Genomic DNA, 54590 nt, shown 5'->3' on the forward strand with positions numbered 1-54590 from the left:
ATCGCCGCCCTGCTGGCCGAGGCCAGCGGCATGCGCGAGGCCGATGTGGAGTTTCTGCGCCTGGCCGCGCCCCTGCACGATGTGGGCAAGATCGCCATCGCCGACCAGATACTGGGCAAACCGGGCAAGCTCGACGAGCAGGAATGGGCCAGCGTGCAAACCCATGCCCGCGTGGGTTTCGAGCTGCTGCGCAAGTCCGACAAGCGCATCCTGCAACTGGGCGCCATCATCGCCCACGAACACCATGAGCGCTGGGACGGCCAGGGCTATCCGCGCGGCCTGGCGGCTGAGCAGATCCATCTCGCCGGCCGCATCGTCGCCGTGGCCGATGTGCTGGACACCTTGCTGAGCCGGCGCTGCTACAAAGAGGCCTGGCGCTTCGAGGACGCCATCGCCTATCTGAGCGCGCAGGCCGGCACCCAGTTCGACCCCACGCTGATCCAGCATCTGCTGGCGCGGCTGGAGGCGGTCAAGGACATCTACCGGCGTTTTCCTGATGCCTGAATGCAAGGCGGGGCAGTGCAGTAGAGTGCCGCCTGCCCTTCTTGCTCCCGCCCCCATGCGCCCCTTGCTGCACGAACTCCGCCTCTTCTTCACCGCCCTGCAGTTCTTCACCCGCTGCCCCGTGCCCGCCTGGGTGGGTTATCGGCCCGCATGGCTGCAGCAGTGCGCGCGCTACTTCCCGGTCGTGGGCACGGTGGTCGGGGCCTGGGCCGCGCTGGTGATGTGGGGCGCCTCCTGGATCTGGCCGGCCGGCATCTGCGCGGGTTTGAGCATGGCCGCCAGCGTCTGGCTGACCGGCGGCTTCCACGAGGACGGCTGGGCCGATAGCTGCGACGGCCTGGGCGGCGCGGTCAGCCGCGAAAAAGCGCTGACCATCATGAAGGACTCGCGCATCGGCAGCTATGGCGCCCTGGGCCTGATCCTGATGCTGGGCCTGAAGGCCGCCTGCCTGGTGGCCTTGCTGGACTTCCACCCCGATCTGGCCCTGCTGGCCACGCTCTGGACCCATAGCGCCTCGCGCGCCGCGCCCCTGGCCCTGATGCACAAGCTCGGCTACGCCGGGGACGCCGAACATGCCAAGGCCAAGCCCCTGGCCACCCAGGCCGGCGGCGGCAGCCTGGTCTTCGCCCTGCTCTGGGTGCTGGCCCTGAGCGGGCTGATTGCCTGGATCCAGCCCAATCTGGTACCCAGCTTATGCGCCGCCTGGCTGGCCATGACCCTGGTGACCCTGGGCCTGCAGGGCTTGCTGGAGCGCCGCCTGGGCGGCTATACCGGCGACACCCTGGGTGCCAGCCAGCAGCTGGCCGAGCTTGCCGGCCTGCTGGCCTTTGCGGGCCTGATCAATGTCTTCTGAGCCCGGCCTCTGGGTCTGGCGCCACCCGCGGCCCGAGGGCGCCGCGGGCTTGTGCGTCGGCGCCGGCTGCGATCTGCCCGTGCATTGGCGCCGCAGCAAACGCCTGGCCCGGCGCATCCAGGCCCTGGCCCGGCGCGAGCGCCTGCCACAGCGGGTGCTCTGCTCGCCGCTGCGGCGCTGCGCCGATGTGGGCGCCTGGCTGCAACGCTGGGGCTGGCAGTTAGTGCTGGACCCGGCCTTGCGCGAGCTGGACTTCGGCGCCTGGGAGGGCCGGCCCTGGCAAACGATCGCCAAGGCGCAGATCGATGCCTGGGTGCAGGACTTCGCGGCCTATGCCCCGGGCGGCGGCGAATCGCTGCAAGCCCTGCTGGCACGGGCCGGCGACTGGCGGCCGCCCGCGGGCGCGCATCTCGTCGTCAGCCATGGCGGCTGGATGCTGGCGCGCCAATGGCGGGCTCGGCAGGGCGAGCGCAGCCCCTGCGCCGCCGACTGGCCCAAGCCGCCTGCTTACGCCGAGGTTTGGCGGATACAGGCCGGGGCTTGCAGTAATATCGTGCCAGCGCCGAACTGAAAAAGAGCGCAGCAACTTGACAGGGCGAGCTTGAAATTGACACTGGCCAGGAGTCCGTCATGAAGCCTGCTTTCTTCCGCGTCCTGGCGAGTCTGGCCCTGGGCCTGGGGCTTGCCCTCCATGCTGCCTCGGCCCAGGCTCAGCCCAAGCTGATCACGATTGCCGCCGAGGATGACTGGCCACCCTACTCCTCCATCAAAGCGGATGGCTCCGGCCCCGAGGGCCTGACACCCGAGCTGGTGCGGGCCGTGTTCAAAAGCCGCGATATCGAGGTGAAGTTCCTGGTCGTGCCCTTTGCGCGCTGCCTGCACCTGACCCAGCAGGGCAAGGTCGTGGCCTGCTTCAACGCCACCATCACCGACGAGAACCGGGACGAGTACTGGTGGCACCCGACACCGATTTTTCACGAGGGCCTCAGCATCTTCGCGCTGGCCGATTTCAAGGGCAGCGGCCTGGCCACCCGTGACCTGGAGGGCCATACGGTCGGCCTGACCACCGGCTACACCTACCCCAGCGAGGTCATGAACAATCCCAAAATCATCCGCTACGAGGCGAACTCGGATGAGTTGCTGCTGAAGATGATTGCCGCCAAGCGCATCGAGTTCGCCCTGGTCAATACCCTGCCCGGCCTGCTGCGCGTCAAAAACGATGCCAAGCTGAACGGCAAGATCAAGATCGTGGGCCAGGTCAGCAACGATGGCTTCTGGTTAAGCTTTTCCAAAAAACACGCGGAGGGCAAGGCCATGGCCGAAACCTTCGAGGCCGGCCTGAAGGCCTTCAAGGCCGACGGACGCTACGAGAAGCTGATCAAGGATTTCCGTAAACGGCAGGGGCTGGGGCCTGCCGCGCCTTGAATCCCGCGGGCCGAACGAGTTTGCAGGGCCACTGAATGCGCGCCGACCCGTGAATATCCAAAGCATCCGCTTCCGCCTCAACCTCCTGTTCGCCGTCCTGGTGTCGGTGATCCTGGGCGTCTTTGGCCTGCTGTCCTACCAGGAAAGCAGCAAGCAGCTGGTGGCCCGTTATGAGGAGGGGCGCCAGTCCCTGCAAAAGCGCCTGGCCATCAATCTGGCCTCGCCGATGTGGCGTTTCGATGCCGAGACCCTGAAGAAGAATCTGCAGGCCGAAATCGGCCCCCCGGTGCTGGGCATTGTTCTGCGCGAAAGCCGGGACGACAAGGCGATTGCCAGTGCCTGGTCGCCGCTGGCCGGCAAGCGCCGCGATCTGGAGGATGTGCTGGAGTTCCCGCTCACCATCGAACAGGGCGGCGATACGCTGGACCTGGGCGTGGTCTCGGTGACCACCAGCCGCGAAAGCATCGAGCAGGATTTGCGCGCGCTGGTGCTGTCCCGCGTGATGGAGATCGTGGTCCTGGTCAGCCTGCTGCTGGCGACCTTGTCGCTGGGCCTGCGCCAAATGGTTTTGCGCCCCCTGGCGGCCTTGAAGAGCGCGCTGACGCGTGCGGCGGCCCTGCAGGATGCCAAGGTCACGGTCAGCCTGCCGGTCGCCGGTCGCGACGAGTTCACCGAGGTGGGCAAGAGCTTTGCGCTGATTGCCGCCCGCCTGTCGGCCGATCTGGCAAGGCGGGAGCAAAAAGAGACGGAGCTGCAGCAGGCCTATTCGCTGCAGCTGGAAATGACCGCCCAGGTGGAGCACAGCAAACAGCTGGCCGAGGAGGCGTCCAAGGCGAAATCGGCGTTTCTGGCCAATATGAGCCATGAGATCCGCACGCCGATGAACACCATCATCGGCCTCTCGCAGCTGGCGCTCAAAACCCATCTGCAGCCGCGCCAGCACGAGTACATCGAGAGGGTCTGCATCTCGGGCAAACACCTGCTGGGCATCATCAACGACATCCTCGACCTGTCCAAGATCGAGGCCGACAAACTGCAGGTGGAGCAACTGCCCTTCGAGCTGGACGCCCTGCTGTCCAATGTCTCCAATCTGGTGGCGGAGAAAGCCATCGCCAAGGACCTGGAGTTCATCTTCGACGTCGGCCGCGACGTGCCGCAACGCCTGATCGGCGACCCGCTGCGCCTGGGCCAGGTGATGATCAACTTCGCCAACAACGCCGTGAAGTTCACCGACAGCGGCGAAATCTCCATGGTGCTGAGGGTGGAGCGCCCGGTCTGGAGCGGGCCGCAGGGCCAGCCGCTGATCCAGCTGCGTTTCGCCGTCAACGACTCGGGCATCGGGCTCAGCGAGGCGCAGATGAGCCAGCTGTTCCAGAACTTCCAGCAGGCCGACGTCAGCACCACGCGCAAATACGGTGGCACCGGCCTGGGCCTGTCCATCTCCAAACGCCTGGCCGAGCTGATGGGCGGTGAGGTGGGGGTCAGCAGCCAGCTGGGCGTGGGCAGCAGCTTCTGGTTCAGCGCCTGCCTGGGGGTGGACGAAGACAGCGAGGCCCTGCCCGAAGCGCAGACCCGGGCCCAGGCCTTGCTGGAGCTGCACACACGCGTCCAGGGCCTGCATGCCCTGGTCGTGGACGACCACGCCTACGCCCGCAGCCTGATGTGCGAGCAGTTGCGCGATCTGGGCATGCGGGTGGAGGCCGTCGCCTCGGGGGCGGAAGCGCTGGCGGCCGTCAGCACCGCGGCCGCGCAGGGCGAGGACTTCGAGCTGCTGCTGCTGGATTGGCGCATGCCCGAGATGGACGGCATTGCCACCGCCCACGCCATTCACGCCCTGAAGCTGGCCCGGCCGCCGCGCTTGCTGCTGGCCACCGCCTTCGGGCGCGACGAGGTCATGCAATTGGCGCAGGCGGCGCAGCTGGACGCCCTGCTCTTCAAGCCCATCTATCTTTCCGCCCTGTGCGCGGCCCTGCGCCAGGCCTTGCTGCCCGAGGCCGGCGGCCTGCCACCGGTCGGCAAGGACGCGCAGAAGGAAAGCGCCGCCATGAATCTGGCCAGCATCACGGGCGCGCGCATCCTGCTGGTCGATGACAACGAGTTCAACCAATACCTGGGCACCGAGTTGCTGGAATCGGCGGGCTTTCTGGTCGAGGTGGCCGAGAACGGCTTGCAAGCCCTCGAACGCCTGCAGCAATGCCAGCCCGAGTACTTCGACGCCGTCCTGATGGACATGCAGATGCCGGTGATGGACGGCATCAGCGCCACCCGGGCGATACGGCGCCTGCCTCAGTTCGCCTGCCTGCCCATCATCGCCATGACCGCCAACGCCATGCTGCAGGACCGGGACGATTGCCTGGCGGCGGGCATGTGGTCGGTGGTCACCAAACCGGTGGCACCCGAGGACTTGTGGGCCGCCCTGCTGCAGTGGATCAAGCCTCAGCAGCGCGCCGGCAACAGACCCGCCGATGGCGGCCGGCCGGCCCCGGGCCAGCTGCCCGAGCACCTGCCCGGCGTCGACATGGTCTTGGGCCTCAGCCTGGCCGGCGACAACACCGAGACCTATCTGGAGATGTTCAGGATCTTTATGCGCAACCAGGGCAATCTGGCGGCTCAGCTGGGCAACGCCTTGCGCCAGGGCGATATGCAAAGCGCCGAACGCCTGGCCCACAGCAGCAAAAGCGTCTGCGGCAGCCTGGGCGCCACCAAGCTGCAGGAGCATGCCCACCGGCTGGAGCAGGCGATACGGGCGGGCCAATCCAGCGAGTCGATACAGGCCTTGGTGAGGGCCTTGCTGGAGCCCTTGCACGCCTTGATCGAAGCCTTGCAGCGCAGCCTGCCCGGCCTGCAAGCCCAGCAGATGGTGCCGGTCGAGCCGGCCCGGCTTGAACAAATTTGCCGCCGCCTGCAAGCCTTGCTGAAGCAGGCCGATGCCGAGGCCGCCCTGCTGCTGAAGGAACACGCCGACCTGCTGCACTCCGCCTCGCCCGGCGGTTTTGCCCGGCTCAACAAGGCCATCGAGGACTTTGATTTCGACGCCGCGCTGCAGATCCTGGGCCAGCACTTCCTGCCGGACTGAACCCCGGCCCTGAAGCAAGGTTCAAACAGCGGTCAAACGCAGATACTTCGCCATCAAAGTTTCGCGGCTTTCCACATGGGCCGGATTAACCGGGATGCAGGCCACGGGGCAGAGCTGCACGCACTGGGGCTCATCGAAATGGCCCACGCACTCGGTGCATTTGCTGTGCTCGATCTGGTAGAACTCCTCGCCCATGGAGATGGCCTCGTTGGGGCATTCGGGTTCGCAGACGTCGCAGTTGATGCATTCGTCCGTAATCATCAGTGCCATATCACATCCCCTTGATGCGCTCGGCCAGGCGCTCACGCACCGAGGGTGACACAAACTTGGAAACATCACCGCCCAGGCTGGCAATCTCGCGCACAAAGGTGCCGGAGATGAACTGGAACTGATCGGAGGGGGTCAGAAAGACCGTCTCCACATCGGGCATCAGCTGGCGGTTCATGCCGGCCATCTGGAACTCGTACTCGAAATCGCTGACCGCCCGCAGGCCGCGCACCACCACCTTGCCGCCATGCTCGACAACGAAGTTGCGCAGCAGGCCGCGGAAGGGGATCACCTCGACATTGGGGTATTTGGCCGCCAGCTCGGTGGCGATCTCCAGGCGCTCTTCGATGGTGAACATGGTGCGCTTGTGATGGCCGGCCGCCACGGCAATGATCAAACGCTCGAACAATCGGCTGGCGCGGCGCATCAAATCCTCATGGCCCAGGGTCATAGGATCGAAGGTGCCGGGATAGACGGCGGTGAGAACGGTGACAGAGGTCAAGACGGCGGCTCCTGGGGAAGATGGCCCGGATTATCCGCTGCGGCGCAGCAATTGGAATCTGACCGCCCCGGCCTTGCCCTCGCGCCAGGGTTCCAGGCCACAGTCGGGCGGCAGGGCCAGGCTCTGGTCGGCCTCCAGATAGACGAAGCCGCCCGGCACGAGCAAGGGCGCGGCGGCACTCAGCGCGGGCAGGAATAGATCCAGCTCGAAGGGCGGGTCCAGCAGCACCAGCTCGAAGCGCGGCGCACCCGCATGGCGGCCCATCCAGCCCAGGGCATCGGCGCATTCCACCCGCAGATTGGCGGCCTTCAGGCGCGTGGCGCTGGCCTGCAGGCTGCGCGCCAGCTGGGCATCGCGCTCCAGCAAGAGGACCTCGGCCGCACCGCGCGAGGCGGCCTCGAAGCCCAGGGCGCCGCTGCCGGCAAAAGCATCCAGCACCCGCCAGCCGGCCAGCTCCTGGCCCAGCCAGTTGAACAGGGTCTCGCGCACCCGGTCGGGCGTGGGGCGCAGACCCGGCTTGTCGGCCACCGGCAGCTTGCTGCGCTTCCAGTCGCCGCCGATGATGCGCACCTCGCGCGGAGCCAGGCGCGGCGCGCCGGTCTTTTGCGCGGCTGCGCCCGCTGCCGCGGCCTTGGCCGCGACGCTGGAACGGGGGCGTCCGCCGCTCATGCCAGGCGCACCGGAATGCCCTGCGCCGCCATCAAGGCCTTGGCCTCGCCGACGGTGTGCTGGCCGTAGTGGAAGATGCTGGCGGCCAGCACCGCGTCGGCGCCGCCCTGGGTGATGCCATCGGCCAAGTCTTGCAGCGAGCCGACACCGCCGGAGGCGATCACCGGCACCGAGACCGCGTCGCTAACGGCACGGGTCAGCGCCAGATCAAAGCCGCTGCGGGTGCCGTCGCGGTCCATGCTGGTGAGCAGGATCTCGCCGGCGCCGTACTCGGCCATCTGGCGCGCCCAGGCCACCGCGTCCAGGCCCATATTCTTGCGGCCGCCATGGGTGTAGATGTCCCAGCCGGGGCCGCGTGCGGCTAACTCCTCGCCCTGGCGGCGCTTGGCGTCGATGGCGACGACGATGCACTGGGCGCCATATTTCTCGGAGGCGTCGCGGATCAGCTGCGGATTGGCCACGGCCGCCGAGTTGAAGCTGACCTTGTCGGCGCCGGCATTGAGCAGGCGCCGCACATCGGCGACCGCGCGCACGCCGCCGCCCACGGTCAGGGGGATGAAGACCTGGGCTGCCACGGCCTCGATCATGTGCAGGATCAGATCGCGGCCATCGGAGGTGGCGGTGATGTCCAGAAAGGTCAGCTCGTCCGCGCCCTGCTCGTTGTAGCGGGCGGCGATCTCCACCGGATCGCCAGCGTCGCGCAGCTCGCTGAAGTTGATGCCTTTGACGACCCGACCGCCGGTCACGTCGAGGCAGGGGATGATGCGTTTGGCCAGCATGGCAGGACTCGATTCAAAAAAACGCGGGCCGCAATTTTTGGCATTGCGGCCCGGCATGGCGGTTCAGCCGATAGGTTTTAGCTCGCCACCCACTCGTCGGCCAGCTTCTGGCCCTCGGCCAGGTTCAGATCGCCGGTGTAGATGGCACGGCCGCAGATCACGCCTTCCACGCCCTCGTGCTCGACCTCGCAGAGTGCGCGGATATCGGCCAGATTGGACAGGCCGCCGGAGGCGATGACGGGGATGCTGAGCGCCTGGGCCAGCTTGACCGTGGCCTCGATATTGACGCCGCTGAGCATGCCGTCGCGGCCGATATCGGTGTAGATCACGCCTTCGACGCCGTAGTCCTCGAACTTGCGCGCCAGGTCCACCACCTCGTGGCCGGTCAGCTTGCTCCAGCCATCGGTGGCGACCTTGCCGTCCTTGGCGTCCAGGCCCACGATGATGTGGCCGCCAAAGGCCGAGCAAGCATCCTTCAGAAAGCCCGGGCTCTTCACCGCGGCCGTGCCGATGATGATGTAGCTGAGGCCACCGTCGAGGTAACGCTCTATGGTGTCCAGGTCACGGATGCCGCCGCCCAGCTGCACGGGGATCTCGTCGCCCACCTCGCGGATGATGGCCTTGATGGCGGCCTCGTTGACGGGCTTGCCGGCAAACGCACCGTTCAGGTCCACCAGATGCAGGCGCCGCGCGCCGGCGTCCAGCCAGCGCCTGGCCATGGCGGCCGGGTCTTCGCCAAAGGTGGTGGAGTCATTCATATCGCCCTGCTTGAGGCGAACGCAGCGACCGTCTTTCAGGTCAATGGCAGGAATCAGCAGCATGGCCGAGTGGTCGGTGGTGAGGGGGGGAAGGAGAGAAAGGGATGAGAAAACTCAGGGTTGCCAATGCAGGAAGTTGCGGTACAGGGCAAGGCCCAGGGCAGCGCTTTTCTCGGGGTGGAATTGGGTGGCGAAAATATTATCCCGGGCCACCGCGCAGGTAAAGCGGGCGCCGTAATCGCACTCGCCGACACTGTGGCGCGCATCTAACGGCGCGGCGTAGAAGCTGTGGACGAAGTAAAACCAGGATTCATCGGGCACGCCGGCCCAGATGGGATGGGCGGCGGATTGCACGACCTGGTTCCAACCCATCTGCGGCACCTTGAAGCGGCTGCCATCGGGCTGCAGGCGGCCCTCCAGCTGGAAGCGCTTGACCACGCCCGGGATCAGGCCCAGGCCAGCGGTGTCCTGCTCCTCGCTATGGTCCAGCAGCATCTGCATGCCCACGCAAACCCCCATCAAGGGCTTGCGGGCGGCGGCATCCAGCACGGCCTCCTTGAGACCGGAGTCGGCCAGCTCGCGCATGCACTCAAGCATGGCGCCCTGGCCCGGCAGCACCACCCGTTCGGCGGCATAGACTTCCTCCGGCCTGGCGGTGATCAAAACCTCCAGGCCCGAACCCTGGGCCGCATGCAGCACGGCCTGCGAGACGGAGCGCAGATTGCCCATGCCGTAATCCACTACCGCGACGGTACGGCCCATGATCAGAGCGTCCCCTTGGTGGAAGGAATGACGCCGGCCGAGCGCGGGTCCAGGGTCAGGGCCATGCGCAGGGCGCGGCCAAAGGCCTTGAAGATGGTCTCACACTGATGATGGGCGTTATGGCCCTTCAGATTGTCCACATGCAGGCTGACACCGGCATGGTTGACAAAGCCCTGGAAGAACTCGAAAGCCAGCTGGGTGTCGAAAGCACCGATGCTGCCGGCAGTGAACTTGACGTCCATGACCAGGCCGGGCCGGCCGGAGAAGTCCACCACCACGCGCGACAAGGCCTCGTCCAACGGCACATAGCTGTGGCCGTAGCGGGTCAGGCCTTTTTTATCGCCCACCGCCTGCGCCACCGCCAGGCCCAGGGTGATGCCCACGTCTTCCACCGTGTGGTGGCCGTCGATATGCAGATCCCCCTGGGCCTGGATGTCGAGGTCGATCAGGCCGTGGCGGGCGATCTGGTCCAGCATATGGTCGAAGAAGCCGATGCCGGTGTTCAGCCTGGCCTCGCCCGTGCCGTCCAGATTGAGGGCCACGCTGATCTGCGTTTCTTTGGTATTGCGGCTGACTTGGGCGGTGCGAGGGGTACTCATGCGAGGCTTTCTTTCAAGGCGGCCAGCAAGGCCTGGTTTTCGTCCACCGTGCCCACGGTGATGCGCAGGCAGTTGCGCAGCAGGGGGTGGGCGGCGGAGGAATTCTTCACCAGCACGCCGCGCGCCTTCAGCGCCGCGAAGGTGGCCGGGGCGTCGGGCACGCGGGTCAAAATCATATTGCCCTGGCTGGGGAAAGGCTGCACGCCGGGCATGGCTTGCAAGGCTTTGAACAAGGTTTCGCGCTGCGCCCGCAACTCGGCCGCCTGGGCCGCGTAGACCTCGGCATGCTCCAGGGCGAAGAGGCCGGCCTCGGCATTCAGCACGCTGATATTGAAGGGCGGGCGCAGCTTGTCGACTTCAGCCACCAGGGCTTGCTGGCCGATCAGATAGCCGATGCGCACCCCCGCCAGGCCGAACTTGCTCATGGTGCGCATCAGCAGCAGCTGCGGGTAGCGCGCCAGCAAGGCCATGGAATCGCGCTCGGCAAAGGGCTGGTAGGCCTCGTCCATCACCACCAGGCCGGGGGCGGCCTGGATGATTTGCTCGACCAGGGCCTCGTCCCACAGATTGCCCGTCGGGTTATTCGGGTAGGCCAGGTAGATCAGGGCCGGCTGATGCAAATGGATGGCGGCCAGCAGGGCCGGGCCGTCCAGCTCGAAGTCCTCGCGCAGGGGCACGCCGACATACTTCAGCCCCTGGTAGCGGGCCGACATCTCGTACATCACAAAGCTGGGCTCGGGTGAGAGCACGCAGGCGCCGGGCTTGCTGACCGCCATGCTGAGCAGGGTAATCAGCTCGTCCGAGCCATTGCCCAGGGTGATGGCGCAGCCCGCGGGCATGCCGGCATATGCGGCCAGGGCGGCGGCCAGGCGCTGCGTGCCCTCGGCCGGATAACGGTTGATGGCCACGGCACCCAGGCGCTGACCCAGCTGGGCTTGCAGCTCGGGCGACAGACGAAAGGGGTTCTCCATCACATCCAGCTTGACCATGCCGGCGCTGGAGGCCACCGGATAGGCGTGGGCGGCGCGCACATCGTCGCGAATTTGCGCCAGGGCTTGGATCAGAGCTTGATTCGGGCTCATGGAAGGAGGCTCTCCACAGGGCGCAAAAGCGGGTTGATGATTTGCACGCTGTCCAGCTGCAGCTCATGGGGCAGCTCCAGGCTCAGCAGGCGCGCGCAGCCCTGGGCCTTGGCGGCGGCGACGATGAGGGCATCGGCATAGGCCAGGCCGAAGCGGCTCTCGATGGACCAGGCGCTTTCCACCGTGGCGTGGTCGATGGCCCAGGGCTGCCAGCGCTGGTAACGCCGCACCTCGGCACGGGCGTCGCCATTGGGCATGGGCGGCGAGATGCCGGTGGTCACCTGGGCATAGAAATCATTCAGCACCTGGGTGGAGACCCGGCCCAGGCGGCGCAGCCAGAGCTGGCGCAGCCAGGCCATCACCTGCTCGCGAGCGGCCGCATCGACACCGTCCTCGCTGCAGATCAGCACCGAGGTGTCCACAAACACCGGCGACAGGCTGGTGGCGCTCACGGCTTGGTGCTCCGCTGTGGATAAGCCTGGCCATCCGAGACCCAGGAGCGCTCGCGATGCAGCCAGTCCTGCATGGCACGCTCGTAGGCGTCGTCGTGCCGCATCTTCTCGGCCAGCATCTCGCCCACCAGGCGCGAGACGCTGGTATTGCGCCGCGCAGCCTCCAGCCGGGCCCATTCGGCCACGCTGTCTTCCATGGAGATAGTCACATTCTTCACGGCGCACAGGTTAACACGAAGTTCGTGCAACACGAAGTTCGTGTCGCTCTGAATTCGCCAGGCCCAGACGAACACCCAAGTCTTGCAAGGGTTTCCCCAGTCGTCGGCAAAATTCTACTAAAGTAGAATTTCCACATGGATATGGCAGAGCAAATCGCGCAGCGCCTCAAGGCCGAGCGCAAGCAAAGAGGCTGGTCCCTGGACGAGTTGGCGGAGCGCTCGCGGGTGAGCCGCGCCATGATCTCCAAGATCGAGCGCCAGGTCAGCACCCCCACCGCCGTGTTGCTGGCACGCCTGGCCAATGCCATGGGGATCAGCTTGTCGGCGCTGATGTTCGAAGCAGGGCCGACGCAGCAAACCGTCTCGCGGCTCGCCGAGCAGCGCGAATGGACGGACCCGGCGACGGGCTACACGCGCCGCCTGGTGTCCCCCGCCCTGCGCCAGGGCGACGCTGAAATTGTTGCCGTCAATCTGCCGCCCGGTGCCCGAATCAGCTTCCCCGCCTCCGGCGCTCTCTGCATCGATGGGCAGTTGCTGCTTCAGCAGGGGCAGTTGCAGCTGTCGGCCGGGGGCGAGCAGCTGCCGCTGAAGCCGGGCGACTGCGCACGCCTGGCCCTTCATCTGGCGCACGAGATCTATAACCCTGGCGCTGAAGTAGCACGCTACCTCGTCGTCATCCGGGTGAATTCAGCCTGAGGCGAGGCGAGCAAGGCGGGCCAGGCCGCGAAGCTCGTTTTTCAGCTCGGAAAGAGAGGGCTTGATGGACTTGAAATCTCCTCGGACATGGCAAGGCCGCTTGAGCCTCGTCGCCTTGCTTGCGCTGCCGTTCGCGCTGCAAGGGCTGGGAACGCACTGGGTTCGCACGGCCGATATGGTGCTGCTCTACACCGTCCTGGCCTTGGGCATGAACATCATCGTGGGTTGCGCCGGCCTCTTGGACCTGGGTTATGTGGCCTTCTATGCCGTCGGTGCCTACTCGACCGCCCTGCTGAGCTCCCCCCATCTTGCGGAGAATTTCGCCTGGGTCCTCGCCACCTTCCCGGCGGGCTTGCACGCCTCGTGGTGGATCACCTTACCCCTGGCCGCCGCCCTGGCCGCTTTCTTCGGCATGCTGCTGGGTTCACCCACGCTCAAGCTGCGGGGCGACTATCTGGCCATGGTGACGCTGGGCTTCGGCGAGATCGTGCGGCTGCTGATCAACAATCTTGGGCATCCGATCAACCTCAGCAATGGCGCGCAAGGCATCGGGCCCATCGACCCCTTCAGCATTTTCGGCCTGAGCCTGGGCCAGCGATTGGCCTTTGGCGCCGTCGAGCTGGAGCCCGTCTCCCTGTACTACTACCTGCTGCTAGCGCTGCTGCTGCTGACCCTGCTGATATGCCATCGCCTGCAGGGCTCGCGCCTTGGCCGAGCCTGGATGGCCATACGCGATGACGAGATGGCCGCCTCGGCCATGGGCATCGATATCGGCAGGATGAAGCTGCTCGCCTTCGGCATTGGCGCCAGCTTTGCAGGCATGGCGGGGTCGATGTTTGCGGCCATACAAGGCCATATCTCACCCGAGGCCTTCAGCCTGCAGGAGTCCGTGATCATCGTGGCCATGGTGGTGTTTGGCGGTATCGGCCATATCCGCGGCGTGATCCTGGGGGCCGCGCTGCTGAGCGCCTTGCCGGAGCTGCTTCGCTATGTGGTCGGCCCCTTGCAGACGCTGACGGACGGGCGGCTTGACGCAGGCATCATGCGCCCCCTATTGATCTCGCTGGCCATGATCCTCACCATGTTGTGGCGCCCGCACGGCCTCTGGCCTGCCGCGGACCGGGGCCGGCACTGAGCGCCACCCCCCACAACTAGGGGCTGGGCTTTGGGCTCTTTATGGCTAGATTTATGGATCTTTTTTGGATCCTTTCCAGCCACAGCGGAGCAAGCCCCATGACCCAGCAGCAGCAGCAGCAGCAGCAACAGCAGCAACAGCAACAGCAACAGCATCTAGCCCCCAGCCGAGGCCTGGCCTTGGCGGCCCTACTCCTGGCCTGCATGAGCCCGGCAAAAGCCCAGTCCTACCAGCTCAACGCCTATGTGCGCAGCCACGCCGCCGACTTTCTGCACAACGACGACAAGACCGACTACCAGAGCTTTGACTGGCTGGACAAACCCCAGGCCCTGGCCCTGAACCGCCTGGACTCCAGTGCCACGGTCGTCAGCGGCGGCAAAGCCAGCGTCAAGGTGCTGGCCAGCATCGGCATGCTCAAGGCCTATGCCTCGGCCTACTACCCTTACGGCTATGACGCGCAAGGCCATCAGATCGAGTACGGCTATGGCAATGGCACGGCCCAGGCCAATTTCTTTGACACCATCCAGGTCAGCAGCAGCACCTTGGCCCTGGGCACGCCGGTCAGCTACCAATTGACGCTGTCCATCAATGGCACGCTGTCTTCGCCCTCCTTCGAGATGGGCGGCTACCTCAGCGCCGATGGCCTGGCCGAGATGCGCTTGCGCGACAAGGACAGCGGCCAGACCGCCAGCCTGAGCTGGGATGCGAAGAAAAACGCCGCCGGCGCCTACACCCTGACCCTGAACACCCAGGTCGGCCATACGCTGACGATCAACGGCATGCTTTATGCCGGTGCCGATGTGAGCTCCTACGCCCGAACCGGGCGCAACGCCGAGGCGGACTTCTACCATTCCGCCTACTACCAGCTCACCCCCTCGGTCGCCGGACTGAACACCACCGGCCTGAGCGGCCATGATTTTCTGGCCACGACGGTACCGGAGCCCGCCAGCTATCTGCTGCTGGGACTGGGCCTGGCTGGCTTGGGGCTAACGCGCCGCAGATTCAGGGCTTGAGGCGCAGCTCCGCCGCCCGGGCATGCGCCTGCAAGCCCTCGCCATAGGCCAACTCCGCCGCAATGGGCCCCAGCTTCTGGGCGCCCGCCTCGCTGACCTCGATCAGGCTGCTGCGCTTCTGGAAGTCGTAGACGCCCAAGGGCGAAGAAAAGCGCGCCGTGCCCGAGGTCGGCAGCACATGGTTGGGGCCGGCGCAGTAGTCGCCCAGGCTCTCGCTGGTGAAGGCACCCAGAAAGATGGCGCCGGCATGGCGCAAGAGCGGCGCCCAGCGCTGCGGATCAAAGCTGGAGACCTCCAGATGCTCGGGCGCGATGCGGTTGCTGATCTCACAGGCTTCGTCCATCGAACGGGTCTGGATCAGCGCGCCACGCCCCTCCAGCGAGGCGCGTATCACCGCCGCACGCGGCATGCTGGGCAGCAGGCGTTCGATCGCCTCGGCCACCTGAGCGATATAGCCCGCGTCGGGGCAGAGCAGAATGCTTTGCGCCAGCTCGTCGTGCTCCGCCTGGCTGAACAAATCCATGGCCACCCAGTCCGGCGGCGTCGTGCCGTCGGCCAGCACCAGGATCTCGCTGGGGCCGGCAATCATGTCGATGCCGACCTGGCCGAACACATGCTTTTTGGCGCTGGCCACATAGGCATTGCCGGGGCCGGTGATCTTGTCCACGCGCGGGATGGTGGCGGTGCCGTAAGCAAGCGCAGCCACGGCTTGCGCGCCACCCACGGTGAAGGCGCGGCCGACGCCGGCCACATAGGCCGCAGCCAGCACCAGCGGATTCTTCTCGCCGCGCGGCGTGGGCACGACCATGATGATCTCGGGCACGCCGGCCACCTGGGCAGGGATGGCATTCATCAACACGCTGCTGGGGTAGGCGGCCTTGCCGCCGGGCACGTAAATGCCCACCCGGTCCAGCGGCGTGACCTTCTGGCCCAAGAGTGTGCCGTCCGCGTCGCGGTAGCTCCAGCTCAGGCCGGAATGCTGCTTCTGGCGTTCGTGATAGAGCCGCACCCGCTCGGCGGCGGCCTGCAGCGCGCTGCGCTGGGCCGGGCTGATGGCCTCAAAAGCGGCCTTGAGCTCCTCGCGGCTCAGCTCCAGGGCCGCCACGCTGTCCACAGCCAGATGATCGAAGCGGGCCGTGTAGGCCAGCAGCGCCGCGTCGCCGCGTGCCTTCACATCGGCCAGGATCTCGGCCACCCGCGTCTCTATGCCTGCGTCCGTCTCGGCCGACCAATGCAGCACGCGCTGGAACTCGGATTCGAAGTCGGCGGAGGCGGTGCTGAGTTGGCGCAGATTCAACATGGTGAAGAATAAAGAGAGCTGGAAGTGTTACTTGGGAACGGCCGAGGCAAAGGCCTCGATCATGCGGCGCAAGGGCTCGCGCTTGAGCTTGAGCGCGGCCTGGTTGACGAGCAGGCGGGAGGAGATTTCCATGATCTTCTCCACCTCGACCAGATGGTTGGCCTTCAAGGTATTGCCGGTGGAAACCAGGTCCACGATGGCATCGGCCAGGCCGGTCAGCGGGGCCAGCTCCATCGAGCCGTAGAGCTTGATCAGGTCCACATGCACGCCCTTGTCGGCAAAGTGCTGGCGGGCGATCTCGGTGTACTTGGTGGCCACGCGGATGCGCGAGCCCTGCTTGACGGCATCGGCATAGTCGAAGTCGTCACGCACCGCCACGCTCATGCGGCAGCGCGCGATATTCAGGTCCAGGGGCTGGTACATGCCGTCCACGCCATGCTCGATCAGCACATCGCGGCCCACCACGCCCAGATCGGCACCGCCGTACTGCACATAGGTGGGCACGTCGCTGGCGCGCACCAGCACCACGCGGACCTCGGGGCTATTGGTCGCGAGGATCAGCTTGCGCGAGGTTTCGGGGTCTTCCAGCACCGTGATGCCTGCTGCCTTCAGCAGGGGCAAGGTTTCTTCGAAGATGCGGCCTTTGGACAGGGCGAGCGTGATCATCATGGGGCGGGCGTGGGAGGCGGGGGGAGGAAACAAAAAAGGTCGCTGTGCAGCGACCCTTTGCCAAAAGGTTTAGCGTGAAGCGGCGACGGCTTGGCCCTCGGGGCTGGCGGCCCACTCGGCGGGCGTGAGCGTCTTGCCCATGGACAGGGCGTGGATCTCTTCCCGCATCCGATCCCCCAGGACCGCGTACACGCGCTGGTGGCGGCGCACACGGCTCAGGCCTTCGAATTCGGAGGACACGATGGTGGCAAAGAAATGCCTGCCATCGCCCTCGACAAGCAGGTATTCGCAGGTCATGCCTGCGGCGATGTATTGCTCAACTTGAGCGGGTGTAGGGTCGGCCATAGCCTGGAATTGTAGGACGGGACCCAAGGGCGACGCCGTCCACCTCGTTTAGACTCCCGGCCATGTTGCAGCGTTGCCTCGTCTTTTTGCTCACCCTGTGCCTGTGCTGGCAAGCGCTGGCGCATGCGGGCGTGGGCGTGCTGACGGCCAAGGCGCAGCGGCAGCAACAGCACGAGTTGCTCCATTTCGAGGGCCTTGCGCATCACCACGACGAGCAGGACGGCGATTTCCACCAGGACGAATCGCCCGCCTCAAACAAACACAGCACGGCGGACGCGGGCGTGTTTGCGCCCGCCCTGCTGACCGAGGCGGCGCGCCCATCGCTGCTGACTTGCTCGGAGCCGCCCTGCGAATTCCGCGCCAGCAAAACGCCCCAGCCCTGCCTGAGCGGCCCCGAGCGACCTCCCAAAACACGCGTCTGACACCGCCGTCGCGCGCGGGGCCTGCCCCTGCGCGCTGGATCTGCACGGCAGCAAGCCGCCAAAAACAGGCTTGCCGCCCCACTGTCAGGATGATCGTGAAACCTTCCCTCAGGTTCAGCCTTGCCTGCGCGCTCGCAGGCGGCGTACCGGGCTGCCCCGCCTTGGCGCAGCCTGCCACCCCGGTCGCGGCCACCGTGGCGCCCGCCCGGTTCACCATGGCCCAGGCCCTCGATGCCGCCTGGGCCCGCTCGCTCGAATCCGCCGAAGCCAGCGGCCGCCAGCGCCAGGCCGAGGCCCAGCAGCGCGTCGCCGGCAGCTGGCTGGCCGGGGCACCGACCCTTGAATGGTCCCAGCGCGAGGGCCGCGGCGCAGCGGCCGCGGGCAGCCGCGAGACCGAGATCGGCCTCGCCTTGCCGCTGTGGCGCCTCGGCCAGGCCCAGCAGAACGCCCAGGCGGCCCAGGCCGAGTCCGACTGGGCCGCCGCCGCCGAGCGGGCCGCGCGCCTGCGCCTGGCCGCCCAGCTGCGCGAGCAGGCCGGCCGGCTGAGGCTGGCCGAGGCCGATGCACGACAAGCCGCCCGGCAGCGCCAGCTGCTGGAGGAACTGGGCGGCGATGTCGAACGGCGCGTCCAGGCCGGCGACCTGGCCCCGGCCGATGCGATGGCGGCCCGGGCCGAGATGCTGTCGGCGCGCACGCTGGAAGCGGAGGCGCAGCAATCGCTCGCCACACAGCGCAGCGCCTGGGCCTTGCTGAGCGGCGCGCCGACGCTGCCCGAGCCGGAACCCATCGCGGCCGGCGAGGACGCGGCCCTGGAACAACATGCCGAGGCCCAATTGGCCGAGGCCGCCGTGCAGCGATCCCGTCAGCGCGTCAAAGAGGTCCAGGCTCAACGCGGATCGCCGCCGGAACTGGGCCTGGGCTGGCGCCAAGAGCGCCCCGGCCTCGGCCAGGCGCAGCAGCACAGCCTGGCGCTGTCCCTGCGCCTGCCCCTGGGCCAGGACCCCCACAGCCAGCCCCGGCTGGCCGCGGCCCTGGCCGAGCAAGACCTGGCCCTGCTGCAACAGCAGCGTCTGCGCCCGCAGCTGGAGGCCGAACTGGCCCTGGCCCGCGGCCAGCTGAGCGCCGTCACGCTTCAACTCGAGGCCGAGAGCGAACGCGCGCGCCTGCTGAGCGAACGCGCCCGGCTGCTCAAAAAATCCTTCCAGGCCGGCGAGTCCGCCCTGCCCGAGCTGCTGCGCGCCCTGTCCGCGGCCGCCCAGGCCGAGGCCGGCGCCGCCCGTCAACAAGCGGCCCTGGCGCAAGCCCGGGCCCGTCTCCAACAAGCGCTGGGGCAACTGCCATGAAAGCAAGCCACTTCTTCTTTTTCTCAAGCCGGCCCATCCTGGCCCTGGCGCTCGGCCTGAGCGCCCTGGCGGCCTGGGCTTCCTCCGGTGCGCATGGCCCCAACGGTGAACACCTCGACGCCCAAGCCCCAGGCACAGCCGCCGTCTCGAGCGCGCCGCGGCTGGAGGCCAGGTCCGAGCTGTTCGAGCTGGTGGCCAGGCTGGACGGCGGCGAACTGTCCATCCTGATCGACCGTTATGCCAGCAACGAGCCGCTGCTGGGGGCCGATGTCGAGCTCGAGTCCGGCCCCTTGAAAGCCAAGGCCAAGTTCCACGCCGATCTGGGTGACTACGCGGTCGATGACCCAGCCCTGCTGAAGCTGCTGTCCACGCCGGGCGAACACCCGCTGATCATCACCGTCCTGGCCGGCGCCGAGAGCGATCTGCTGGACGGCGTGTTGCACGTCGCTGCCGGCACGGCCCGGGACGCTGCCCATGGCCCTGGCGGCGATCAGGGGCCGGGCAGCGGCTGGTGGCGCTGGGCCCTGGGCGCGGCCATCCTGCTGCTGCTCGTGCTCAGCTGGAAATGGCGCGATCGCAGCAGCGGCGACGCTTTGGCAAGCAGGCTGAACGGAGAGCAGGCATGAAGAAGAACAAAACAAGCCGCAGCGCTCCGGCACTGCTGTCCCTGTCGGCCGTCCTGGCCCTGAGCATCGCGAGCCAAACCGCCTCCGCCTCCCCGGGCGCCCACGGCCCGAACGGCGAGCACCTGGACCAGGCCGCCGCCCCCAATGCCGCCGGCCTGGCCCGCCTGCCCGACGGCAGCGTCAATGTGCCCAAGCTGGCCCAGCGCCGCATGGGGCTGCGCACCGTCATCGCGCCGGAATCCGAGGCGGCGGCGACGGTTCAGATCCCCGGCCGGGTGATCGCCGACCCGAACGCCAGCGGCCAGGTCCAGGCCGCCCACGGCGGCCGCGTCGAAGCCGGGCCCAAGGGCCTGCCGGTCGCCGGCCAGGCGGTGCGCCAGGGTGAGGTCCTGGCCTGGCTGCGCCATCATGCCGAACCCTATGCCTTGGCCAGCCAGCAGGCCCAGCGCAGCGAGCTGCGCGCGGCGCGCGAGCTGGCCGAACAGCGCCTCAAACGCCTGGAGTCGCTGGAAGGCACGGTGCCCCGCAAGGACATCGAGGCGGCCCGCATCGAGGCCCGCTCGCTGAGCGAGCGCGAGCGCAGCGTCAACACCAGCCTGGACGCCCGCGAGGCCCTGCGCGCGCCGGTGTCGGGCGTGATTGCCAGTACCGCGCTGAAACTCGGCCAGATCATCGAAAGCCGCGAGGTCTTGGTCGAGGTCGTCGACCCGGCCCGTCTGCTGGTCGAGGCCACGACGCCCGATGCCCAGCTGGGCGCCCAGATCGGCGCGGCCAGCCTGGTGGGCATGGACGGCGCAAAGCTGCAGCTGGTGGGCGCCGCCCGCGCCCTGCGCGACGGCGTGCTGCCGCTAACCTTCAAGCTGCAGGCCAGCGAGGGCGCGCTGCTGGCCCTGGGCCAGCCCGTGCAAGTCACTGCGGCGCTGAAGAGCCGGCGCAAGGGCATCGTGCTGCCGGCTGAAAGCCTGGTACGCGGCCCCGCCAATGAGGCGGTGGTGTGGATCAAAGCGGGTGCGGAACGCTACATCCCCCAGCCCGTGCAGATTCAGGCGCTGGACACCCACAGCGTGCTGGTGACCCAGGGCCTGGCGGCGGACAACCGTGTCGTGGTCCAGGGCGCGGCCCTGCTCGCGCAAATTCGCTGAGGAGCCTAACGCTATGTTCAACTGGATCGTCAGAAGCAGCCTGCACAACCGGCTCCTGGTGCTGGCCTGCGCGGCCCTGCTGCTGGTCTTGGGGGCCATCACGGCCTGGCGCACGCCGGTCGATGTCTTCCCCGACCTGAACAAGCCCGTCGTCACGGTGCTGAGCGAGGCGGGCGGCATGGCGCCGGAGGAGGTCGAGCAGCTCGTCAGCTTCCCCATCGAGACGGCGCTCAACGGCATGCCCGGCCTGACCCGGGTGCGCTCCACCTCCGGAGTGGGCCTGTCCATCGTCTACGCCGAATTCGACTGGGGCAGCGACATCTACCGCAAGCGCCAGCTGGTGGCCGAGCGCCTGGCCCAGCTGCGCGGCCAGCTGCCCGGCGACATCACGCCGGTGATGGGCCCGGTCTCGTCCATCATGGGCGAGGTGATGCTGATTGCCCTGCCCTTGGAAGATGGCAAAAACAGGGCCACCCCCATGCAGGCGCGCGAGTACGCGGACTTCGTGTTGCGGCCGCGCCTGCTGGCCATTCCCGGCGTCTCGCAGGTGATCCCCATCGGCGGCGAAGTGCGCCAGCTGCGCGTGGAGCCCGACCCGGTCCGCATGGCCCAGCTGGGCGTCTCGCTGAGCCAGATTGAGCAGGCCCTGCGCGGCTTTGCCAGCAATGCCGGTGGCGGCTTCATCGACCTGAACAAGCGGGAATACCTGATCCGCCATATCGGCCGCAGCAACAAGGTCGAAGACCTGCAAGGCATCGCCGTGGCCTGGAAGAATGGCCGGCCGGTGCTGCTGAACCAGCTGGCCGAAGTCCGCTTCGCCCCGGGCATGAAGCGCGGTGACGCGGGTTACAAGGGCGCAGCGGCGGTGATCGTCAGCGTACAGAAGCAGCCGACCGCGGACACCGTGCGCCTGAGCGCCCAGGTCGAGCAGGCGCTGGAAGAGCTGCAGGCCGGCATGCCCCAAGGCCTGTCCGCGCCCAAGGTGCTGTTCCGCCAGGCCGACTTCATCCAGGCCGCCATCGCCAATGTCAGCGAAGCGCTGCGCGACGGCGCCATCATGGTGGCCATCGTGCTGTTCGCCTTCCTGCTGTCGGCGCGCAGCACGCTGATCTCCTTGGTGGCGATTCCGCTGTCGCTGGCGGTGACGGCCCTGGTGTTCCGGCTGCTGGACCAGTCGATCAATGTGATGACCTTGGGCGGCCTGGCGATTGCCATCGGCGAGCTGGTCGACGACGCGGTGGTGGACGTGGAGAACATCCTGCGGCGCCTGAAGGAGAACCGCAAGCTGGCACAGCCCCTGCCCCTGCTGGAGCTCGTGCGCCGGGCCAGCGTCGAGGTGCGCTCGGGCATCGTCTACGCCACGGCGATCGTGGTGCTGGTGTTCCTGCCCCTGTTCGCGCTGCCGGGCGTCGAGGGTCGCTTGTTCGCACCGCTGGGCATCGCCTACATCGTCTCCATCCTGGCCTCGATGGGGGTGTCGATGACGATCACGCCGGTGCTGTGCAGTTACTTGCTGCCGCGCATGAAGCGACTGAGCGATGGCGACAGCCCGCTGGTGGCCAGGCTCAAGCATTGGGACACCAAGCTGCTGGCCTGGTCCTTCCCGCGCGCCAGGCTGTTGATAGGCGCGGCCGTGGTGGCGGTGGCCGCAGCGGCGGCCAGCGTGCCTTTTTTCCCGCGCGCTTTTCTGCCCGCCTTCAACGAGGGCTCGCTGGTGCTGGGCCTGGCCTTCAACCCCGGCACCTCGCTGGCCGAGGCCAATCGCATGGGGGCGCTGGCCGAGCAGCTGATCGGCGCGGTGCCGGGCGTGAGCCAGGTCGGCCGCCGCACCGGCCGCGCCGAGCTGGACGAGCATGCCGAGGGCGTGCACTCGGCAGAGATCGACGTGGACCTGCGCCGCGATGGGAAGCCGGTGGACCGAGAGCGCGTGATGGCGCAGATCCGCGCCCAGCTGTCCGTGCTGCCGGCCCAGGTCGCCATCGGCCAGCCCATCTCGCACCGGCTGGACCATCTGCTCTCGGGCGTGCGGGCCCAGATCGCCATCAAGATCTACGGCGACGACACCGACACCTTGCGCGGCCAGGCCGAACAGATGCGCCAGCAGCTGTCCAGCGTGAAAGGCTTGGTGGACCTGAGCGTGGAGAAGCAGGTGCTGATCCCGCAAATCCTGGTGCGCCTCGATCAGCAGCGCCTGGCCCAGACCGGCCTGGCCCCGGGCGAGGCGCTGCGCATCCTGCAAACCCTAAGCGACGGCGCCCACGGTACAAAAATCGTGGACGGCGCGCGCCGCTACGAGCTGGTGCTGCGCCTGCCGGACGGCCAGCGCGGCCCGCAAGACCTGGCCCGCACGCTGATCGACACACCGGCCGGGCGGCTGCCGCTGTCCAGCTTCGCCAGCGTCGAGGAGGCCGACGGCCCCAACCAGATAGGTCGCGAGAACGGCCGCCGCCGCATCGTCGTCTACGCCAACACCGACGGTTCGGACATGGGCCGCATCGTCGCCGACATCCGCCAGATCATCGCCGCCACGCGCTTGCCCACCGGCAGCTTCATCAGCCTGGAGGGCCAGTTCCAGGCCCAGGAGCAGGCGAGCCGGTTGATCATGGGCTTGTCTTTGCTGTCGCTGGCGATGATGTTTTTGCTGCTGTACTCGCGCTACCGCTCGGCCGTGCTGGCCGCCATCATCATGGCCAATATCCCGCTGGCCCTGATCGGCAGCGTGCTGGCGATGTGGATCGCGGGCCTGAGCCTGTCGGTGGCGGCCATGGTGGGTTTCATCACGCTGGCCGGCATCGCCAGCCGCAACGGCATCCTGAAGATCAGCCACTACCTCCATCTATGCCGTTTCGAGGGCGAGAGCTTCGGCCAGGCCATGATTGTGCGCGGCTCGCTGGAGCGTCTGACACCGGTGCTGATGACGGCCCTGGTGGCCGCCTTCGCACTGACGCCACTGCTGCTGGCCGGCGATGCCCCGGGCAAGGAAATCCTGCACCCGGTGGCCGTGGTGATCTTCGGCGGCCTGCTCAGCTCCACGCTGCTGGACACGCTGCTGACGCCCTTGCTGTTCTGGCTGCTGGGCCGCCAGCCCACCGAGCGCCTGCTGCGCGAGGCCGAGCAAACCACCTGAGCACAGACCCGGGCCAAGCGGTGCCGCCCTCAAGTGCACCACAGCTTGAACAAAGACTGAAACCATGTTGAAAAAACTGATCCCCATCACCGCCCTCGCCTTGGGCGCCCTGACGCTGAACTCCGCCATCGCCCATGGCGCCGCCAAGCCACAGCACGGCGGCGTCGTGCAAGTGGCCAACGACGTCAATTTCGAGCTGGTGGCCGAGGCCGATGGCGTGACGATTTACCTGGTGGACCATGACGAGCCCATGTCCTCCAAAGGCATTACCGGCAAGCTGAGCGTGCTGCAGGGCAGCCACAAGACCGAGGCAGAACTGAAGGAAGCCGGCGACAACAAGCTGCGCGCCACGGGTGTGAAGCTGGCCAAGGGCGACAAGGTGGTGGCCGTGCTGAACAATGTCGAAGGCCGAGCAGTGACCGTGCGTTTCACGCTGAAGTGAGTTCCCGATGACAAGCACCGCGTCTCATCTCCCCGCGCTCAAAGGCGGCTTGCTGGCCCTGCTGGCGGCGGCGCTGTTTGGCGTCAGCACACCCCTGGTCCAGAAGCTGGGCCTGGGTTTGGGGCCCTTCACGACGTCCGCCTTGCTGTACGCAGGCGCCGCCCTGGTGGGCGCCCTGCTGCGCCGGCCGGTGGAGAAGGAGGCGCGCTTGCGCCGCTCGGATCTGCCGCGCCTGCTGGCCGTGGCCTTGTTCGGCGCCCTCATCGCGCCCGTGGCCATGGCCTGGGGTCTGCAGCGCAGCAGCGGCACCGGCGCTTCGCTGCTGCTGACGCTGGAGGCGCTGTTCACGGCGGTGCTGGCCTGGAGGTTCTACGGCGAGACCATGGACCGGCGGGTGTGGAGTGCCCTGCTATTGCTGCTGGCCGGCGGCATCACCCTGGTGCTGGATCAGGGCCAGGGGGGCGGCAGCCAACTATGGGGCTTGCTGGCCGTACTGCTGGCCACCGCGGCCTGGGGCATGGACAACAGCTTGTCACGGGCGCTGGCCGAACGCGACCCCGCCCAGGTCGTGCTGGCCAAGGCCTTGCTAGGCGCCTCGGCCACCGGCGGCCTGGCCTGGCTGAGCGGCGAAGCCCTGCCGGGATGGGGCCCCGCCCTGGGTCTGCTGGCCGTGGGCGCCACAGGTTATGGCCTGAGCCTGCGCTTTTATCTGCTGGCCCAGCGCGCCTTCGGTGCGGCGCGCACCGGCTCGGTCTTCGCCTTCGCGCCCTTTATCGGCGCGGCCCTGGCCCTGGCGCTGGGCGACCGCTCGGGCGGCTGGGGGCTGCTGCTCGGCGGCGGCCTGATGCTGGCCGGCGTGCTCGTCCATCTGGCCGAATCGCACGAACACGAGCATGCGCATGAGGCCCTGGAGCATGAGCATGCCCATACCCATGATGATGGTCATCACGACCATGAGCACGAGCCCATGCCCGCCGGGCCGCACAGCCATCCGCACCGGCACCCGGCCCTGCGCCACAAGCATGCCCATGTGCCGGACCTCCATCACCGGCACACGCACTGATGCCGGGCTATTTCAGCAGCGTCTCGCGCAGGAACAGGATGGTGGCGTAGAACTGGAAGTCCTGGTTCTCCTTGCGGGCGAAGCCATGGCCCTCGTTGTCGGCGCGCAGATACCAGACCGGCGTGCCGTTCTCACGCACCTTGGCGACGATCTGCTCGGCCTCGGTATAAGGCACGCGCGGATCGTTCTTGCCCTGCACGACGAATAGCGGCTTCTTGATCAGATGCGCATTCGTCAGCGGCGAAATTTTCTCCAGATGCTCGCGCATGGCCGGGTCGCGTTCGTCGCCGTATTCCACCCGGCGCAGGTCGCGGCGATAGCTCTCGGTATTCTTCAAGAAGGTGAGGAAGTGCGAGATGCCCACCACATCGATGGAGCCGGCAATGCGCTCGGCGTAATGCGTGGCCGTGGCCAGGGTCATATAGCCGCCATAGCTGCCACCCATGATCAGAACCCGCGAGGCATCCAAGTTAGGCTGGGTGGCGATCCAGTCCAGCAAGGCGCCGATGTCCTTGACCGAGTCCTCGCGCTTGAAGCCGTTGTCCATGGCCAGAAAGCTCTTGCCAAAGCCGCTGGAGCCGCGCACATTGGGCTGGATCAGCGCAATGCCCTGCTCCATCACAAAATAGCTGTTGCGGTTCAAGAAACCCACGCTGGCCTGGCTCTCAGGACCGCCGTGGATGGAGATCAGCACCGGCCGCTTGCCCGGGAACTTCTGCGCCGGCGGCAGGGTCATCAGGCCGGAGATCGCCTGGCCGTCAAAGCTCTTCCAGCGAATGATCTGCTGCTCGGGGAAGGTTCGCGTGTCCACGCCCGGTGGCGCATAGGCTTGGGTCCAGGCCTGCAGCTGTCCTTTGCCGCTCAGGCTGTAGATCTGGCTGGGGCCATGGGCGTTATTGACGCTGAAGGCCAGTTCACCGCGCTTGTCATCGAAATGGGCGCCCCCCACATTGCCCTGGGGCAGCTTGGGCAGAGGCAGTTCCTTGGCGCTGGCGCTGTCGAAGAGATGCAGCTCGTTGCGGCCCTCGACATTGAACTGCGCCACCAGGCGGCGGCCGTCCGGGCTGAAGTTGACGCCCGAGGCGTCCCAGGGGATGTGGGCGCTGACGCGCTGCAGCTCACCCGTCGCCAGATTCAGGCGCTGCAGCTCGCGGAACTCGCCAAACTGATCGCCGCTGAACCAGAGATGCTTGCCATCCCGGCTGAAGCCGGCGCCGAAGTAACTGGTTTTCACGCTGGCGTTTGCCTGTGCCTGAGTCTTGGCCGGCAAGACCTGGCGCAGCGCGCCACTGCCCAGGTTCAGCAACCAGATCTCACTCTCATTGGCCGATAGATAGCGGGTCAGCGCCAGCTGCTTGTCATCCCTGGACAGCTGGCCGGCAAACCAGCCGCCACCGGGCAGTTCCACCAGCTTGCGGCGGCTCTTCAGGGGCTCGGCCGAGAGCGGATCGAGCTGCCAGAAGGTGGTCGTCACCTCGGCCCGGCTGCCGCCCTGGGCCGTGCGGTCCAGGGGCGTGGAGGCATAGATCAGCTCGCCCCCGGCATTCAACCAGCTCACCAAGGCATGGCGCTCTTGCGGCGGCGTCAGCAAGACGGGCGTTTTGTCGGCCCTGGGGCCCAGATCCAGGCGGTAGAGCTGGGCCACCTCGTCGCCGCCATTGGCGCGCTCGAACACCAGGTACTTGCCGGTCTTGGGCTCATAGGCCGCACGGCTGACCGGATCGGGCGCATCGGTCAGGGCCTGCAGCTCGCCCGGCTTGCCGTTCCTGGGGGCGCCCACGCTGAACAGCTGGGCGGTATTGGCGCCCGCCTGGCGGTGCGACACCAGCATCTCGCGCTGCTTCGGGTGCCAGTCCACAAAGCCATGGCCGCGGAAATCGGTGTAACGCGCCACATCCTCGGCCAGGCTTTGCGGGATGGCCGGAATGCCTTGCACCAGCAGATTTGCATTCGGCTGCACCAGGGCAGGCCTGGCCTCGTCTGCCTGGGCCAGGCCGGCACAGGCCAGGCTCAGGACCAGACTCAGCGAGGCATAGCGGAAAGAATTGGCGCGCTTGATGGGCTCGGACATCGTCTTTTCTCTTGAAATGAGGAGGGGGTCGGCAAATTGTGACCCGGCCGCAGCGCCCGGGCAGCAGGCATTCGACCAAAGACGGTATGAGTGCCATGAAGCACGGGCAGCGATTGTGTCGATCGATGCCCTTCTGGCGCAGGCAAAGATAGGTAGATGAGTCGGCGAATCGAATACCCCCTTCCGGGGGATGTCATCATTTGAATTCAAACGAATACATTACCTCTCATCGGGCCTCCGCAGGCCCGCAGGAGCAGGTTCATGACGCAAACCAGCACGACGATGGAGCCGCTGTCGGCGCGCATCCCCAGCGATCTCTACCTCTGGCTGGCCCAGCTCAAGGTCGAGGGCGCCAACACCAATAGCGACAAGCTGCGGGTGCTGCTGGGCCAGCTGAAGCGCCAGCACGATGGCGCGTTCGACTTCGTCACCGCCCTGGCCTGGTGCCGCGACCTGGCCGCCCGGCCGCGCGCCGCCCTGGCCCAGCTGGAGGCCGACACCGGCCGGCACTCCGAAGTGCTGAGCCAGGCGCTGGAACACCTCAGCCACGCGATGGCGCTGCTGATCAGCGCTGACCTTAGCAGCCTGGATCAGGCCGCCCAGCTGGAGGACAAGCTGCTGCGCCGCAGCTTCGCCCATACCGAATCGCTATTGCGCCAGGCCACCACGCCGCAGGCCGCGGCCTTCGACCCCGCTGTGGTGCTGCGCCATCTGGGCGCCACCCTGCAATTGGCGCAAGCCATCCACCGTCTGCAACAAGACCCCCCGAAAGGAGTTTGATATGGCCGAAACCCTGAGATCCCGCGTCACCCGTGCGATGGCCGGCGGCGTCCATGCCTTGCTGGACCGCATCGAGGAGCGCGCGCCCGAGGCCATGATGGAGCAAGCCCTGCGCGAGCTGGACCAGGTGGTGGACGAGGTGCGCCACGAGCTGGGCCGGCTCACCGCCAACCGCCACCTGGCCCAGCAGCGCCATGCCGAACTGAACCGCCAGCATGACACGCTGAAGGCCCAGATCGAGCTGGCCCTGGGCCAGCGCCGCGAGGACCTGGCGCGCGCCGCCGTGGGCCGCCAGCTGGACATCGAAACCCAGCTGCCCCTGCTGGAGACCAACCTGGCCGAACTGGCCCAGCAGGAGGGCGAGCACCGCGGCTATGTCGACGCCTTGCTGGCCAAGCGGCGCGAGATGGAGGCGGCGCTGAGCCAGTTCCGGCAGAGCCGCGCGGCCATGGCGAACACGCCCAGCGGCTCGGCCGCCGGCAGCACGGCGGCGCAGATCGAGCAGCGCCTGGCCGGTGCCACCGGCGCTTTTGACCGCATTTACGAGCGCCAAACCGGCCTCGACGGCCCGGCCCGCGCCGGCCGGCTGGCGGACGCCAGCAAGCTGCAATCCCTGGAGGAACTGCTGCGCCAGACCCAGATCGAGGCCCGCCTGGCCCAGCTCAAGCAGCCCGGCTCCGACGGTCAAGCATGAGCCTCTTCACCACCCCCGAGAACCTGCCCTTCGGCATCGCCTTCGCGCTGATCGTCGGCATCGCCCTGCTGGAAGGCCTGGGCATGATGATCGCGGCGAGCCCCAGCAACTGGCTGGACGACTGGCTGCCCGAGGCCGGCCATGACAGCGCGCTGGACCAGGTGCTGGGCTGGCTGCATCTGGGCCGGCTGCCTGCCCTGGTCATCCTCTTGCTGTTCCTGACCGGCTATGCCTTGTTTGGCTACAGCCTGCAACTGGTCAGCCGCGGCCTGGTCGGCCACTACCTGCCGGCCTGGCTGGCCGGACTGGCGGCCGTGCCGGCCGGGCTGACCACGGTGCGCGCGCTCGGCGCCCTGGTGGCCCACATCATCCCGCGCGACGAAAGCACGGCCGTCAGCGCCCAGACCCTGCTGGGCCGCATCGCCACCGTCTATGCCGGCCAGGCCCGCCAAGGCCTGGCCGCCCAGGCCCGGGTGCGCGACGAGCATGGCCGCGTCCACCACCTGCTGGTCGAACCCGACCTGGCCGAGGAGGTCTTCGAGGAGGGCAGCGAGCTGCTGCTGGTACGCAAGCAAGGCGCCATCTACCGCGCCATCCGCAACCCGCATCCGGGCCTGGTGCAAGGCTGATCAAGGGCTGGCCATCAAGCCCATCGAACGAGGAGAAAACCCATGGAAAACAACAATCTGATCGAACTCGGCGTTATCGCTGGCATCGCCCTGCTGGGCCTGGTGGCCATAGGCCTGGTGTTTGCGCGCCTGTACAAGCGCTCGACCAAGGAGACCGCATTCGTGCGCACCGGCCTGGGCGGGCAGAAGGTCATCATGGACGGCGGCGCCATCGTGCTGCCGGTGTTCCATGAACGCGTGCTGGTCAATATGAACACGCTGAAACTGGAAGTCATGCGCCGCGAGCGCGAAAGCCTGATCACCAAGGACCGCATGCGGGTGGATGTGACCGCCGCCTTCTTCGTGCGCGTGCAGCAGACGGCCGAGGCCGTCAGCACGGCCGCCCAGACCCTGGGCACGCGCACGCTGGCGCCGGAGGCGTTGAAGTCCCTGGTCGAGGACAAATTCGTCGACGCCCTGCGCGCCACCGCCGCCACCATGACCATCCAGGAGCTGCAGGACAAGCGCCGCGACTTTGTGCAGGCGGTGCAGAACGCGGTGGCCGAAGACCTGGAGAAGAACGGTCTGGAGCTGGAGTCGGTCTCGCTGACCAGCCTGGACCAGACCGACAAGCAATTCTTCAACCCCAACAATGCCTTCGACGCCGAGGGCCTGACCCGGCTGACCGAGCAGACCGAGGCACGCCGCAAGCAGCGCAACGACGTCGAGCAGGAAACCGAGATGCAGATGCGCACCAAGAACCTGGAGGCGCAGCGCCAGAAGCTGAGCATCGAGCAGGACCAGGAGTTCGCCACCCTGACCCAGCAACGCCAGGTGGAAACCGCGCGCGCCGAGCAGGCCGCACAAATCCTCACCCAGCAGGCCGAGCGCAGCCGCGAGGCCGAGGCCGCCAAGATCGAGGCGGAGCGCCAGGTCAGCCAGAAGAAGATCGAGGCGGAACGCGAGATCAAGGCGGCCGAGATCGACAAAAACCTGGTCGTGCAGACGCGCGAGATCGAGCTGGAGCGCAAGACCGAGATGCAGCGCGCCGAGCAGCGCAAGCAGGTGGAAATCGCCCGCCAGGACATGGCCATCGCCATCGCCAACAAGAGCAAGGAGCAGTCACTGGCCGATGCCCAGGCCAATCAGGCGCGCGCCGACGCCGTCAAGGCCGAGGAAGGCGTCAACACCGCCCGCCAGGTGGCCGTGGCCGAGCGGGAGAAGAACATCCAGCTGATCGAGGCCAGCAAGGAGGCCGAACAGCAGGCCATCGCCGTCAAGGTGTCGGCCTCGGCCGAGAAGGAGGCGGCGCTGGACCGCGCCGAGGCCATCACCATCGAGGCACGCGCCAAGCAGGCGGCCGCCCTGGCCGAGGCCGAGGGCCGACGCGCCATCAACGAGGCGCTGAACACCTTGTCGGCCGCGCAGATCGATCTGCAGGTGCGCACCCAGCTGCTGCAACAGCTGCCACAAATCATCGAGCAGGCGGTGCGGCCGATGGAGCAGATCGACTCGATCCGCATCGTCCAGGTGAATGGGCTGAACGGCGGTGCGCCCGGGGCGGCGAACGAGGGCGGCGGCACTCAGGCGGTGGGCACCTTCCCCGAGCAGGTGATGAACTCGGCCCTGCAATACCAGATCGCCAAGCCCATCGTCGACGCGGTGATGAAGGACGCCGGCCTCAGCAACGAGGGCATCACCGGCATGGCCCACAAGCTGGCCGATATGTTGCAGGCACCGGCCCAGGCCGGCGCCTGAGCCCTCAGCTGCGTATCTTGTAACCCCGCCGCAGCAGCTCCAGCGCCAGGCCCGCCACGACGCAGAAGCTGCTGCCCACCACCACCAGGCTGAGCCAGGGCGAGACGTCGCTGACGCCGAAGAAACCGTGGCGGAATCCGTCGATGATGTAGAAGAAGGGGTTCAGATGGCTAACGGCCAGCCACAGCGGCGGCAGGGAATGCACCGAATAGAACACGCCCGAGAGAAAAGTCATGGGCATGATGATGAAGTTCTGGAAGGCCGCCAGTTGGTCGAACTTCTCGGCCCACAGGCCGGCGATCAGGCCCAGCGTGCCCATGATGGCCGCGCCCAGCAGGGCGAAGATCAGGATCCAGCCCGCGCCCGCCACGCTCAGCGGCGCAAACCAGGCCGTCACCACCAGCACGCCCAGGCCCACCACCAGGCCGCGCACCAGGGCCGCGCCCACATAGGCCACAAACCAGGCCCAGTGCGAGAGCGGCGTGACCAGCAGAAAGACCAGATTGCCCGTCACCTTGCTCTGGATCAGGCTGGAGCTGCTGTTGGCAAAGGCGTTCTGCAGCACGCTCATCATCACCAGGCCGGGGATCAGAAAGCTGGTGTAGCCCACCGTGTCGTAGACCTTGACATGATTCTCCAGCGCATGGCCGAAGATCAGCAGATAGAGCACCGAGGTCAGCACCGGCGCGGCCACGGTCTGGAAGGCGACCTTCCAGAAGCGCAGCACTTCCTTGTAAAACAGGGTCCGCGACCCTTGCAGCATCAGCAGGCTCATGCGGCCACTCCTTCTTGCACCTGTGCTTGTGTCTGTGCTTGGGGCCTGGCTTCGCCCTGCATGATTTCCAGGAACACGTCTTCCAGATCGGCGCGACCTATCTCCAGATCCTCCACCGGGCAGTGCGCCGCGCGCAGCGTGGCCAGCACCTGCTCCACCTCGGCCGCGTCATGGGCCTTGATCTGCACAATGCGGCCGGTGATGCGGGCCTGGGGCAGCAAAACTTCGGGCAGGGCGGCATCGGTCTTGAAGCGCAGCATGGAGGCGGCGCGGCCCTTGAGCAGGTCCGAGGTGCGATCCAGCGCGACGATGCGCCCCTGCTTCAGCATGGCCAGGCGGCCGCACAAGGCCTCGGCCTCTTCCAGATAATGGGTCGTCAGCAGCACGGTATGGCCCTCGCGGTTCAGGCGCGCGATGAACTGCCACAGGGTCTGGCGCAGCTCCACATCCACGCCGGCCGTGGGCTCGTCCAGCACGATCACCGGCGGGCGGTGCACCAGGGCTTGCGCCACCAGCACGCGGCGCTTCATGCCACCGGAGAGCTGGCGCATATTGGCGTTAGCCTTGTCGCTAAGCCCCAACTCATGCAGCAACTCGTCGATCCAGGCCTCGTTATTGCGCACGCCGAAATAGCCGCTCTGGATACGGAGCGATTCGCGCACGCTGAAGAATGGGTCGAAGACCAGTTCCTGCGGCACGATGCCCAGCTGGCGGCGGGCGGCTGCATAGTCCTTCACCACGTCCGCCCCCAGCACCGAGACCTGGCCGCCGCTGGCCTGGGCCAGGCCGGCCAGGATGCTGATCAAGCTGGTCTTGCCCGCGCCGTTGGGGCCCAAAAGCCCGAAGAACTCGCCCTGACCAATGTCGAAAGACACGCCGTCCAGCGCCCTGAACTGGCCGCCGCGATAGGTCTTGCTGACGTTCTGAAACGAAATGGCCGGCAAAGACTTGCCGGCCGTTGAGGTGTTTTGTTCACGCATGGCCTGGATTGTAGGAAGGCGCCGACTTCGGCGCTGCGCCAAGGTCTCTCTCGTCCCGCGCGTGACAGTGGAGCGAAAACCCTAGAGACAAGCCCCGCCTTGATGCAAGAATCCAGGCCAGGAGACCCCCTATTCATGGCCACAAAAAAGACGCCTCGCCGCACCGCCGAACGAATCCTCGAAGTGACGCTGGACTTGTTCAATCGCTTTGGCGAGCCCAACGTCTCCACCACCCTGATCTCGGCCGAGTTGAGCATCAGCCCCGGCAATCTCTACTACCACTTTCCGGCCAAGGACGAGCTGATCAATGCCTTGTTCAACCGCTATGAACAGGAGCTCGGCCATCTGCTGGCCGCGGCCGAGAATGTGCGCAATGTGGAGGACGCCTGGCTGTTCTTCCACATGCTTTACGAGCTGATCTGGAAGCACCGTTTCCTCTACCGCGATCTGAACGATCTGCTGTCCAAAAACCGCCGCCTGGAAACCCATTTCCAGACCGTGCTGAATCAAAAAGGCCTGGCCATGCGCCAGGTCCTGGCCGGCCTGCAAAAAGGCGGCGTGCTGAATATGGCGGGCAGCCGCGAGGCCCTGCCCACCGCCAATTCCATGGTGGTGCTCTTGAGCTACTGGCTCAGCTTCGAATATGTGCGCGACCCCCGCCATGCCCTGGAGCCCGAGCAGGCCGGTGCCGCCCTGATGCGCGGGGCCTTTCATGTGCTGAGCCTGCTGCTGCCCTATCTGGAGCCGGCCTCCAAGGATCATTTATTCGCGCTTGCCAACCAGTACCAACAATCCTGAAGGAGAGATGAGCATGGCCAAATGGACCGCCTTCCCGCATGACAACCGCGCCTTCCAGTACAGCCCGGCGACGCTGAAAAAACACTGGGCCCGCCTGCACGCTGGCGACGCCGAGCCCTTCCCCAAGGACGCGGCCGTGCAGCAGGCCTGGATCCACTTCCATGCCGGCGAGTTCCAGCTGGCGCATGACGCGGGTCTGGCCGTGGGCGGCGCGGGCATCACGGTGGCCAACAAGGCCCAGGCCATCTACGCCAACTATCTGGAGAAAAAGGAAAAGACCAAGCTGGAGATGTTTCTGGAAGTGGCCGAACGCGCCGGCGCCCAGCAGGAGGAAGAGCCCAAGAACCCCAATGCCTATTACTGGGAGGCCTATGCCATCGGCCGCTACGGCCAGGGCATCAGCGTGGCCAAGGCCCTGGCCCAGGGCCTGGGCAGCAAGGTCAAGAATGCCCTGGAGAAAACCATTGAGCTGGCCCCCAAGCATGCCGACGCCCATATCGCCCTGGGCGCCTTCCATGCCGAGGTGATCGACAAGGTCGGCAAGCTGCTGGGCAAGACCCAGGGCGCCGACACCGCCACCGGCCTGAAGCTGTTTGTGCAGGCCTTGCAGCTCAACCCCACCAGCGCCATCGCCATGGTGGAGCGCGCCAACGGACTCGTCATGCTGGAGGGCGACAAGCGCATGAAGGAGGCCGAGGCCCTCTACGCCGACGCGGCCGCTTGCGAGCCCATGGACGCGATGGAGGCGCTGGACATCGCCATGGCCCGCGAGGAAATGGAAGACTGAGCCCGCGCACAAAGGGCCGGAAGGCGCTTTGTGGCTGGCGAAGGCCCTGCCGCGATACAGGCGGCAGGGCTGAGGCCGGTATCGCAAGGGAGCGCAAAGCGTGACAAACATCACACCCAAGCCCCTGTGCGTATCAACCCTCCCCCGTATTCACTGCTTGTCAGCGCCGCGCCACCTTCGCTAAGCTGCAGGTTCAACGGGTCCTGCCACAAGTGCTGGCCCAAGGCCCGCTCCCGCACCCTAACGACACAAAGGCTGACGATATGAAGTCCATTCTTGCCGCCCTGATCCTGGCACCCATGGCCATGCTGGCTTGCGCACAAACGCCCGAGGCCACGGCCCTGCGCGTTGAATGCGCGGCCAAGAACCTGCCCGCCGCGGCGGCCAACGACTCCAATGAGTACAGCTTCGTCTACCGCAAGGGCGAGTACCGTGGCGAGAAGCAGAACGGCAAATTCGTCGGCTGCAATGACAAGCAGTACACCGCCTATCTGGCCAGCGCCGACCCGCTGCGCGTGATGTCGGCCTATCCCACGGCCGCCGGCCGCCCGGTCGTCAATATCAAGCCCGATCTGAAGGCTGCGGCCAAGGCCGAACAGAAATAAGCCAACACAGGCCAAAAAACTGACGCAAGGCAAGGGCGGGCCTGACCCGCCTCTTTTTCGTCCTCAATCCGGCTCCGAACCCCAGGGCAGCATCAGCGCCAGCACCAGCAGCTTGTTGAACTCGGGCGTGAACTGGGCAATCACCCCCTCGGGGTCGGGGCATAGCGTGCTGTCGGTGATCAGGCCGAACTGCACATGGCCGGCATAGGTCAGGATGCTGACGCCCACGCCGATATCGCCGGATTGCGGCACCCAGAACATCACCCGCTCCACCGTCGCGCCGCAGAACTTCAAGGCCTCGGCCGGACCCGGCACATTGGTCATCACCGCCGTGGCCTTTTTGGCGAACAGATTCAGCATGGCCTGCTGCACCGGCTTGATCAACAGCCCCGCCACCGACAGCAGGCCAAAGGCCAGCACCGGCTGGAAGCTGCCCTTGAGCTCCTGCATGCGAGCCTTGACGGCATAAAGCCGCTCCACCGGATTCTCGATGCCAATGGGCAGCACCAGGGGCACCAGGCCGAAGCGGTTGCCCAGCTGATAAGCCTTTTCCAGCGGGCGCAGATTGACCGGCACCATGGCGCGGATCTCCTGGCCGCCCACATCGTCGCCCTTCTCTTGCAGATAACGGCCAATCGCACCGGCCACGCAGCTCAGCAAGACGTCATTGATGGAGGCATTCATGGCCTTGCCCACCGCCTTGACGGCGTCCAGCGGCAGGGGTTCGCCCCAGGCCACCCGCTTGGCCCTGCCGGGCTTGCCCTTGAGGCGGGTGGGGGAGTCGTCGGCCATCAGGGCAAACGCGGCCACATCGCTGACGGCCTGGTAACCCAGGCGCGCCATCTCCAGGCTGTTGTCGATGGGGTGCGGCGCATGCATCATCTGATCGACCGACTTGGACATGCTCTTGCCGGCCAGGCCTATGGCCTTGATGGTCATCGCCGAGATGGGGCGCAGCAAGGAGTCGGTGAGCCAGTCCTGATCGTCCCTGGCCTGCTGCTGGCGCTTGGGCGGCGCGCGGCCGCCGTCGGTGATGGACAGCATCACCGCGATCAGGGCGATGCCATCACCGATGCAGTGGTGGATGCGGGCGATCAGGGCGCTGGAGCCGTCGCCCATCTCCTCCACCAGTTGGAACTGCCACAGCGGATGGGCCGGATCCAGGGCCTGCATGGCCAACTCACCCACCCGCTCCTTCAGCGCCTCCTCCGCCGTCTGGCCGCGCAGGGGCAGCAGGATCTCGGCCTGCACATGGCGGGCTATATCGAAATCTTCGTCTTCCACCCACTGGGCGCCGAGCGAATCTTCAAGCACTTTCTGCTGGAAGCGGGGGTATTGCAGCAGCCGCGCCTCGATGCGCTCGCGCAGCGCCGCCAGTTGGATGCCTGGCCGGATCCGCCAAACGCCCACAATCATCATCAGATTGGACTCGGTGTCCATGCGCAGCCAGGCCGTGTCCACCTTGGACATGCGTTCATGCAAAGAAGCCAAAGTCGTCTCCTGTCTTGTTCTCTCTCTCTACTTACGGCGAACAATGCTGGTTAACATCGCTGCCGTCCATACCGATTGTCACCAAGTGACCCTGCGTCACACCGAAAAAGGAGATCCTCCAATGAGCCTCAAAGAACAATTCGACGCCGCCGTTGCAGCATCCAAGCAACTGCCCGAGCGCCCGGACAATATGACCTTGCTCAAGCTCTACGGCCTCTACAAGCAAGGCAGCGCCGGTGATGTGGAAGGCTCGCGCCCCGGCTTCACCGATATGGTGGGCCGCGCCAAGTTCGACGCCTGGGCCGCCCTCAAGGGCACGAGTACCGACGAAGCCCAGCAGCAATACATCGATTTGATCGAGTCGCTCAAATAAGCAGCGCGTCCCGCGCCACTGCGCCGGCCTCAGGCCGGCTTTTTCTTGGCCGGCTTGCTCGGCTCGGCGGCCAGCAAGGCGTCCAGCTCTTTCTGGATCTCGCCCTCGATGCTGGACTTGAAGGCCCCAAGCAGCAGGCCCAGCTTGGCGTGCAGATCGAAGTGCTTGGCGGCCACCACCAGCTCACCCTTAACGCCGGAGCGGCTGAATTCCACCGTGTCGCTGCTCTTGCCTTCGAGCACGGTGCATTCCATATCGAATTTGGCCTCGACCTGCTCGGCCCAGGCCCAGGCGATTTCGCGGGCGCGCTTGAGGCCCAGTTCATGGTCTCGGTGGATGCGGATATCGGCCATGATTTTCAGTCTCCAGGCTGGTGATTCTTGGTAGGTAACAGCAATTGCTGCTGGCGCTGTGATTTTGGCAGGGCCGCCAGGCGCTGCACCTCGGCATAAAAGCGCGGCCAGTCGCCGCCCTGGGCGTCCAGCAAGGCCTCGAAGGCGGGGCTCAGCTCGTTATAGGCCGCCAGCAGGGCCAGGCTGGCGTTATTGGCCTGGGCCGCCCAGGCCCCCAGGCCTGGCTCGGCGCGCAGGGCCCGCATCAGCTCGGCCTTGGCGCTGCGCTTCTCGGCCTCGCTCAGCGGGCCACGGTAAAGCGCCTCCAGCTGCGCCCGGTAGCGGCCGGCCAGGGCACGAAAGCGCTCGCGCCCGCGCTGCCGCCCCTCATAGGCCTCGCGGGCCGGCGCGTCGGCCCGCTGCGCCAGCCAGGCCTGGGCGCCGCGCCGCTCCACGGCCGTGGCAAAGGCCTCGTTGAAGGCCGTGTCGTCGGCCACATAGACCAGTTGGTGGGCCAGCTCATGAAAGATCAGGCCGGCCAGCTCGCCCTCGGGGTAGCGGATGAAGCTGCTCAGCAAGGGGTCGCCGCCCAGCCAATTGCTCCAGCCCAAGGTGGAATAGGCCGGCACAGGGTAGACCAGCACCTCCAGCCCGGGCTCCTCGGCCTGCAAAGCCCGCGCATAGGCCTGCGCCTCGGCCGGGTCGAAGTAACCGCGATAGCCCACGCAGCCCATCAGCGGGAAACACCAGGTCTTGAGCCGCAGGCTCAGCTCGGGCGCGGCCACCACATTCCAGACCACGGCCTCGCGCCGCAGATCGGCATAACGCCGATAGCTGGCGTTGTCGGGCAGCTGCAGCTGCTGGACGGAGAACTCGCGCAGGCGCTGGGCCAGGCGCAGGCGCTCGCCCAGCTCGGCGCTTGTCTGCGGGTCTTGCAGCAAGCGCTCCACCGGCTGGGCCGAGGCCAGCAAGCGCAGATGCCCGCCCGCCGACTGGCTCAGATAAGCCAGTTGGGCGCAGCCTGACACCCCGGCCAACAGCAGCGCCGCCGCCAACAGCGCCAGCAGCTTGCGGCCCGGCTTCATCATCAGGCGGCCAGCGCTTCCAGCTCCACCAGGCAATCGTAGAAGCTCGGCGCCTGGCCCATATCGGTGAGGCCCTGATGGGTCACCTCATTGACATTGCTGCCGGCCGCGCCCAGCTTGCGCCACCACACGCCCAGGCCGTTGACCACGCCGGGCCGGGCCCGCGCGCTGACGGCCAGGCGGCAGACATAGCTGCCGCGGTCGTTGAAGACGCGCACCATGGCGCCGTCCTGCAGGCCGCGGGCGGCGGCGTCCTCGGCGTGCACCTCGACCAGGGGCTCGCCTTCGATATCGCGCAAGCTCTTCACATTGACGAAGCTGGAGTTGAGGAAGTTGCGCGCCGGCGGCGAGATCATGGCCAGTGGGTAGCGCCGCGCAAGATCAGGGTTAGAGGCCCGGCTTTCGTAATTGGCCACATAGTCGGCGCCGGCCGCCTGCACCCGGCCATTGGCCGTGGGGAAGCCGCCGGCGGCAAAAGGCGCGTCGGCCAGGGGCAGGCTTTGCCAGCCCTGGGCCCGCAAGGCCTCGAAGTCGATGGCGGAGGTGAAGGCCTGGCGCGCCAGCTGCTCGTCCGTCTCGGCAAAGCAGGGCTCGGTGAACCCCATGGCGGCGGCCAGCTCGCGGAAGATCTGGGTATTGGACTTGGCCTCGCCGATGGGCGCGATGGCTTGCTCGTTGATCAGCACATCGGTATGGCCATAGCTGGTGTGCACATCCAGATGCTCCAGCTGGGTGGTGGCGGGCAGGACGTAATCGGCCAGATCGGCGGTGTCGGTCATGAAGTGCTCCAACACCACGGTGAAGAGGTCGCTGCGCGCAAAGCCGCTCACCACCTTGGGCGACTCCGGCGCCACGGCCACCGGATTGCTGTTGTAGACGATCAAGGCCTCAATCCTGGGGCCGAAATCGGCCGAGGACGGGCGCAGCAAGTCGTCGCCTATCGTGCTCATATTGATGATGCGCGGCTCGGGGCCTTGCAGCAGCTCGGGTTTTTCCAGCCGGGCCGAGTTCTTGAAGGGCGCGACCCAGCCCGAGGCCGACAAGAGCAGGCCACCGGCACGGTTGCGCCAGGCGCCGGTCAGGCAGGGCAGCAAGGCCACCAGGCGCACCGCATTGCCGCCGCCGCGCACCCGCTGCATGCCGTAGTTCAGGCGGATGGCGGCCGGCTGGGTCTGCCCATAGTCGCGCGCCAGCTGAACCACCTCCTCGGCCGTGATGCCGCAGACCTCGGCCACCCGCTCGGGCGGCCATTGCAGGGCGCGGGCCTTGAGCTCGTCCCAGCCGTCGACATGGGCGTTCAGATAGTCGTGGTCCAGCCAGTCGTGCTGGATCAGCTCATGCATCAGGCCCAGGGCCAGGGCGCCATCGCTGCCGGGCAGCAGGGCGATGTGCTGATGGCATTTATCGGCGGTCTCGGTCTTGCGTGGATCGATGCAGATCAGCTTGGCCCCCGCCCGCTTGGCCTGGTTGGCGAAGGTCCAGAAATGCAGATTGGAGGCGATCGAATTGCTGCCCCAGATCAGGATCAGCTTGCTCTCCGCAAAAAAGGGCAGATGCATGCCCACCTTGTGGCCGTAGGTGGCCGTCATGGCCGCGCCGCCGGCACCGGCGCAGATGGTGCGATCCAGGCGCGAGGCCCCCAGGCGGTTGAAGAAGCGGGCCGAGATGCTCTCCCCCTGGATCAGGCCCATGGTGCCGGCATAACTGTAAGGCAGTATGGCTTGCGGATCGCGGGCGGCAATCGCCTGCAGCCGGGCGGCGATATCGTCCAGGGCCTCGCGCCAGCTAACGGGCTCGAAGCGCGGTGCCTCATGCTTGGCGCTGACGCGCTTGAGCGGGCGCAACACGCGCTCCGCGTGATAGGTGCGCTCCGCATAACGCGAAACCTTGGTGCACAGGGCGCCATGGGTGCTGCGGTGCTCGGCCGCGCCCTGCACCTTGATCACCCGCTCGTTCTCGACGGTGATCTTCAGCGCACAGGTGTCGGGGCAGTCGTGCGGGCAGGCGCCCTTGACGACGCGAGAGGCAGACTGGGACGCAGACGGGGAGAGGGGCGAGTAAGGGTCGGCTTGGCTCATCCCTCTACTATTGCACAGCGCCAAAAGCGCCGGCATTCACAGTCTTATCCGCAGCTCGCCCGGCGCGGAATTCGCACATGATCAGCGCCTAAAGATGATCAGAATCCGCAGGGAGCTACCATGACTTTTCTTTCCTCCACCAGCCTGCGCACGCGGGTGCTGACGGGCTTTGGCCTGACCATGGCCGTGATGATGCTGGCCGCCGCCCTGGGGCTGATGCGCGTGGCCACCCTCAGCGACCGGTTGGAATCCCTGGTCGCCAACGAAGTACGGGCCCTGGACCTGGCCCGCCGCTGGGCCGGCCTCACCGAGGCCAATATCCAGCGCCGCATGGTGCAGATGGTGGTGGAGGACAAGGCCTTTGTGGAAGCCTTCACCAGCAAGAGCAAGGTGGTCTCGGCCACCATCGAGCAGTTGCAGAAAGAGGTGGACCTGCTCAGCCAGTCCGAACGCAGCAATGCCTTGCACGAACAAGTCATGAACACCCGCAAGCAGTACCAGGCGCTGCGCGACTCCCTCTACAAGCAGACGGCTGCCGGCGAGGACGGCAAGGTCCGCATCGTCAAGGAGCTGATCCCGGTGATGAACCAGTATCTGGAGGCGCTGGGGGCCTATGCCGACAATATGCAGGCCGAACTGCGCAACGCCGTGGACCAAGCCACCCAGGAGGCCCGCCATGCCCGCAACCTGACCCTGGCCATCCTGCTGGCGGCCATCGCCTGCGGCGCGGTCATCGCCATCGTCATCACCCGCTCGGTCACCGAGCCGGTGTCGGCCGCCCAGGAAGTGGCCCAACGCATTGCCACCGGCGATCTGTCCGGCCAGTTGCAGGTCCAGGGCCAGGACGAGCTGGCGCGGCTGCAACAGGCCTTGAGCGATATGCAGGGCCAGCTGCGCCTGACCATGGCCGATGTGCGCACCGCCGCCGAGCAGGTGCAGACCAGCTCCTCCGAGATCGCCTCCGGCAGCCTGGACCTGTCCAACCGCACCGAGCAGGCCGCCAGCAGCCTGGAGCAGACCGGCGCGGCCCTGCAGCAACTGACCCAGACCGTCAACGACAATGCCGGCGCCTCCCGCCAGGCCGACCAGCTGGCGGCCAGCGCCGCCGGCGTGGCCCAGCAAGGTGGCGCCATGGTGCAACGCGTGGTCGAGACCATGAGCGACATCCAGCGCGCCTCGGGCAAGATCGGCGACATCATCGGCGTCATCGACGGCATCGCCTTCCAGACCAATATCCTGGCCCTCAATGCCGCCGTCGAGGCGGCCCGGGCCGGCGAGCAGGGGCGCGGCTTTGCCGTCGTGGCCGCCGAGGTGCGCAGCCTGGCCGGCCGCAGCGCCCAGGCCGCCAAGGAGATCAAGACCCTGATCTCGGAAACCATCGCCCAGGTGGAGCGCGGCAGCGATCTGGTCTCGCAGGCGGGCAGCAAGATCACCGAGGTGGTCGGCAGCGTGGAGCGGGTGACGACGGTGATCTCCGGCATTGCCGGCCAGTCCGGCAGCCAGGCCACCACCTTGAATGAAATCGGCCAGGCCGTGCAGCAGCTGGACCAGATGACGCAGCAAAACGCCGCCCTGGTGGAACAAAGCGCCGCCTCCGCCGAAAGCCTGCGGGAGCAAGCCGGCCGCCTGCTGTCCACCGTCTCGCAGTTCCGCCTCGGCTGAGTCAGACCGGGCCGGTCGCAATAAATTGAAACAAGCGTCGCGCCCTAGCGTCAAGCCTTCACGGACAGCACCCTCCAGCCATCAAAATGCGGGGCGCCGGCAGGATCATCCCGACCCTGCACCACCCCATCGTCTTGAGGGAGCCCCACTTGCAAAGAAGACAAATCCTCAGGCAAGGCCTGAGCGGCCTGGCTGCTCTGAGTATCAGCGGCCTGTCCCGGGCCGATGAGAAGCGCGCCATCGTGCTGGGCCAGTCCGCCGCGCTGAGCGGCCCGACGGCCCAGCTGGGCCTGCAGATGCAGGCCGGCGCCAGACTCTTCTTCGACGCCCTGAACGCGAGCGGCGGCGTGAACGGCCTGCCGGTCGTGTTGAAAAGCCTGGACGATGGCTACGAGCCCGAGCGCTGCAAGGCCAATACCGAGGCCTTGATCGCCGACGAGGTCTTCGCCCTGTTCGGCTATGTGGGCACGCCCACCTCGCTGGCCGCCCTGCCCCTGGTCAACACGGCCAAGATCCCCTTCTTCGCGCCGCTCACCGGCGCGCAAGCCCTGCGCGAACCCTTCAGCCGCTGGGTCTTCCATCTGCGTGCCTCGTATAACGACGAGATGGCACTGATCGTCAAACAGCTGACCCAGCTGGGCCTGAACCGCATCGCCGTCTTCCATCAGAACGACAGCTATGGCCAGGCCGGCCTGAACGGCGCCCAGCTTGCGCTCAAGGCGCAGGGCCTGGCACCCACGGGGGTGGCCACGGTGGAACGCAACTCGGTCGATGTGGCCAAGGCGGTGAAGGCGCTGATCCAGGGCCGCCACCCCGAGGCCATCGTCCTGGTCAGCGCCTACAAGAGCTGCGCCGCCTTCATCCGCGAGGCCCGCAAGGCCGGCTATGGCGGCCTGATCTACAACGTCTCCTTCGTCGGCACCCAAGCCCTGTCGGACGAGCTGGGCCGCGACGCTGCCGGTGTGGCGGTCAGCCAGGTGATGCCCTACCCCTACGGCACGGCCTCCGGTGTGGTGGCCGAGTACCAGGCCGCCCTGCGCAAGGCCGGCGGCGACGCGCGCCCCAACTACACGGCCCTGGAGGGCTATCTGGCCGCCAAGGTCATCAGCGAAGGCCTGCGCCGCATGGGCAGCAAGCCCAGCCGTGAGGGCCTGGTGACGGCGCTGGAATCCATGCACGACTTCAACGCCGGCGGCTTCCGCGTCAACTTCGGCCCACACGATCACCAGGGCTCGGGCTTTGTGGAGCTCTCGCTGCTGACGGGGGATGGCAAGGTCAGGCATTGAGGGGCGGCGGGGCGCGGGTAAACTCGAAACCAGGGCGCGCCAACCAGCTCCGTGCTCGCTGGCGCTGCGCATTTTGAGGAAGCGCCATGAAGCTGATCGACACCATTCTGAGCGATGCCCCCGGCATCCAAGCCCTGCGGCGCGACATCCACGCCCACCCCGAGCTGTGTTTCCAGGAGCAGCGCACCGCCGATGTGATTGCCAAGGCCTTGACGGAATGGGGCATCCCCGTGCACCGCGGCCTGGGCAAGACCGGCGTGGTGGGCATCGTCAAGAACGGCACGTCGACCCGCGCCGTGGGCCTGCGCGCCGATATCGACGCCCTGCCCATGACCGAGCACAACAAGTTTGCGCACGCCAGCACCTACCCCGGCAAGATGCACGCCTGCGGCCACGACGGCCACACGGCCATGCTGCTGGCGGCGGCCAAGCATCTGGCCACAAACCGCAATTTCGACGGCACGGTCTACTTGGTCTTCCAGCCCGCCGAAGAAGGCGGCGGCGGCGCACGCGAGATGATCAAGGACGGGCTGTTCGAGCTTTTTCCCATGGAGGCCATCTTCGGCGCGCACAACTGGCCCGGCATGGCGGCCGGCGAGTTCGCCGTCAAGAGCGGGCCGGTGTTCGCCTCCAGCAATGAGTTCTTCATCACCCTGCGCGGCAAGGGCGCGCATGCGGCCATGCCGCATCTGGGCATTGATCCGGTGCCGGCGGCCTGCCAGATGGTGCAGGCCTTCCAGACCATCATCACCCGCAACAAGCGGCCCATCGATGCCGGCGTGATCTCGGTCACCACCATCCATGCGGGCGAGGCCACCAATGTGATCCCGGACGCCTGTCATCTCGAGGGCACGGTGCGCACCTTCACGCTGGAGACCCTGGACCTGATCGAGCGCCGCATGCAAACCGTGGCGCAAAGCATTGCCGAGGCCTTTGAGCTGGAATGCGAGTTCCGCTTCAAGCGCAATTACCCGCCCACCATCAACCACGCGGCCGAGACCGAGTTCGTGCGCCAGCAGCTCAGCGCGATGGCCGGCCCCGACAAGGTGCAGGAATTCGAACCCACCATGGGCGCCGAGGACTTCAGCTTCTTTCTGCAGCAGACGCCGGGCTGCTACTTCCTGATCGGCAATGGCGACGGCAGCCACCGCGTCGGCGGCCACGGCCTGGGGCCCTGCATGCTGCACAACCCCAGCTATGACTTCAACGACGCGCTGATCCCCCTGGGCGGCTCCATGTGGGTGCGCCTGGCCGAGGCCTGGCTGAACCGGCCACAGCCATGAAGACCGAATTTGACGCCGCCCAGGCATCGAGTTATTTCTCGGCCAGCTATGCCGAGGCCCGCGCCAAATTCATCGCCGCCGCCGAGGCCGCCGGCCTGGACGTCGAACCGCACTGGCACCCCTTGCTGGGCCGCGAGGGCGAGCGCCTGGCCATGGACATCGTGCGCCAAGGGGCACCCAAGGCGCGCAAGCTCTTGATCATCAGCAGCGCCTGCCACGGCGTGGAAGGCTTTTGCGGCTCGGGCATTCAAACCGCCTTGCTCAGCGACGCCGGCTGGCGGGCCGCCGTGCGGGCGCAGCCCGAGCTGGCCGTGCTCCATATCCACGCCCTCAACCCCTGGGGTTTTTCCTGGCTGCGCCGGGTCACGCAGGAGGGGGTGGACCTGAACCGCAATTTCCACGACTTCGCCCAGCACGCCCCGCTGCCGGCCAACCCGGGCTACGAAGAAATCGCCAGCGCCCTGCTGCCCCCGCACTGGCCGCCCACGGCCGCCGACGAGGCGCTGCTGGCCGACTACGCCGCCCGCCACGGCGAGGCCGCCCTGCAGCAAGCCATCAGCGGCGGCCAGTACACGCATGAGCTCGGCCTGTTCTACGGCGGCCATGCGCCGACCTGGAGCCAGCAGACCCTGCGCCATGTGCTGCAAGAACAAGGCGCCGGCGCCAGCGACATCGCCTGGATAGATCTGCACACCGGCCTGGGGCCTAATGGCCATGGCGAGCGCATCTTTGCCGGCTCGGCGCAAGACCCCGGTCAACTCGCCCGCGCCCGCGCCTGGTGGGGGCCCGAAGTCACCTCGCTGGCCGAGGGCAGCGCCAGCTCCGCGCCCCTGGTGGGCCTGATGTGGCCGGTGATAGCAAGTTGCTGCCCGCAGGCCCGCTACACCGGCATCGCGCTGGAATTCGGCACCGTGCCGCTGAAAGCCATGATCGATGCCCTGCGCGCCGACCACTGGCTGGAGGCTCACCCCGAGGCCTCTGCAGATCAGCTGCGCAGCATCAAGCAGCAGATACGCGACGCCTTTTATATTGACAGCCCCGCATGGAAACAAGCCCTGCTGCGCCAGGCCTTTGAGGCCGCGCAGCAGGCATTGAATGGTCTCGCAACAAATCATGAGCAGTAACAACACCCTCCCCCCCGACGCCGCCCAGGTCCAGCAGGAAACCCAGGCCTGGCTGGAGAAGGCCGTCATCGGCCTCAATCTCTGCCCCTTTGCCAAGAGCGTGCATGTCAATCAACGCCTGCGTTATGTGGTCAGCGCGGCCAGCACGCCGGAGGACTTGCTGAAGGAGCTGGCCCGCGAGCTGCTGGCCCTGAAGCGCGCCGACCCGGACGAGATCGAGACCAGCTTGCTGATCCACCCCCAGGTGCTGAACGACTTCCTGGACTTCAACGACTTCCTGGGCGCGGCCGACGCCTTGGTGGAGGACCTGGCGCTGGATGGTGAGCTGCAGATCGCCAGCTTCCACCCGCAATACCAGTTCGCCGGCACCGAGGTGGACGAGATCAGCAACTACAGCAACCGCTCGCCCTACCCCACGCTGCATCTGCTGCGCGAGAGCAGCATTGAGCGCGCCACCGAGACCATGGCCGACACCGATGCGATTTACGAAGCCAATATGGCCACGCTGGAGAAGCTGGGGCTGCAAGGCTGGAAGGCGCTGGGCCTGAAAGCCTGAGCCGCTGGCGCGGCGGCAAAAAAACACTCACCCCAATCAGGGACAAGCCAGCCCGGCCGGGCGTGGCAGGAGTAAAAGCGCTGAACACCCACCAGCCCAGCAGGAGTGCAGCCCATGACCACCCAGCCCGACCTCGCCGCCAGCGCCGAACTGCCCTACCACGCCCTGCCCCTGGCCCGCAGCCAGCGCGCGCCACGCCTGCCCATGCCCGAGGTCAACGCTCGCCTGAGCGACCCGGCGCTGAGCCTGATGACCTCGTTCCGCTTCGCGCCCTGCGTGATGGCCGATCAAGGCGACGGCGTGGACCAGACCCTGCACATGATGTTGCGCGCCCGCGTGCATATGAGTTTTGTCACCGGCGTGGACGGTGCCGTCATCGGCCTGGTCACGCGGGACGACTTGGCCAGCGAGAAGCCGGTCCAGCGGGCCCTGGCCGACCATGTGCATCACGAGGATCTGCGCCTGGATCACCTGATGACGCCGGTCGGTGACTGGCAGGTGCTGGAGCGCGCCACGGTCGAGAAGGCCAGCGTCGGCGATGTGGTGCAGACGCTGATGCAGCTGAGCCAGCCCTATCTGGTCGTCATTGACCCGCATGCCGAGGGCCCGCGCCTGCACGGCCTGTTCTCGGCCCGCCGCCTGGAGGCGGCCCTGGGGCTGCGCATTCCGCAAGGCATTCAGTCGCAGAACTTTGCGGAGCTGGGGGCGGCGCTGCGGCCCTAGGAACCCGCGGCATGGGTGGCCCGGGGCGAAGCCCTCTGTCACCAGCTTTTCACGCCACCCTGTCACGCTCCCGTCTTCGTCGCCCCTGCCGGGGGGCGGCAGCAAGAAGACGCGAAGAGCCCCCTATGCCTCCTGGTTTCCACCTGCTGATCGCGGCTCAGTTCGCCTCGGCGCTGGCGGACAACGCCTTGTTGATCGTCACCATCGCCCTCTTGCAGGAACAGGGCTCGCCCGCTTGGTGGGCGCCTTTGCTGAAGTTTGGCTTCACCTTGTCCTATGTGCTGCTGGCCCCCTTCGTCGGGCCGCTGGCCGACGCCATGCCCAAAGCGCGGCTGATGGCCTGGATGAATGGAGTCAAGCTGCTGGGCGTGGCGGCCCTGCTGCTGGGCCTCGCACCCGTGCTGGCCTTCACCTTGATCGGCTTTGGCGCCGCCGCCTATGCGCCGGCCAAGTACGGCCTGGTGACCGAGATGGTCGCGCCCCAAGACCTGGTGCGGGCGAATTGCTGGCTGGAGGTGTCCGTCGTGGGCGCAGCGCTGCTGGGCGTGGTGCTGGGCGGCCTGCTGGTCAGCCCCTGGCTGCTGCAACAAGCGCTGTGGGTGACCCTGGCTCACGGGCTGAGCCCGGGGAGCGGGCTGAGCGGCTCCATGCTGGCGCTCAGCCTGGTCTACGCCCTGGCCAGTGTGCTCAATCTGGGCATACCGGACAGCGGCGCCCGCTACCCCGCTTGCGCAAGCCTGCAGCCACGCGCCCTGCTGCAGGACTTCTGGCGCGCCAACCGCCTGCTGTGGCGGGACCGCGAGGGTGGCCTGTCCCTGGCCGTCACCACCCTGTTCTGGGGCGTGGGCGCCACCTTGCAGTTTGCCGTGCTGCGCTGGGCCGCCGATGTGCTGGGCCTGGCGCTGGACCGGGCCGCCCTGCTGCAGGCGGCGGTGGCCGTCGGCGTCGTCCTGGGCGCGGGCATCGCCGGGCGCTGGGTGCCGCTGGCCGCGGCCAAGCAGATGCTGGTCTGCGGCGTGCTGCTGGGCCTGCTGATTCCGGCGGTGGGCATGAGCCGGCAGCTGAGCCTCACCCTGCCCTTGCTGGTACTGGTGGGCCTGGTGGGCGGCCTGCTGGTGGTGCCGCTCAATGCCCTGCTGCAGCACCGGGGCTTTTGCCTGCTCAGCGCCGGCCGCTCCATCGCCGTGCAGGGCTTCAACGAGAACGCCAGCGTGCTGGCCATGCTGGCCGTCTACGCGGCCTTGCTGGCCATGGATGTGCCCATAATCACGCTGATGTGGGGCTGGGGCCTGGCGATCGCGCTGGCGATCGTGGGCCTGATGGCGCGTGAAAGACGGCGAACCGTCAAACCACCGAGCGCCGCGTCGTCAGCAGCGGCAGGCCCTGGGGCGCCTGGGCGCGCAGCATGACGGCGTCCAGCACGCCTTCGAAGCGGGCGACGATGCTGGCCCAGTCGAGCTCGCGTGCGGTGGCGCAGGCTTTTTCACCCATCTGACGCACACCGGCCAGGTCGCTGGCGGCCAGCGATGCGGCCCGCGCGAAGGCGGCGTTATCGTCCATGGCGACCAGCACGCCGTTGTCGCCGCTGCGGATCAGCTGGGCCGCGGCGGCGTAGTCAAAAGCCAGCACCGCCAGGCCGCTGGCCATGGCCTCGGTGGTGACATTGCCAAAGGTCTCGGTCAGGCTGGGGAAGAGGAAGAGATCGCCGGACGCGTAATGCGCGGCCAGGTCCTCGCCCTTGCGCTGGCCGGCAAAAATGGCTTGCGGCAGGCTGGCCTGCAGCTCCGCCTGCTGCGGGCCGCTGCCCACCACCACCAGCTTGGCGCGCGGCCTCCTGGCCTGCACGGCGGCAAAGGCCGTCACCAAGGTGGCCAGATTCTTCTCCGGCGCGATGCGGCCCACATAGATACAGACCAGATCGTCCTCGCCCGCCCCCCATTGCTCGCGCAGGGCGGCGCTGCGGCGCTGCGGCGTGAACTGCGCGATGTCCACCCCGCGCGAGACCACGCTGAGCTGCTTGAAGCCGCTGGCCTCCAGATCGCGCCGCAAGGCCTCGGTGGGCACCATGGTGCATTGGCAGCGGTTATGGAATTTGCGCAGATAGGCCATGATGGGCTTGTAGAGCCAGCCGATGCCGTAGTGGCGGCTGTAGGCGTGGAAGTTGGTGCGGAAGTCCGAGCACACCGGCAGCTTCAGATGCTGCGCCGCCTGCAGCGCCGACCAGCCCAGGGCGCCCTCGGTGGCGATGTGCACCACATCCGGCCGCTGCACCGACCACAGCTGGACCAGGGCCCGCTTGGAGGGCACGCCCATGCGCAGATTGGGGTAGCGCGGAATGGGCAGGCCGCGCATCAAGACCTCGTGGAAACGCGGGCCGCGCTCGGCCGCATCGCCGGCTTCCTGGCGCGGCCGAATCAGCTGAACATCGTGGTTACGTTTGTGCAGGCCGTCAACGATGCGCGCGATGGTCATGGCCACGCCATTGACCTCGGGCGGATAGGTCTCGGTGACGAAGGCGATGCGCAGCGAACGCTGGGCCGCAGCCAGTTGGTCCACCACGATGCCAGGGTTCTGTTCGCTGCGATGTTCGGTATTCATGGCCCCATCCTGCCGCGGCTGCATAACAGTTCGATGACAAGCCACCGTCACGCAGATTTCACGCGGGCCCGTCACCATCGCGTCACGCCGCCCCTGCCGGGGCCGCGCCTTGCCTGATGCTTATCCACTCCAACAAGAGGCCGCCACGTGAAGGAACTTCTGAACACACTCGCCGTGCAGCGCTGGGACGATCACCGCTACTACCACCACAGCCGCATCAACCAAAGCCTGCACCTGCTCAGCGCCATCTGCTTTCTCATCTCCTACGCCCTGCTCTTCGTCGACCCCGCCAAGGCCGCGCTGCTGGCCTGGTGTGTCTCCATGACCAGCCGCCAGGCCGGGCATTTCTTCTTCGAGCCGCGCGGCTATGACCATGTCAACCAGGCCAGCGATGCGCACAAGGAAGAAATCAAGATCGGCTACAACATCCAGCGCAAGATCGTGCTGCTGGCCGTCTGGGTGGCCCTGCCCGCCCTGCTGTGGCTGCAGCCCTCGCTCTTCGGCCTGATCACGCCGGCCACGGACTTGCAAGGCTTTTTGCACGATGTGGGCATGGCCTGGCTGGCCCTGGGTGTGGCGGGCCTGGTGTTCCGCGTCCTGCAGCTATGGATTCAGCAGAGCTTTATGACCGGTTTCGCCTGGGCCACCAAGATCATCACCGACCCCTTCCACGACATCTACCTCTATCACAAGGCCCCGCTGCACCTGCTGCGCGGCGAGCTGATCGACCCGATGGAGCATGTGAAGACGCCGGGCTGAGCGCCCCGCCAGGAAAAGCGGCCCCTGGCTTGCGGGGCCGCGCTTTGATTCAAGCCTGGCCGCGCCACTGCCCTAACTCCCGCCACTTGGCGCCCAGGGTCTCGCGCAGGATGCCGCGCCGGATGCTCTTGTTGCTCAGGCCCGCGTCCTGCCACCACCAGCCCTCGCGCTGCATGGTTTGCGCGGCGGCGACAAAGCGCTGCAAGACCGCCTCGAAATCGGCCTCGCTGTAATTGAGGCTGAAGATGAAACGCCCCGTGCCCACCCAACTCAGAGCCAGACCTTGTTCCCGCAAATAGAACTGCAGCATCCAGTTGTAGCGCGAGGGCCGCGTGTACATCACCGTCCAGATCGATTGCAGATTGGCCACCCGCAGCGGCAGGCCGGCCGCCTGCAGCGCCGCGTTGAGGCGCTGGGCACGGGCGTTCCAGATGCCGTCGAGATCGGCATACAGGGCCTGCAGCTGCGGGCTCTCCAGCCGGTCCAGAAAGACCTTCATCGCCCCCATCACATAGGGGTGGGCATTGAAGGTGCCGCGGGCAAAGCAGATATCGGCCGGCCGCTCCTCGCGGAAGCGCTTCATCAGATCGGCCCGGCCGCAGACCACGCCCACCGGCAGGCCGCCGCCCAGGGTCTTGCCATAGACCACCATATCGGCGCGCACGCCGAAGTAGGCCTGTGCGCCGCCCGGTGCCAGGCGGAAGCCCATGAAGACCTCGTCAAAGATCAGCACGATGCCGCGTGCCGTGCAGACCTCGCGCAGGCGCTGCAGCCAGGCGGTGTAGGCCGCGCGGTCGAAGCCGGCGCTGCGGCCGCTGTCCAGCAAGGACGAATCCCCCGGCGCGCCCTTGTTGGGGTGCAGGGCCTGCAGCGGGTTGACCAGCACGCAGGCGATATCGCGCCGGCTCGCCAGCACCTTGAGGCTGGCCTCGGACATATCCTGCAAGGTATAGGTCTCACGCGGCGGCAGGGGGTTGCCGGGGCCGGGCTGCACATCCTCCCACCAGCCGTGATAGGCGCCGCAGAAGCGCACCAGATGGCGGCGGCGGGTGTGATAACGCGCCAAGCGCACGGCCTGCATCACGGCCTCGGTGCCCGACATATGGAAGGAAACCTCGTCCTGGCCCGAGATGCGCTTGAGCCTGGCCACGTTCTCCAGCACGCAGGGGTGGTAGGCGCCCAGCACCGGGCCGAGCCTGTGGGTCAGGGCGATGCCCTCGTCCACGCAGCTGCGGTAGAAGTCATAACCGAACACATTGACGCCGTAGGAGCCGGCCAGGTCGTAGAAGCGCTGGCCGTCCAGGTCTTCCAGCATCACCCCGTCCGAGGCCTGCAGAAAGCTGCCGGTCTTGAGGTGCTGGCGCAGAAAGCGGCTGTACTGGAAGGGCACGCGGTAGCTGCCGGTGAACTGCAGATCGGAGATGCCCACGCCGGCCTCGCTGGAAGCGGCGATGCTCTTGGCATGGCGCTCGCCCAGCACGGCGCTGAGGCGATAGAAGCCTTGGCTGCGCTGCGCCGCGACGGCGGCGGGCGCGGCGTCCGAGGCGAAGAACCGGGCCTCGTCGTAGGCATAGCCGGGGATCAGACCCGCCAGGCGCTTGGCCATGCGCGAATGGCCGGCCAGGGAGCGGTGCTTGGCGCGCGAGAGCTGCAGCCGCCGCCGCGCCTTGGGCAAGGCCAACAGCAAGGCGGCCAGGGCCAGGGCGGAGAGGGCGAAGGTTTCATCCATAAAGGCCGGCGTCCTTGGTCTTTGAATCGATTGATGAAGAAACGAAGAAATCCTGTCTTGGCGGCGCGCAAGCGCGCCGGCCACGCGCCACCGTATCCAACTGAATTGACAAAGTGATGAAACCAAGCGAGATCACAAACTCCCCTCTGCGCCGCCTGCTGCAGCAGGAAGACCTGAACTTCCTGCTCACCAACCGCATTCCCCGCATCGCGCTGACGAAGCTGATGGGCCGCTTCAGCCAGATCCGCAATCCGCTGATCTGCCGCGCCTCCATCGCCGTGTGGAAGCTGTTCACCGAGCTGGACCTGTCCGACGCCAAACAGCAGCGCTTTGCCAGCCTGCACGACTGCTTCACCCGCGAGCTGAAACCCGGCTCACGCAGCATCGACCACCGAGCCGACATCCTCAGCAGCCCTTGCGACGCCATCGTCGGCGCCTGCGGCCGGGTCGAGGGGCGGCAGGTTTTCCAGGCCAAAGGCTTTCCCTATGCCATGCAGGATCTGTTCGGCCCCAGCCAGGACTGCAGCGCTTTTCAGAACGGCAGCTTCATCACCCTGCGCCTGACCTCGGCGATGTACCACCGCTTCCACGCCCCGGCGGACTGCCGGGTGGAGCATGTGACCCATATCGCCGGTGACACCTGGAACGTCAATCCCATCGCGCTCAAACGGGTGGAGCGCCTGTTCTGCCGCAACGAGCGGGCGCTGCTGCGGGCGCGCATACTCAGCGGCCCGGCGGCCGGCCAGCCCATCGCCATCGTGCCGGTGGCGGCCATCCTGGTGGCCAGCCTGCGCCTGCACTTTCTGGACCTGCTGTTACACCTGGGCTATCGCGGCGCCAATGAGCTGCCCTGCGATGCCGTATTCAACAAGGGCGAGGAGATGGGCTGGTTCCAGCACGGCTCCACCATCATCGTCTTTGTGCCGGCAGGATTCGAGTTATGCGAAGGGATCGAATCCGGCGCCCGGATCCGCATGGGTCAGGCCTTGCTGCGGGCCCTGGGCTGAGGGGCTGCAAGTGGCTGACCTTCAATCCAGCGGCGCAGCCGCGGGCCCAGCGTCTTCTCGACGCGGACATGGATCTGCCAGCCCATGGCCCCGACCAGCAGCGTGGTCAGCAACAGCGACAGCGGCATGCTGTGGCTGAGCGTTAGCAACCGCTGATAGACCATGGCGCCAAAGTACTGGTGCAGGATGTAGACCGGATAGGTCAGCGCCCCCGCCACCGCCACCCAGCGCATCGGTGGCAGGCGCCAGCGCTCCAGCGCGATCAGCGTGAAGACGGCGTAGACCGCCGTGATGAGGCCGGCCACCACCCAGGCGTCGGTCTCGCGCCAGAGCGTGGCCCAGTGCAGATCGGCCACCGCGTCCTGCCAGGCATAGGCCAGGGCCAGGGCCAGGCTGGCCAGCAGGGTCAGCAGCCGGCGAAGATTGAAGCCGCCCTGGGTGCGCACCAGAAAGAAGATACCGCCGGCCACGAATAGCGGCGCCCATTTGGCGTCCAGCCAGAACTGCAGCGGCCAGGCCGGGCGGAGCAGATTGGCCAGGCTGATGGCCAGCCAGCCCAGCATCAAGGCCTCGATATGGCCCAGCAACTTGAAGCGCAGCAGCAGCCAGATATAGATGTAGAAGTGCAGCTCCACCGCCAGCGACCAGTAGGCCGCGTCGATATAAGGCACGCCGAACCACTGCGGCACCATGCTCAGATTGACGAGGTATTGCGGCCATGTGCTCATGAAGCGAGCGTCCCCCAGCAGCCAAGCCGTCAAGGCCGTGATGCTGGCCGCCACCCACAGGGCCGGGTAAAGCCGCGCCACCCGCGAGGCGGCAAAGTTGCGCGGCGTGGCCCCCTGGGCCGACATCAGGATCACAAAGCCGCTGATGACGAAAAACAGATGCACGCCCAGATAGCCGAAGCGCAGCACCGCGTCCAGGGCCGGCACCAGGGCCTCGGGCATCCAGCCCACGCGGGGCGAGCGCGAGAGGTAGTGAAAGCCCAGCACGGCCAGGCAGGCCAGGCCGCGCAGCAGATCGATCTCGTGAAAACGTTGGGCGGATTTGGGATTCATGGGCTTGTTGCCTGGCATTGTGCGGCCGGCGGCAGGGCCGCCGCCAGGACCTGGCTCAGGCGCCGGTAGCCGGCCGCCGACAAATGCACGCCATCGCCGGCCGCGAAGCCGGGCTGCAGCAGGCCCTGCCCATCGGCCAATTCAGTCAGGGGCAGAAACTTGCAAGCCGCCCGCTGCGCGCACAGCGCGGCCAGGCGCCGATTCAGGGCCGCTTGACGCTGGGCCAGGGCCGTGGCCTGCGCGGGCGGCGGCAGGGCCAGCAGCAGCATGGGGCGGGCCACCGGCAGCTGGCTCAGCACCTGAGCCATGCGGGCGGCC

At 67.0% G+C, this 54590-nt stretch carries 56 protein-coding genes (2 of these 56 cut by a window edge); 32 read left to right on the top strand and 24 right to left on the bottom strand.

Annotated features, from left to right (window positions below):
- The 5 genes in view from HNP55_RS21545 to HNP55_RS21565 are tightly spaced (at most 59 nt apart) and all read left to right on the top strand, a layout consistent with a single transcriptional unit that may run on beyond the window.
- Nucleotides 1-504, top strand: partial view of a response regulator gene (locus tag HNP55_RS21545; RefSeq protein ID WP_184304058.1) — the 3' end only. It extends 1041 nt beyond the left edge of the window; 504 of the gene's 1545 nt are visible here — the last part of the coding sequence; the start codon falls outside the window, past its left edge; the stop codon is at nt 502-504.
- A 55-nt stretch (nt 505-559) separates the two neighbouring features.
- A complete protein-coding gene (locus HNP55_RS21550; RefSeq protein ID WP_184304060.1) occupies nt 560-1357 on the top strand; it encodes an adenosylcobinamide-GDP ribazoletransferase in 798 nt (265 codons plus the stop codon).
- Entirely contained in the window at nt 1347-1928 is a 582-nt protein-coding gene (locus HNP55_RS21555; RefSeq protein WP_184304062.1) for a histidine phosphatase family protein, read from the top strand. The genes HNP55_RS21550 and HNP55_RS21555 overlap by 11 nt, the downstream gene beginning before the upstream one ends.
- 59 nt (nt 1929-1987) lie before the next feature.
- Nucleotides 1988-2782 carry a substrate-binding periplasmic protein gene (locus HNP55_RS21560; RefSeq protein WP_184304064.1) on the top strand — a complete coding sequence of 265 codons (795 nt, stop codon included), beginning with the start codon at nt 1988-1990 and terminating at the stop codon, nt 2780-2782.
- A 49-nt stretch (nt 2783-2831) separates the two neighbouring features.
- Complete coding sequence (locus HNP55_RS21565; RefSeq protein ID WP_184304066.1) at nt 2832-5858, top strand: response regulator; 3027 nt, start codon at nt 2832-2834, stop codon at nt 5856-5858.
- Between the two features lie 21 nt (nt 5859-5879).
- Here the strand turns inward: HNP55_RS21565 and HNP55_RS21570 are convergent, their stop codons facing one another.
- From HNP55_RS21570 to HNP55_RS24460, 10 genes are all read right to left on the bottom strand, one after another.
- Nucleotides 5880-6128, bottom strand: a complete 249-nt coding sequence (locus HNP55_RS21570; RefSeq protein WP_184304068.1) for a YfhL family 4Fe-4S dicluster ferredoxin — start codon at nt 6126-6128, stop codon at nt 5880-5882.
- A gap of 1 nt (nt 6129) precedes the next feature.
- The gene (coaD, locus tag HNP55_RS21575) at nt 6130-6627 is read right to left on the bottom strand and encodes a pantetheine-phosphate adenylyltransferase (RefSeq protein WP_184304070.1); all 498 of its coding nucleotides are present in this window, start codon (nt 6625-6627) and stop codon (nt 6130-6132) included.
- A 30-nt stretch (nt 6628-6657) separates the two neighbouring features.
- Nucleotides 6658-7296 (bottom strand): 16S rRNA (guanine(966)-N(2))-methyltransferase RsmD, encoded by a 639-nt coding sequence (gene rsmD / locus HNP55_RS21580; RefSeq protein WP_184304072.1) that lies wholly within the window; start codon nt 7294-7296, stop codon nt 6658-6660.
- The gene (gene hisF / locus HNP55_RS21585) at nt 7293-8075 is read right to left on the bottom strand and encodes an imidazole glycerol phosphate synthase subunit HisF (protein WP_184304074.1); all 783 of its coding nucleotides are present in this window, start codon (nt 8073-8075) and stop codon (nt 7293-7295) included. The genes rsmD and hisF overlap by 4 nt, the downstream gene beginning before the upstream one ends.
- Before the next feature lie 77 nt (nt 8076-8152).
- Nucleotides 8153-8896: a 1-(5-phosphoribosyl)-5-[(5-phosphoribosylamino)methylideneamino]imidazole-4-carboxamide isomerase gene (gene hisA, locus HNP55_RS21590; protein WP_184304076.1), complete on the bottom strand. Its 744-nt coding sequence runs from the start codon at nt 8894-8896 to the stop codon at nt 8153-8155.
- Nucleotides 8897-8947: 51 nt separating this feature from the next.
- Nucleotides 8948-9595, bottom strand: coding sequence for an imidazole glycerol phosphate synthase subunit HisH (gene hisH, locus HNP55_RS21595; protein WP_184304078.1), 648 nt, complete (start codon nt 9593-9595; stop codon nt 8948-8950).
- A 2-nt stretch (nt 9596-9597) separates the two neighbouring features.
- Nucleotides 9598-10194, bottom strand: coding sequence for an imidazoleglycerol-phosphate dehydratase HisB (hisB, locus tag HNP55_RS21600; RefSeq protein WP_184304080.1), 597 nt, complete (start codon nt 10192-10194; stop codon nt 9598-9600).
- On the bottom strand, nt 10191-11276 hold the full coding sequence (gene hisC / locus HNP55_RS21605; protein WP_184304082.1) for a histidinol-phosphate transaminase: 1086 nt from the start codon (nt 11274-11276) through the stop codon (nt 10191-10193). The genes hisB and hisC overlap by 4 nt, the downstream gene beginning before the upstream one ends.
- Complete coding sequence (locus HNP55_RS21610; protein ID WP_348648742.1) at nt 11273-11728, bottom strand: PIN domain-containing protein; 456 nt, start codon at nt 11726-11728, stop codon at nt 11273-11275. The genes hisC and HNP55_RS21610 overlap by 4 nt, the downstream gene beginning before the upstream one ends.
- The gene (locus tag HNP55_RS24460; protein ID WP_348648743.1) at nt 11725-11946 is read right to left on the bottom strand and encodes a CopG family transcriptional regulator; all 222 of its coding nucleotides are present in this window, start codon (nt 11944-11946) and stop codon (nt 11725-11727) included. Before HNP55_RS24460 ends, HNP55_RS21610 begins: the two co-directional genes overlap by 4 nt.
- Before the next feature lie 135 nt (nt 11947-12081).
- On the opposite strand from HNP55_RS24460, the gene HNP55_RS21615 reads away from it, so the two are divergent.
- The 3 genes from HNP55_RS21615 (at nt 12082) to HNP55_RS21625 (ending at nt 14790) form a co-directional block, all read left to right on the top strand.
- On the top strand, nt 12082-12642 hold the full coding sequence (locus tag HNP55_RS21615; RefSeq protein ID WP_184304084.1) for a helix-turn-helix domain-containing protein: 561 nt from the start codon (nt 12082-12084) through the stop codon (nt 12640-12642).
- 64 nt (nt 12643-12706) lie between these two features.
- Nucleotides 12707-13777, top strand: a complete 1071-nt coding sequence (locus HNP55_RS21620; protein WP_184304086.1) for a branched-chain amino acid ABC transporter permease — start codon at nt 12707-12709, stop codon at nt 13775-13777.
- 98 nt (nt 13778-13875) lie between these two features.
- On the top strand, nt 13876-14790 hold the full coding sequence (locus tag HNP55_RS21625) for a PEP-CTERM sorting domain-containing protein (RefSeq protein WP_221439730.1): 915 nt from the start codon (nt 13876-13878) through the stop codon (nt 14788-14790).
- Here the strand turns inward: HNP55_RS21625 and hisD are convergent.
- The 3 genes from hisD to HNP55_RS21640 all read right to left on the bottom strand — a co-directional run bounded on the left by hisD (nt 14780) and on the right by HNP55_RS21640 (nt 17104).
- Nucleotides 14780-16090, bottom strand: coding sequence for a histidinol dehydrogenase (hisD, locus tag HNP55_RS21630; RefSeq protein ID WP_184304087.1), 1311 nt, complete (start codon nt 16088-16090; stop codon nt 14780-14782). The genes HNP55_RS21625 and hisD overlap by 11 nt on opposite strands.
- 27 nt (nt 16091-16117) lie before the next feature.
- The gene (hisG, locus tag HNP55_RS21635) at nt 16118-16756 is read right to left on the bottom strand and encodes an ATP phosphoribosyltransferase (RefSeq protein ID WP_184304176.1); all 639 of its coding nucleotides are present in this window, start codon (nt 16754-16756) and stop codon (nt 16118-16120) included.
- Between the two features lie 72 nt (nt 16757-16828).
- Complete coding sequence (locus tag HNP55_RS21640) at nt 16829-17104, bottom strand: BolA family protein (RefSeq protein ID WP_184304088.1); 276 nt, start codon at nt 17102-17104, stop codon at nt 16829-16831.
- A gap of 62 nt (nt 17105-17166) precedes the next feature.
- On the opposite strand from HNP55_RS21640, the gene HNP55_RS21645 reads away from it, so the two are divergent.
- From HNP55_RS21645 to HNP55_RS21675, 7 genes are all read left to right on the top strand, one after another.
- Complete coding sequence (locus HNP55_RS21645) at nt 17167-17526, top strand: hypothetical protein (protein ID WP_184304089.1); 360 nt, start codon at nt 17167-17169, stop codon at nt 17524-17526.
- 95 nt (nt 17527-17621) lie between these two features.
- A complete protein-coding gene (locus tag HNP55_RS24750) occupies nt 17622-18869 on the top strand; it encodes a TolC family protein (protein ID WP_184304090.1) in 1248 nt (415 codons plus the stop codon).
- Nucleotides 18866-19495 (top strand): hypothetical protein, encoded by a 630-nt coding sequence (locus HNP55_RS21655; RefSeq protein ID WP_184304091.1) that lies wholly within the window; start codon nt 18866-18868, stop codon nt 19493-19495. Before HNP55_RS24750 ends, HNP55_RS21655 begins: the two co-directional genes overlap by 4 nt.
- Nucleotides 19492-20637 carry an efflux RND transporter periplasmic adaptor subunit gene (locus HNP55_RS21660; protein ID WP_184304092.1) on the top strand — a complete coding sequence of 382 codons (1146 nt, stop codon included), beginning with the start codon at nt 19492-19494 and terminating at the stop codon, nt 20635-20637. Before HNP55_RS21655 ends, HNP55_RS21660 begins: the two co-directional genes overlap by 4 nt.
- A gap of 13 nt (nt 20638-20650) precedes the next feature.
- Entirely contained in the window at nt 20651-23764 is a 3114-nt protein-coding gene (locus HNP55_RS21665; protein ID WP_184304093.1) for an efflux RND transporter permease subunit, read from the top strand.
- A 64-nt stretch (nt 23765-23828) separates the two neighbouring features.
- Complete coding sequence (locus HNP55_RS21670; RefSeq protein WP_221439731.1) at nt 23829-24206, top strand: hypothetical protein; 378 nt, start codon at nt 23829-23831, stop codon at nt 24204-24206.
- A gap of 7 nt (nt 24207-24213) precedes the next feature.
- Nucleotides 24214-25269: a DMT family transporter gene (locus tag HNP55_RS21675; protein WP_184304094.1), complete on the top strand. Its 1056-nt coding sequence runs from the start codon at nt 24214-24216 to the stop codon at nt 25267-25269.
- A 7-nt stretch (nt 25270-25276) separates the two neighbouring features.
- Here the strand turns inward: HNP55_RS21675 and HNP55_RS21680 are convergent, their stop codons facing one another.
- Nucleotides 25277-27340, bottom strand: a complete 2064-nt coding sequence (locus tag HNP55_RS21680) for a prolyl oligopeptidase family serine peptidase (protein WP_184304095.1) — start codon at nt 27338-27340, stop codon at nt 25277-25279.
- Between the two features lie 261 nt (nt 27341-27601).
- Here HNP55_RS21680 and HNP55_RS21685 point away from each other — a divergent pair, with 261 nt between their 5' ends.
- Genes HNP55_RS21685 through HNP55_RS21700 form a run of 4 tightly spaced genes read left to right on the top strand, consistent with a single transcriptional unit; the run spans nt 27602 to nt 31180 of the window.
- A complete protein-coding gene (locus HNP55_RS21685) occupies nt 27602-28120 on the top strand; it encodes a hypothetical protein (RefSeq protein WP_184304097.1) in 519 nt (172 codons plus the stop codon).
- Between the two features lies 1 nt (nt 28121).
- Nucleotides 28122-28814 carry a PspA/IM30 family protein gene (locus HNP55_RS21690; protein ID WP_184304099.1) on the top strand — a complete coding sequence of 231 codons (693 nt, stop codon included), beginning with the start codon at nt 28122-28124 and terminating at the stop codon, nt 28812-28814.
- Complete coding sequence (locus tag HNP55_RS21695) at nt 28811-29443, top strand: YqiJ family protein (protein ID WP_184304101.1); 633 nt, start codon at nt 28811-28813, stop codon at nt 29441-29443. Before HNP55_RS21690 ends, HNP55_RS21695 begins: the two co-directional genes overlap by 4 nt.
- A gap of 42 nt (nt 29444-29485) precedes the next feature.
- Complete coding sequence (locus tag HNP55_RS21700) at nt 29486-31180, top strand: flotillin family protein (RefSeq protein ID WP_184304103.1); 1695 nt, start codon at nt 29486-29488, stop codon at nt 31178-31180.
- 4 nt (nt 31181-31184) lie between these two features.
- On the opposite strand, the gene HNP55_RS21705 is transcribed toward HNP55_RS21700, so the two are convergent.
- Together HNP55_RS21705 and HNP55_RS21710 are read right to left on the bottom strand one after the other, a co-directional pair.
- Entirely contained in the window at nt 31185-31955 is a 771-nt protein-coding gene (locus HNP55_RS21705) for an ABC transporter permease (protein WP_184304105.1), read from the bottom strand.
- Nucleotides 31952-32899: an ABC transporter ATP-binding protein gene (locus tag HNP55_RS21710; RefSeq protein ID WP_184304180.1), complete on the bottom strand. Its 948-nt coding sequence runs from the start codon at nt 32897-32899 to the stop codon at nt 31952-31954. The genes HNP55_RS21705 and HNP55_RS21710 overlap by 4 nt, the downstream gene beginning before the upstream one ends.
- A gap of 171 nt (nt 32900-33070) precedes the next feature.
- Here HNP55_RS21710 and HNP55_RS21715 point away from each other — a divergent pair, with 171 nt between their 5' ends.
- From HNP55_RS21715 to HNP55_RS21725, 3 genes are all read left to right on the top strand, one after another.
- Nucleotides 33071-33733 carry a TetR/AcrR family transcriptional regulator gene (locus HNP55_RS21715; RefSeq protein WP_184304107.1) on the top strand — a complete coding sequence of 221 codons (663 nt, stop codon included), beginning with the start codon at nt 33071-33073 and terminating at the stop codon, nt 33731-33733.
- Between the two features lie 13 nt (nt 33734-33746).
- Entirely contained in the window at nt 33747-34520 is a 774-nt protein-coding gene (locus HNP55_RS21720) for a hypothetical protein (protein ID WP_184304109.1), read from the top strand.
- Nucleotides 34521-34783: 263 nt separating this feature from the next.
- A complete protein-coding gene (locus tag HNP55_RS21725) occupies nt 34784-35125 on the top strand; it encodes a hypothetical protein (RefSeq protein WP_184304111.1) in 342 nt (113 codons plus the stop codon).
- A gap of 63 nt (nt 35126-35188) precedes the next feature.
- Here HNP55_RS21725 and HNP55_RS21730 read toward each other — a convergent pair whose 3' ends face one another.
- On the bottom strand, nt 35189-36595 hold the full coding sequence (locus HNP55_RS21730) for a wax ester/triacylglycerol synthase family O-acyltransferase (RefSeq protein WP_184304182.1): 1407 nt from the start codon (nt 36593-36595) through the stop codon (nt 35189-35191).
- Nucleotides 36596-36737: 142 nt separating this feature from the next.
- On the opposite strand from HNP55_RS21730, the gene HNP55_RS21735 reads away from it, so the two are divergent.
- On the top strand, nt 36738-36989 hold the full coding sequence (locus tag HNP55_RS21735) for an acyl-CoA-binding protein (RefSeq protein WP_184304112.1): 252 nt from the start codon (nt 36738-36740) through the stop codon (nt 36987-36989).
- 29 nt (nt 36990-37018) lie between these two features.
- On the opposite strand, the gene HNP55_RS21740 is transcribed toward HNP55_RS21735, so the two are convergent.
- From HNP55_RS21740 to HNP55_RS21750, 3 genes are read right to left on the bottom strand one after another with little or no spacing between them, the layout of a single operon-like run.
- Nucleotides 37019-37342: a polyhydroxyalkanoic acid system family protein gene (locus tag HNP55_RS21740; protein ID WP_184304115.1), complete on the bottom strand. Its 324-nt coding sequence runs from the start codon at nt 37340-37342 to the stop codon at nt 37019-37021.
- A gap of 5 nt (nt 37343-37347) precedes the next feature.
- Nucleotides 37348-38409 (bottom strand): aminopeptidase, encoded by a 1062-nt coding sequence (locus HNP55_RS21745; protein WP_184304117.1) that lies wholly within the window; start codon nt 38407-38409, stop codon nt 37348-37350.
- Nucleotides 38409-40484 carry a molybdopterin-dependent oxidoreductase gene (locus HNP55_RS21750; protein ID WP_184304119.1) on the bottom strand — a complete coding sequence of 692 codons (2076 nt, stop codon included), beginning with the start codon at nt 40482-40484 and terminating at the stop codon, nt 38409-38411. The genes HNP55_RS21745 and HNP55_RS21750 overlap by 1 nt, the downstream gene beginning before the upstream one ends.
- 120 nt (nt 40485-40604) lie before the next feature.
- Between HNP55_RS21750 and HNP55_RS21755 the strand changes: the two genes are divergently transcribed.
- From HNP55_RS21755 to lplT, 7 genes are all read left to right on the top strand, one after another.
- Nucleotides 40605-42146, top strand: a complete 1542-nt coding sequence (locus tag HNP55_RS21755) for a methyl-accepting chemotaxis protein (RefSeq protein ID WP_184304121.1) — start codon at nt 40605-40607, stop codon at nt 42144-42146.
- A gap of 149 nt (nt 42147-42295) precedes the next feature.
- On the top strand, nt 42296-43432 hold the full coding sequence (locus HNP55_RS21760; protein ID WP_246448576.1) for an ABC transporter substrate-binding protein: 1137 nt from the start codon (nt 42296-42298) through the stop codon (nt 43430-43432).
- 86 nt (nt 43433-43518) lie between these two features.
- On the top strand, nt 43519-44715 hold the full coding sequence (locus HNP55_RS21765) for a M20 aminoacylase family protein (RefSeq protein ID WP_184304124.1): 1197 nt from the start codon (nt 43519-43521) through the stop codon (nt 44713-44715).
- Nucleotides 44712-45839: a M14 family metallopeptidase gene (locus tag HNP55_RS21770; RefSeq protein ID WP_184304126.1), complete on the top strand. Its 1128-nt coding sequence runs from the start codon at nt 44712-44714 to the stop codon at nt 45837-45839. The genes HNP55_RS21765 and HNP55_RS21770 overlap by 4 nt, the downstream gene beginning before the upstream one ends.
- Nucleotides 45829-46395 carry a DUF1415 domain-containing protein gene (locus HNP55_RS21775; protein WP_184304128.1) on the top strand — a complete coding sequence of 189 codons (567 nt, stop codon included), beginning with the start codon at nt 45829-45831 and terminating at the stop codon, nt 46393-46395. The genes HNP55_RS21770 and HNP55_RS21775 overlap by 11 nt, the downstream gene beginning before the upstream one ends.
- A gap of 114 nt (nt 46396-46509) precedes the next feature.
- Entirely contained in the window at nt 46510-47118 is a 609-nt protein-coding gene (locus tag HNP55_RS21780) for a CBS domain-containing protein (protein ID WP_184304130.1), read from the top strand.
- A gap of 125 nt (nt 47119-47243) precedes the next feature.
- Nucleotides 47244-48527, top strand: coding sequence for a lysophospholipid transporter LplT (gene lplT / locus HNP55_RS21785; RefSeq protein ID WP_184304132.1), 1284 nt, complete (start codon nt 47244-47246; stop codon nt 48525-48527).
- On the opposite strand, the gene HNP55_RS21790 is transcribed toward lplT, so the two are convergent.
- The gene (locus HNP55_RS21790) at nt 48463-49716 is read right to left on the bottom strand and encodes a glycosyltransferase family 4 protein (RefSeq protein ID WP_184304134.1); all 1254 of its coding nucleotides are present in this window, start codon (nt 49714-49716) and stop codon (nt 48463-48465) included. The two genes, lplT and HNP55_RS21790, sit on opposite strands and share 65 nt — an antisense overlap.
- Nucleotides 49717-49863: 147 nt before the next feature.
- On the opposite strand from HNP55_RS21790, the gene HNP55_RS21795 reads away from it, so the two are divergent.
- Nucleotides 49864-50475, top strand: a complete 612-nt coding sequence (locus HNP55_RS21795) for a hypothetical protein (protein WP_184304136.1) — start codon at nt 49864-49866, stop codon at nt 50473-50475.
- A gap of 49 nt (nt 50476-50524) precedes the next feature.
- Here HNP55_RS21795 and HNP55_RS21800 read toward each other — a convergent pair whose 3' ends face one another.
- Nucleotides 50525-52204 (bottom strand): aminotransferase class III-fold pyridoxal phosphate-dependent enzyme, encoded by a 1680-nt coding sequence (locus HNP55_RS21800; protein WP_184304137.1) that lies wholly within the window; start codon nt 52202-52204, stop codon nt 50525-50527.
- Between the two features lie 116 nt (nt 52205-52320).
- Between HNP55_RS21800 and asd the strand changes: the two genes are divergently transcribed.
- Nucleotides 52321-53211 (top strand): archaetidylserine decarboxylase, encoded by an 891-nt coding sequence (asd, locus tag HNP55_RS21805; RefSeq protein ID WP_184304139.1) that lies wholly within the window; start codon nt 52321-52323, stop codon nt 53209-53211.
- On the opposite strand, the gene HNP55_RS21810 is transcribed toward asd, so the two are convergent.
- Together HNP55_RS21810 and HNP55_RS21815 are read right to left on the bottom strand one after the other, a co-directional pair.
- Nucleotides 53184-54272 carry an acyltransferase family protein gene (locus tag HNP55_RS21810; protein WP_184304142.1) on the bottom strand — a complete coding sequence of 363 codons (1089 nt, stop codon included), beginning with the start codon at nt 54270-54272 and terminating at the stop codon, nt 53184-53186. The two genes, asd and HNP55_RS21810, sit on opposite strands and share 28 nt — an antisense overlap.
- Nucleotides 54269-54590 carry the 3' end of a GDSL-type esterase/lipase family protein gene (locus HNP55_RS21815; protein WP_184304144.1) on the bottom strand. 425 nt of this gene lie beyond the right edge of the window, so 322 of the gene's 747 nt are visible here — the last part of the coding sequence; the start codon falls outside the window, past its right edge; the stop codon is at nt 54269-54271. Before HNP55_RS21815 ends, HNP55_RS21810 begins: the two co-directional genes overlap by 4 nt.

It is taken from the genome of Roseateles oligotrophus (genome assembly GCF_014204525.1).
Taxonomy (GTDB): domain Bacteria; phylum Pseudomonadota; class Gammaproteobacteria; order Burkholderiales; family Burkholderiaceae_C; genus Paucibacter_A; species Paucibacter_A oligotrophus_A.

Excerpts from the sequence above, each read along its gene's own strand:
- HNP55_RS21550 (WP_184304060.1), top strand. The coding sequence starts at position 560 with ATGCGCCCCTTGCTGCACGAACTCCGCCTCTTCTTCACCGCCCTGCAG.
- HNP55_RS21555 (WP_184304062.1), top strand. The coding sequence starts at position 1,347 with ATGTCTTCTGAGCCCGGCCTCTGGGTCTGGCGCCACCCGCGGCCCGAG.
- HNP55_RS21560 (WP_184304064.1), top strand. The coding sequence starts at position 1,988 with ATGAAGCCTGCTTTCTTCCGCGTCCTGGCGAGTCTGGCCCTGGGCCTG.
- HNP55_RS21570 (WP_184304068.1), bottom strand. The coding sequence starts at position 6,128 with ATGGCACTGATGATTACGGACGAATGCATCAACTGCGACGTCTGCGAA.
- rsmD (WP_184304072.1), bottom strand. The coding sequence starts at position 7,296 with ATGAGCGGCGGACGCCCCCGTTCCAGCGTCGCGGCCAAGGCCGCGGCA.
- hisF (WP_184304074.1), bottom strand. The coding sequence starts at position 8,075 with ATGCTGGCCAAACGCATCATCCCCTGCCTCGACGTGACCGGCGGTCGG.
- hisA (WP_184304076.1), bottom strand. The coding sequence starts at position 8,896 with ATGCTGCTGATTCCTGCCATTGACCTGAAAGACGGTCGCTGCGTTCGC.
- hisH (WP_184304078.1), bottom strand. The coding sequence starts at position 9,595 with ATGGGCCGTACCGTCGCGGTAGTGGATTACGGCATGGGCAATCTGCGC.
- hisB (WP_184304080.1), bottom strand. The coding sequence starts at position 10,194 with ATGAGTACCCCTCGCACCGCCCAAGTCAGCCGCAATACCAAAGAAACG.
- hisC (WP_184304082.1), bottom strand. The coding sequence starts at position 11,276 with ATGAGCCCGAATCAAGCTCTGATCCAAGCCCTGGCGCAAATTCGCGAC.
- HNP55_RS21615 (WP_184304084.1), top strand. The coding sequence starts at position 12,082 with ATGGATATGGCAGAGCAAATCGCGCAGCGCCTCAAGGCCGAGCGCAAG.
- HNP55_RS21620 (WP_184304086.1), top strand. The coding sequence starts at position 12,707 with ATGGACTTGAAATCTCCTCGGACATGGCAAGGCCGCTTGAGCCTCGTC.
- HNP55_RS21625 (WP_221439730.1), top strand. The coding sequence starts at position 13,876 with ATGACCCAGCAGCAGCAGCAGCAGCAGCAACAGCAGCAACAGCAACAG.
- hisD (WP_184304087.1), bottom strand. The coding sequence starts at position 16,090 with ATGTTGAATCTGCGCCAACTCAGCACCGCCTCCGCCGACTTCGAATCC.
- hisG (WP_184304176.1), bottom strand. The coding sequence starts at position 16,756 with ATGATCACGCTCGCCCTGTCCAAAGGCCGCATCTTCGAAGAAACCTTG.
- HNP55_RS21640 (WP_184304088.1), bottom strand. The coding sequence starts at position 17,104 with ATGGCCGACCCTACACCCGCTCAAGTTGAGCAATACATCGCCGCAGGC.
- HNP55_RS21645 (WP_184304089.1), top strand. The coding sequence starts at position 17,167 with ATGTTGCAGCGTTGCCTCGTCTTTTTGCTCACCCTGTGCCTGTGCTGG.
- HNP55_RS21655 (WP_184304091.1), top strand. The coding sequence starts at position 18,866 with ATGAAAGCAAGCCACTTCTTCTTTTTCTCAAGCCGGCCCATCCTGGCC.
- HNP55_RS21660 (WP_184304092.1), top strand. The coding sequence starts at position 19,492 with ATGAAGAAGAACAAAACAAGCCGCAGCGCTCCGGCACTGCTGTCCCTG.
- HNP55_RS21665 (WP_184304093.1), top strand. The coding sequence starts at position 20,651 with ATGTTCAACTGGATCGTCAGAAGCAGCCTGCACAACCGGCTCCTGGTG.
- HNP55_RS21670 (WP_221439731.1), top strand. The coding sequence starts at position 23,829 with ATGTTGAAAAAACTGATCCCCATCACCGCCCTCGCCTTGGGCGCCCTG.
- HNP55_RS21675 (WP_184304094.1), top strand. The coding sequence starts at position 24,214 with ATGACAAGCACCGCGTCTCATCTCCCCGCGCTCAAAGGCGGCTTGCTG.
- HNP55_RS21680 (WP_184304095.1), bottom strand. The coding sequence starts at position 27,340 with ATGTCCGAGCCCATCAAGCGCGCCAATTCTTTCCGCTATGCCTCGCTG.
- HNP55_RS21685 (WP_184304097.1), top strand. The coding sequence starts at position 27,602 with ATGACGCAAACCAGCACGACGATGGAGCCGCTGTCGGCGCGCATCCCC.
- HNP55_RS21690 (WP_184304099.1), top strand. The coding sequence starts at position 28,122 with ATGGCCGAAACCCTGAGATCCCGCGTCACCCGTGCGATGGCCGGCGGC.
- HNP55_RS21695 (WP_184304101.1), top strand. The coding sequence starts at position 28,811 with ATGAGCCTCTTCACCACCCCCGAGAACCTGCCCTTCGGCATCGCCTTC.
- HNP55_RS21700 (WP_184304103.1), top strand. The coding sequence starts at position 29,486 with ATGGAAAACAACAATCTGATCGAACTCGGCGTTATCGCTGGCATCGCC.
- HNP55_RS21705 (WP_184304105.1), bottom strand. The coding sequence starts at position 31,955 with ATGAGCCTGCTGATGCTGCAAGGGTCGCGGACCCTGTTTTACAAGGAA.
- HNP55_RS21715 (WP_184304107.1), top strand. The coding sequence starts at position 33,071 with ATGGCCACAAAAAAGACGCCTCGCCGCACCGCCGAACGAATCCTCGAA.
- HNP55_RS21720 (WP_184304109.1), top strand. The coding sequence starts at position 33,747 with ATGGCCAAATGGACCGCCTTCCCGCATGACAACCGCGCCTTCCAGTAC.
- HNP55_RS21725 (WP_184304111.1), top strand. The coding sequence starts at position 34,784 with ATGAAGTCCATTCTTGCCGCCCTGATCCTGGCACCCATGGCCATGCTG.
- HNP55_RS21730 (WP_184304182.1), bottom strand. The coding sequence starts at position 36,595 with ATGTCCAAGGTGGACACGGCCTGGCTGCGCATGGACACCGAGTCCAAT.
- HNP55_RS21735 (WP_184304112.1), top strand. The coding sequence starts at position 36,738 with ATGAGCCTCAAAGAACAATTCGACGCCGCCGTTGCAGCATCCAAGCAA.
- HNP55_RS21740 (WP_184304115.1), bottom strand. The coding sequence starts at position 37,342 with ATGGCCGATATCCGCATCCACCGAGACCATGAACTGGGCCTCAAGCGC.
- HNP55_RS21745 (WP_184304117.1), bottom strand. The coding sequence starts at position 38,409 with ATGATGAAGCCGGGCCGCAAGCTGCTGGCGCTGTTGGCGGCGGCGCTG.
- HNP55_RS21750 (WP_184304119.1), bottom strand. The coding sequence starts at position 40,484 with ATGAGCCAAGCCGACCCTTACTCGCCCCTCTCCCCGTCTGCGTCCCAG.
- HNP55_RS21755 (WP_184304121.1), top strand. The coding sequence starts at position 40,605 with ATGACTTTTCTTTCCTCCACCAGCCTGCGCACGCGGGTGCTGACGGGC.
- HNP55_RS21765 (WP_184304124.1), top strand. The coding sequence starts at position 43,519 with ATGAAGCTGATCGACACCATTCTGAGCGATGCCCCCGGCATCCAAGCC.
- HNP55_RS21770 (WP_184304126.1), top strand. The coding sequence starts at position 44,712 with ATGAAGACCGAATTTGACGCCGCCCAGGCATCGAGTTATTTCTCGGCC.
- HNP55_RS21775 (WP_184304128.1), top strand. The coding sequence starts at position 45,829 with ATGAGCAGTAACAACACCCTCCCCCCCGACGCCGCCCAGGTCCAGCAG.
- HNP55_RS21780 (WP_184304130.1), top strand. The coding sequence starts at position 46,510 with ATGACCACCCAGCCCGACCTCGCCGCCAGCGCCGAACTGCCCTACCAC.
- lplT (WP_184304132.1), top strand. The coding sequence starts at position 47,244 with ATGCCTCCTGGTTTCCACCTGCTGATCGCGGCTCAGTTCGCCTCGGCG.
- HNP55_RS21790 (WP_184304134.1), bottom strand. The coding sequence starts at position 49,716 with ATGAATACCGAACATCGCAGCGAACAGAACCCTGGCATCGTGGTGGAC.
- HNP55_RS21800 (WP_184304137.1), bottom strand. The coding sequence starts at position 52,204 with ATGGATGAAACCTTCGCCCTCTCCGCCCTGGCCCTGGCCGCCTTGCTG.
- asd (WP_184304139.1), top strand. The coding sequence starts at position 52,321 with ATGAAACCAAGCGAGATCACAAACTCCCCTCTGCGCCGCCTGCTGCAG.
- HNP55_RS21810 (WP_184304142.1), bottom strand. The coding sequence starts at position 54,272 with ATGAATCCCAAATCCGCCCAACGTTTTCACGAGATCGATCTGCTGCGC.